Raw genomic sequence first — 56,954 nt, forward strand, 5'->3', positions numbered from 1 at the left:
CTGGGTGCCGCGTCGGGTGACCGGCGGATCTTCGCGGCGGACGGCGACTGGTCGTTCCGCGAGTTGCCGCTGCCGCTGCGATGGGCCCGCGAGGACGCCCCCGCGCACGAAGGGGCGGTGACGATCGGCCGGATTACCGCCGGCGAGGTGCAGAAGTCGAAGCTGACCGGCGTCGGGGACTTCATCGACGCGGTGCCGGAAGTGGGCGAGGCGCTGGAGTTGCTGCGCGCCGGGGTGCTGTTCCCGTCGGTGGACCTGGACGACTTCGAGTTCGTGTACACCGACGGCAAGGGCACGCCGATTGAGGACATGAGCGACGAGGAGTGGGAAGCGTTCATCGAGTCGGGCGAGGAGCCTTACATCACGGTGACGAAGGGCCGGGTGATGGCGGTGACGCTCGTCGGTACCCAGGCGTTCATGCAGGCGCGGCTGGAACTGGCCGACGACGAGCCGGCCGGCGAGGACGACGAGCCCTCGGAGGAGACGCCGAAAGAGGAAGAGGCGGTCACCGCAGCCGGTGTGAGCGGTGGGAAACGGCAGGTCGCGCCGCTGTACCCGCCGCGTGGCTGGTTCGCCGATCCGGCCCTGGCGGAGCTGACGCCGATCACCGTGACCGCCGACGGGCGGGTGTTCGGGCACCTCGCGGACAACGACTGCCACCTGTCGTTCCTGACGGGCGGGCAGTGCGTGCTGCCGCCGGCCGAGGGCGGGTTCGACTGGTTCCACCGGCCCGAGATCATGACGGCCGAGGGTGACGTGGTGGCGGTCGGGCACATCACGGCTGGCACCGGGCACGCCGACCTGGCTGCCAGCGCGGCCAGCGCGGTGGCGCACTACGACGACACCGGCACGCAGGTGGCGGTGGTGCGGGCCGGCCGGGACGCGCACGGCACGTGGGTTGCCGGGTCGCTGGTGCCGGAGGCCACCGAGGGGCAGGTGCAGCTGCTGCGCCGGTCGCCGTTGTCGGGGGACTGGCGGTGGATCGGCGGGGCTCGGCAGCTCGTCGCGGCGCTGTGCGTCAACGTCGGCGGGTTCCCGGTCGTGCGGGGGCGGTCGTCGGCCGGGCGGGCGTACGCGATGGTCGCATCTGGCTGGGCCGGCTGGAAGGCGACTGGCCCGGTTGCCGGCCGTCGCGACGGGGCGGCGCTGTCCCCGGCCGTCCTGGACGCGGCGGTGCGGCGGGCAGTCGCGGCCGGGTTCGCCGCAGAGCGGCAGCGGCTCGCGAACGCGGCGATCGCCGACCGGATCGCCGCGACGATCGGCCGGGACCGCCGGACGCTTGTGGCGGCGCTGGCCGCCGAGGTGCACGGCAAGTAGGGAGAGGCTGGTGGGTTGCAACTGCAGCAGCAAGGCCCGACGCACCGTGTGGCGGTTGTCCTACGAGGACGGCCGTGCTGGCGGCGAGTTTGACTCGAAGACGGCGGCGGAGGTCGCCGACATACGGAGAGGCGGCGGCGGCACGATCCGCCAGGTATGGAAGTAGTCAGCAATGCACATATCGATGTGCATCCATTTGAAGGGTGTTGCCGGTCCGGGGGGATCATTACTCTCCGTGAACCAGGGGGAATGCCTGCCGGGTCGACGACTCGGGGCCGAGAGGGCTCCAGCCCTCGCGGGGGGTCAGAGTGGTGTGGCGTGAATCACTCCTGGCTCGTCTTGTGGGGAGTGGCGACAATTTGCTCGAAAGCCACCTTTGTCCCCCGAGCCTGATGGTGCGGTAAGCCCCGGCTCTGGCTCGGGGCGTGGGGATGGCGGCGTGTTGAAGTCGCCGCTCGCTCGCGTCTGTCGGCGCTGCGGCCAGCGACCTGGCTCTGCTGATCTTGTGAAGTGCCCACACGTAGCGTGTATGGCGTAAGCCGTACGCAGTGCTCCTGGTTCGAACGCTGCCGACGCTCAACCAGCTCGTCCCCGGGCTCGTGGCCCCGACTCGACGATGCGACGTGGTTGGCCGCGCAACTCGCCTGGGGTGCTGCGGTGGAGGAGTTTCGTCCATCCTGGCCGCCCTGGCGGCAGGACTAGCTGGGCTTCCAGCCTGATTCCCGGCAGGTGCCCCAACTATCTGTGGCCATCGAGAACGTTCAACCAGTGGGCGCGTATCGGATGTCTCTAGCGTGGTGGTGCGCTTGTTGGTGGGAGCGTTTGGTATGCCGGCACGGAAATTAGGTGCAGGGGCGTTGCCCGGCGGAGCAGGCACGGACCGGACCTTTAGGTAGCCGGTGTGGGCACGCCGGCGAAGCGGCCTTCCACTGACGGAGCGGCGGTGGTCGCCCCGACATGAGTGGCGGGCCTTAAGGCGAGGGGCTCGTGGATGACTACGAGATCGTCCACTGATCCTCCGATTCGGAGCGTCACGGTCACCCTGACCGCCGGTTGGTCACCCTGACCGTCACGGTCACCCTGACCGCCGTTGGTCACCCTGACCGCCGGTTGGTCACCCTGACCGTCACGGTCACCCTGACCGTCACCGTCACCCTGACCGCCAGGCGTCACCCTGACCGTCACCGTATCGGTAAGCAGCCCCCAGGGCACGTAGCCGGAGGAGTCGGGCACTGGTAGTCGGTACCGGTACCGGCAGTCGGGCACTGGTAGTCGGTACCGGTACCGGCAGTCGGGCAGTGATAGTCGGTACCGGTACCGGTACCGGCAGTCGGCAGTCGGCAGTGATAGTCGGTACCGGTAGTCGGCACCCGAGGCGGCTCCGCCCTGCTCCACGCCTCCGTTCCGCCCTGCTCCGCCTCTCCGCTCCGCCCTGCTCCACGCCTCCGTTCCGCCCTGCTCCGCCTCTCCGCTCCGCCCTGTCTCGCTGCTCCGGTCTCTTCTTTCGGTCTCGGGTTCCGCTTCGGGTACCGACTGCCGGTACCAGCACCGACTACCAGTGCCCCCGACTACCGGTACCGGTACCGACTACCAGTGCCCCCGACTACCGGTACCGGTACCGACTACCAGTGCCCCCGACTACCGGTACCGGTACCGACTACCAGTGCCCGACTGCCGGTACCGGTACCGACTACCAGTGCCCGACTCCTCCGGCTACGTGCTCATGGGGGCTGCTTACCGATACGGTGACGGTCAGGGTGACGCCTGGCGGTCAGGGTGACGGTGACGGTCAGGGTGACCGTGACGGTCAGGGTGACCAACCGGCGGTCAGGGTGACCAACGGCGGTCAGGGTGACCGTGACGGTCAGGGTGACCAACCGGCGGTCAGGGTGACCGTGACGCTCCGAATCGGAGGATCAGTGGACGATCTCGTAGTCATCCACGAGCCCCTCGCCTTAAGGCCCGCCACTCATGTCGGGGCGACCACCGCCGCTCCGTCAGTGGAAGGCCGCTTCGCCGGCGTGCCCACACCGGCTACCTAAAGGTCCGGTCCGTGCCTGCTCCGCCGGGCAACGCCCCTGCACCTAATTTCCGTGCCGGCATACCAAACGCTCCCACCAACAAGCTTCACTCGATCAAGGGGTAATTGCCAATTGCTAGGAGTGGGTTTTGGAAAAAGTGGGAGGTTTCGCGTATGGCACCGCGCAAGACGGAGACGGAAATCGTCGTTCTGGCGCTTCTGGCGAGCTTGTGGTAGAAATGGCGAAGGGGCCGCTCAATTGAGCGACCCCTTCAGGAGGAACTAGTAGGGCTGGAATCAGTGATCGTTGTGCTTCCGCCAAAGCATGATCAAGATTCCGGCCGCGGCCAAGGCTCCCAGCCAAGTCAGGGCGGGGGCCTTGTCTGTTGGTACCGCACTGAGGTTGTTGAGTAGCTCTACCAGCGCGGATGCGAAGCTTAGGCTGATCAGCGCCTCTGCGTCGCCGTCCCTGGAGTTGGGCTCCTGGGGCTCGGTCGGGGTGTTAGGCAGTGCCAAGCGGGCCTCCTGTAGCGAGTTGGACTAACTGTCCGAACCGATGTATTGGATCGGCGTTTTCTGCATTGACAGCGTCTCATGAGGACGGCCTCAGATGCCACTTGCCGGCTGGGTTGGAGTGCACTTAGCCCCGTCTTTCAGATTGGCAATGCCGGTCTCGACAGGTGTGGCTTAGATCTGCCGAAGCTAGGGGTATTGCTGTTCGTCGTCACCGAAGGTGACTGGCGGCAGTCGGTAGCCTGTCGAGCGTTAAGGCCGTAGCGCTTAAAGCCCCACCCAGCGTCGTAACGGCGCCGGCGCGGGGTGGGGCGGTCGGTGGCCTGCGGGCCGGGCCTTGCTCCACCTGCGCGTGGCCGTGGCCAGCAGCCCGGACGGTGACCTCGCCGACCGGTCCAGCATGAGCGCCGTTTCCCAGTTGCAGGAGTCGCCAGCCCGGCTTCCTGTGGATGATGCGACGGCTGACGGCCTCTACCGGAGCGGGGTCTGGGCGGGCTCGGGCGGTACGTCATCGGCGTCGGTGTGACCCCGCTGAAGGATGAGGACGGACGAGAACAGGCCCGGGCGGGGTGCGGCGATGCGTTCCTGGGCGGCGAGCAGCGCCGGTGGCCGGGTCGATGAACAGCGTAGTGGTCGATGCGTCGGCGAGTACCCGGAAGGCGAGCTCGGTGCGCCCGGCGAGGTCGTTGGTGGTTCCGCGGTACTCAATGCCGGGCACTGTCGCCAAGACGTACAGAGCGCTCGCCGCTCGTATTGGTCGAGGTACTGGCTGGTGGCTAGGCCGACGATGCCCCAGGTGAGCAGTCTCGCGTAGGCGGGTTCGGCCGCCAGCTCGGGCGGTGCCAGCAGCCCAGCGAGGGTGGTCGTGTCGGTGGGCAACGGTGTGGGCAGGTACGGGTGCAGGTCGCCCTGGTATCGGGTTGTGGTGGGCGTGGCTTCGGTGAATAGGTTCTGGTCCGCGGGTGTGGGCTGGTGGTCGACGCCTCGCACGTCCGGTGCGCGGTGGGTGACCTCGTGTTCGGTGCCGTCGTCGTGTTGCCAGCGTCGCAGGTCTTCGCGGCGGATCGCGTCGCTGGCGCGGGTCCACTTTGGAGGTGTAGGTATTCGTAGGGCAGGTCGGTGGTGGTTCAGCCGGCCGCCGTGGTGAGCGGAACTGGTCGGCCGGCGCGACGTAGGGGCCACAGCTGCGGCTCGCCGTGCAGGAGTACCGGTGTTCCTGCGTGGTAGCCCTGCCGGGTCAGGAAGTCCCGGACCGTGGTGGTGGTGACGGTGTCGATCGGATAGCCGAGTTGGTCGACGCGCTGGTGGTGGTGCGCGAGCAGCGCTCGACCGAGACCCTGCCGGCGCGCTGGCGTGAGGACGTGCAGCCGGGCGAGCCAGTGGTGCGGGGCACCGGACCGATACGGGCGGAGCAGGGTGTGGAGCTGCTGGAACCGGGGTAGGGCCCGGCCGGTGAAGGTGCTCAGGTGGTAGTCGGACAGCGGGGCCGCCCTCGCCGGCGGGTGGTGTTGCCACACGGCGACGGCCGTCATGTCGAGCGTGACGTCGACGTGTCCCCACTCCACGGCGTGGTCGATTTCCATGGCGAGGAGCCCGTGGTAGACGTGTTGCCGCTCGGCCGGGTCGGGGACGAGCCGTTGCGCGAGCGGGTCGGTGGCGATGGCGTCGGTGAGTAGCGCGGCGATGGTGGCCACGTCGCCGGCCCGCGCCGGTCGGATCGGTGGCGCGATCACGGAACCAGCCGTCACAGTGACCGCCGGCGTGGCACGGTGTGCGGGAACGAGGTCCGGCCGCCGGTGCTGGTGGGGGCGCCGCGCCACATGCGCCAGATGACCGGGCCGTCGACGGGTAGCACGATGGTGGGGCCCGCGGTGTAGCCGAGGCGGAGGTAAAGCCGCCGGTTTCGCATGTTGCTGGCTTCCAGATACGCCGGTAGGCCGAGATCGTCGAGGCGACGGTGATGCTCGGCCAGCAGCGCGGCCCCGATACCGCGGTTCTGGCGGGTGGGGTCGACGGCGAGGTAGGCGAGGTAGTGGTGTGGTTCGTCGGGTTGGAGGGCGTCGAACGTCTCCTCCAGCAGCACGAACTTCGGCGCGTACGCACCGGCGATGCGTTCCAGCGTCCCCAGGCGTTCATCAACGTCGGTGGGGGTGGGTTCGAGGCGGGGGTACCAGATGGCCACGGCCGTCTGGTCGGCGGTGGTGTGCACTTGCCCATGCTTCAGGCCGTGGTGGAAGGCGTCGGTGAAGTAGCGGTGGTAGACGGTGCGTCGCTCGTCGGGGTCGGGGATCAGCCAGTCGGCGACGGGACCTTCGTGGAACGCCTCGGCGAGTACGCCGATAAGCGGCTCGGCGTCGGCCTCGGTGGCGGGGCGGACAAGCAGCTTGTTGTTGGTGACGGTCATGGCAGCTCCCTGGTCAGGCGGGTTGGCGGACGGCGTCGGGGGCGCGCAGTGGTCCGGTGTCGCTGTCCGCGCCCAAGCCGACAGCGGCGTACACGTCGGGGTTGGTGCAGCGCAGGACCAGCGCCCAGGCGATGCCGGCGAGTGCGGCGGCGGCGTAGGCGGCGGGGAACGCCCACCGCAGTGGTGAGTCCGGCTCCACGCCGAGGAGCGTGGCGAACTCCCGCAGGGTGACGGTGAGGATCCCGCCAAGCGCGATCGTCGCGGTTCCCGGCGCGATCCGCGACCGCCATGACCCTTCGGCGTGGGTGGTCCGGGCGAAGAAGCCGATCACCGCGGCGGAGGTGACCGTCATCAGGATGAGGACGCCGAGGCCGCCGGTGACGGTGATCCAGAAGAACAGGTGCACGATCGGATCGGCCCCGGCGAGGGCGTAGCCGACCAGCACCGTGGCGGCGAGGCCACTCTGCACGAGCGAGCCGGCCTTCGGCGCGCCGGTACGCCGGCTGGTCCGTCCGAACACCGCCGGCAGCACCCGCTCGCGGCCGAGTGCGAACAGGTACCGGGCGACGGTGTGGTGAAACGAGAGCAGGGCCGCGAACAGCGAGGTGATGAACAGAACCCGGGCGACGGTGACGACACTGTCCGCCAGGTACGGGGACACCAGGTTGAAGATCAGGTCGGTGCCGTCGGCGCGGGCCGCCTCAACGATGCGGTCGGGGCCGGTGGCCACGGACATCGCCCACGCCGACAACCCGTAGAGCAGGCCGGTGACGGCGACGGCGATGTAGGTGGCGCGGGCGATGGTACGGCGAGGGTCCTTCGTTTCCTCGCTGAACACGACGGTGCCTTCGAAGCCGACGAATCCGGTGATGGCGGTGACCAGTGCCGCGCCGATGCCGGCGGCGAACACGTGCGTCGGGGCGAGGGTGTCGAAGCTGACCTGACCGTCGGCCGGGTGAGTGATCATGATGGCGTCGAAGGTCAGGGCGACGACGCACTCGGCGACGAGGACGACGGCGAGGACCCGGCCGTTGAGGTCGATGCGGGCGACGCCGAGGACGGTGACTATGGCCCAGACGGCGAGGGCGCAGACCCACCAGGTGAGGTGCCAGCCGTACCGGTCGTTGAGGAACTGCGCGGTGACCGCGCCCGCCCCGCCGTACAGGCCAATCTGCATCGCGTTATACGCCAGCAGCGCGACCATCGCCGCCCCGACACCGGCCGGACGACCGAGACCCCGGGCGACGTAGGTGTAGAAGGCGCCGGCGTTGACGATCCGCCGCGACATGGCCACATAGCCGACGGCGAACAGGGCGAGCACCGCCGCGACGAGCAGGTACGCGACGGGGATTCCGGTGACGCCGGTGATGGCGTACCCCGTCGTCGCCCCACCGGCGATCACCGTGAGTGGCGCGGCGGCGGCGATCACGAAGAACACCACCGACGGAATACCGAGCCGCCCCCGAGCCAGGACAGCGGACACGGTGTCGGGTTTCGAACGAGACATGGGCTCTCTCTCAGCCAAAAGGAATGGGGGGGACTGCACTCAGGTAGTGCGGTGGCTCAACACGGCACCGCCGACAACGGCACCGAGATCAGCAAGGAGATCGGAAAGCGGCGGGGGCGCCTGCTCAACCTGCTTACGCAGGAACCCCCGGGCGGCCGAGGGCGCGCCGTCGAGCAGGATCGGATCGAGCTGAGTGCGCAGCGCCAGCCCAGCGAGAGCCACATCGAAGGCATTCAGCCGTTGGTGTCTGCGCAATTGAAAGGAAAGGCGAGCCCACGACCAGGCGGCGGTGTTCACATCCGTGGGGATGTAGATGATGCGCTGACGCCACAGCCGACCGGCCTGCTGCCGATGAAGCAGCCCGAGCTGCCACATCCGGGTCGCCACCTGCTCGTAAGCAGTGTCGGCAAGGAACGCCAACCACGTCCGCGTCGCGGTATGACGCGGCTCAGCCACCAACCGGTCGAGGACGAGGTGCTGCAGCCAATCCTTCGGCGGCGACGGATCGATCACCCGCACATGCCGACCCTCGAACGTAACCCGCCTCTCCCAACACAGCTCAGCCAACAACGCGGCAGCCAGGCCATGCACCGTCGCGGACTCGAACAGCCGCGAACGACCCGTCTGATCGTCGTGCGCCAGGTAGAAGAACTCGTCCGCGAGGCGCGTGGGTTGGGCGACAGCGCTGACGACGGCGCGTACCGGCCGAGCCGGTTCCACTGGTGCCCGGTGCTCGTGCAGGTGTGGGGCGTAACCGCCGCCGGCGGAGCCATGACGTGGGGTGGTCACCGTGGCTCACCTTCCTGATTAGATTCATCACAAGGAACAGACAGCTCGAACTGTCGAAGCAGTTCACGGCCACCGGCATGGTGAGCCAATTCCTCCACCGCCCGCGGTTGCTGCCCGCACCCACCGTCGCGCAGTGGAAGCAGCCGTTGTTGTCGTGACGCTGACCGCATTCCACACACGGCGGATGCCGATCAACGTGCGGACAACCGCACCTGGGGGTGTAGCTGTTCAGCAGGGCTGCCGCGGCACCGCTCTTCCCTGGAGAAGTCGCGAGATGAGCGAGGTAGTGATGCGGCGGTGGGCCTCCAATAGCGGGTCGACCAGCCATCGCGTGTGCACCCGACATCTGAGCGCGGGGCCTTCCCGGCAAATGAGGACGCTGAACCGAGATCTGCAGCCGATCGGTAGGTTAGCCATCGCGCTGTTCTGCGGGTTTCTGGGCGCGTATCAGCAGGCAGCAGGTGGCGTCGCCGACAGGGGTGGGGATGGAGTCAGCGTGCCGGTGGTGCAGTCCGGCTGCGTTCACTGCGGCTTTCCAGCCCTGCAGACCGGATAGCCAACGGGCGACGGGTACGTAGCTTCCATCAGCCAGTCGCATCAGGGCGCGTCGCGGTCCGAGCCAGGTCGGGTCAGGTACGGAGAACAGCAGTCGGCCTCCGGGGCGGAGGTGTTGTGCAATCAGCGGCAGTAACTGTTCAGGCGGACAGAGGCCGATCGCCCCGAAGATCGAGAAGCAGATGTCTAGGGGGCGGGTGCGGGTGAGGAAGGCACGCGCGTCGGCGCAGTGGAACCGGATCGGCAGGTGTCCCCACCGGATGCGCGCCCGGCTGATCTGCGTGGGCGCGAGGTCGATTCCAATGCAGTGGGCGCCGCGCGCGGCGAGTGGGGCGAGGTTGTCACCGTTGCCACAGCCGAGTTCGGCGATGGTCAGGCCGTTCACGTCGCCGAATAGTTCGGTGCTGGGGCCGTGGCCGGGATACTGCGTCCATTCGACCCGCCCGGGGACCATAGGCCGGTCGTGCGGTAGCGCGAGTCGTGCCTCGCGGTCCCAAGCTTGCCGGTTGACGGTGGTGGAGATGCTGGTGCGCATCGGTTAGGACCGGGTGACGTCGAGGCAGGACTGGACGTTGCGCATCTTCTTACCCAGGTTGACAAGGCTGCGGGCAGCGGCCTTGAAGTCCTTGGAAGCAGCGCGCATGGCTGCCAGGTTCGCTGCGTCGGTTTGGGGGTTGGCCTTGACCCAGCGGTCGATGGCGCGGGCGACGTGTTCAGCGAGTTCAGCTTCCTTGGTCACTACGCTGCGGAAGTGGCCGGCGGATTCGGTCCAGTTCCACGGGTGCGGCTCGTGACCGGTGCCGGCGGTGTCGAGCTGATAGTTCGTGTACTTCAGCGAGGTGCTGATGCCGTCGAGCATGTCTCGGACCGTCACGACCCGGCCGCTGGTGTCTCTGGCTACCGCCACTGCCACTCCTCAAGGGTGCTGGGGTGGCCGTGCGCAGCGTGGGAACGCCGCGCACGGCCACCGGTTCGGGTTGTGGTGGCCCCGCAGGCAGGATGAAGCGGCTGGAGACGCCGCGCGGCCACCGGTTCTGTCAGCTCAGCGGGGCCAGGGTGCGCTCGATCCAGGGCACGCGCATGCCGGTCAGCTCGCGGCGCATGACTTCGACGTCGGTGCCGAAGGGCACGACGCAGCCGCCGGACATGTTGGGAGCGCCCTGGCAGGCGTGGACCAGCCTGCCGCCGAGAGCCGCGTGCGCGAGAAGACTCTCGCGTCGCCGCGACTCGTTGAACCAGGTGCCGTGATACAGCTCGTCGAGCACTTCAGCGGTCGCCTTGTCCAGATCGTAGACCACCTGCGCCGCAGCGCATAGCATCCAGGCTGGGGACACGTTGCTGATGTGCCCGTCCAGCTCGACACGGTTGAGGGCCATCAGGGTGCCGCACTCGCGCAGCATCAGCAGCGTCCCGTCGGGCACGAAGTCCAGGCCGGGGTCCTGCAGGTGCTCCTCACGGAACATGTGGGCGTACACATCGTGAGCGGTGCGCAGCACCTCGGCCGGGTCCGTGGTGGCGTACCCGTGCTCCTTGACGAAGTCCAGCACGAGCTGCTCGATGGTCAGGTCCTCGCTCTCGACCGCTGGGAGCAGGTCGCCTCGAACCCGCTGCCAGTCGCACAGCAGCCAGCTCGGGTTTTCGTAGCGGAAGAAGAATTCCTCCGGCTTGATCGTCAGCGTCGGCCCGTCGACTGTGATGCCGGGGATGCGCTCCCAGGTCTTGGTGAACGGCGTGGGCAGGTCGACCTTGATAAGGTCCGCAGTGGCTACCGTCATCGCGGTACTTCCTCTCCAGAGGGGGATGTGATCCGTTTGCGGTGGTTGGGCGGTCCTGCGGAGCTAGCCGGCTAGAGCCTGTGTCGAAGTCGGTCACAGCCACTCGCTGATCGCGGCGACGTGCACGGTGGCTTCGTAACGCACGGCGAGCTTGTCGAATCGGGTGGCCACGGCGCGGTTGCGCTTGAGCCGGTTGATGCCGCATTCCACGGCGTGACGCTGCTTGTACCGCTCGGGATCGAAGGCCGGTGGACGGCCGCCCTTGGACCCCAGCTTGCGCCGGTTGGTGTCCTGGTCGGCCTTCGAGGGGATCGTCGCGGCGATGCCGCGACGGCGCAGGTAGCGGCGGTTGGCCTTCGACGTGTACGCCTTGTCGGCCAGGACCCGGTCCGGGCGGGTCCTGGGCCGGCCGGCGCCGAGACGGGGCACTCGGATCCCGTCGAGCACCGCCCTGAACTGCGGGCTGTCCCCGCGCTGCCCAGCGGTCAACACGATCGACAACGGCTTCTGCCCCTGCTCGCAGGCCAGATGCAGCTTTGTGGTCAGCCCACCGCGCGACCGGCCGAGCGCGTGATCGGTCGGCTCGACCGTGACCCCGCCCGGCGGCTCGGCCTGCAGATCCCCCTTTTACGCGCCCCAGCGGCGTGCTGATGAGCCCGGGCGACCGTCGAGTCCACCGACACGTCCCAGACCACGCGCCCGGCCGCATCAGCCACAGCCTGCAACACGGTCAGGATCTTCACCCAGGTTCCATCACGCTGCCAACGCCGGAACAGCCCATACGCCGCGGCCCAGGATCCGTAGCACTCCGGAACATCCCGCCACGGCGCACCGACCCTTATCCGCCACCTGATCCCATCAATGAGCTGCCGTTTCGTCCACGTCGACGGCCGACCTGGCCTACGCCCCGCAGGCAGCAGCGGCTCCAGCGCCACCCACTCTGCGTCGGTCAGGTCATGCCGCCTCGCCACCGCTAGGGTGTCCACGAGGTCTCCGGTGTTCGGGTTCTGCTTGGTCGCTGAACCAGATACCGGAGACCTCGCTACATCTCGAACACCGACACGCGAAGATCCTCAACCAACAACTCAAGCCCTGGCACCGACTTCGACACAGGCTCTAGAGCCTGTGTCGAAGTCGGTCACAGCCACTCGCTGATCGCGGCGACGTGCACGGTGGCTTCGTAACGCACGGCGAGCTTGTCGAATCGGGTGGCCACGGCGCGGTTGCGCTTGAGCCGGTTGATGCCGCATTCCACGGCGTGACGCTGCTTGTACCGCTCGGGATCGAAGGCCGGTGGACGGCCGCCCTTGGACCCCAGCTTGCGCCGGTTGGTGTCCTGGTCGGCCTTCGAGGGGATCGTCGCGGCGATGCCGCGACGGCGCAGGTAGCGGCGGTTGGCCTTCGACGTGTACGCCTTGTCGGCCAGGACCCGGTCCGGGCGGGTCCTGGGCCGGCCGGCGCCGAGACGGGGCACTCGGATCCCGTCGAGCACCGCCCTGAACTGCGGGCTGTCCCCGCGCTGCCCAGCGGTCAACACGATCGACAACGGCTTCTGCCCCTGCTCGCAGGCCAGATGCAGCTTTGTGGTCAGCCCACCGCGCGACCGGCCGAGCGCGTGATCGGTCGGCTCGACCGTGACCCCGCCCGGCGGCTCGGCCTGCAGATCCCCCTTTTACGCGCCCCAGCGGCGTGCTGATGAGCCCGGGCGACCGTCGAGTCCACCGACACGTCCCAGACCACGCGCCCGGCCGCATCAGCCACAGCCTGCAACACGGTCAGGATCTTCACCCAGGTTCCATCACGCTGCCAACGCCGGAACAGCCCATACGCCGCGGCCCAGGATCCGTAGCACTCCGGAACATCCCGCCACGGCGCACCGACCCTTATCCGCCACCTGATCCCATCAATGAGCTGCCGTTTCGTCCACGTCGACGGCCGACCTGGCCTACGCCCCGCAGGCAGCAGCGGCTCCAGCGCCACCCACTCTGCGTCGGTCAGGTCATGCCGCCTCGCCACCGCTAGGGTGTCCACGAGGTCTCCGGTGTTCGGGTTCTGCTTGGTCGCTGAACCAGATACCGGAGACCTCGCTACATCTCGAACACCGACACGCGAAGATCCTCAACCAACAACTCAAGCCCTGGCACCGACTTCGACACAGGCTCTAGCAGGGCCGCCGCCATGAACGGCGTTGTCGAAGAGCGGTGGCTCACCTCCTTTTCGGATGCGGCTCGTCTCGGTTACCGGCGCGCCCGCCTGGCTGACGGCCTCACCAAGACCATCGCAGGTCGGCCGATCAGGTCACACCTTGATGACGGGCCGTACACGCACGAATTTGTGGGTGGCCCTGAGCAGCAGTCATATGTCCGAGACAGTGGATACCCATCAGGATGGGTAGGGTGTTCGACACCATCGGTGCCGGTCACTACGCGCCGCTTCTACCCCCCCGGTTGGGAGGCAGCATGGGATCCAACGCATCCCCACATCGGCGTCTTACTCCCCAGGCGCGGGGCCGAGAGCTTGCTCGACTTGGCAAGCGATTGTGGCAGGAGCTGGGTTCTGTCAAGTCCGTCGCTGCAGAGCTGACGAGTCAGAACCCCGACGTTCCCAGCATCCAGGCCTACCGCTATGCGGCCGGACTCTCGCAGGATCAGGCCGCCGTACGCTATAACGAGGTCGCCGGGCACCAGACGAGCCTGGGGGGAACGACGATCAACGCTTGGGAGACCTGGGCGCGAACGCGCGGTTCAGGGTCACCGCCGCCATTTTCTAGCCTTCTCATTCTTGCCACTGCCTACAGCAAGGGGCCTCTCGGAGTCGCCAATGAAGACATATCGCCTAGTGACCTCGTTGCGGAGGCTTATGAACGACTGGCACCGGAAGACCAAATCGCCCTAAAGGCGCTCTCGGCGAGGAACAGCGATCGGACCGAAGGACGGAAGAGCCCCGCCACACTCGGCATAGCAACGCCCCTGCCGGCAGGTTCGAACATCATTGGGCCCGACTTCAACTTGACCGTACCAACCATCGACTTCGGAAACCCCGAAATCTGCGTATTCACGTTACCGAATCTACGCCCTGGCAATCTCCTCGACCTGAACTGGGAGACGTTCGGTTTCGGTGTAGAACGCATCATTCGCCAGATCAAAAACGTCGGCGGGCGGCTCGACGTCGACATTTGCTTCGGCGTAAACGAGGCAGGCCTAGTCATGGCCACTTTTCTTGCCTCAGCCCAATTTTCTCGTTGCGCAATTGGATATCTCCGCTGCAACAGGACGCGAAACGGCATCACCCTCGCATCCAATTCTTTCTACCCGGAAGCGGACGAGGCGCCAACAATTCTAATTTGTGATTTCGAGGTCAAACACGCCGATGTCGTCGGCTACCTGGCGCACGAAATCAGGCTTCGGTACCCCCACGCAACGCTCTACTTCGCCGTCTTTGGAGCGATGACTAAAGGTTCAGATCTTGAGGTTTCCAGCTTCGACGACCTGACCGGGGCTCAAATCATCCGGGCGGCAGACTTCTCGGCCGTCTTCATAGCTGCAACAATGAGTCCGCCCGGCATTGAGCCACCACTCGAATTGCGATAGTGACGCAGGAGGCACTATGGACTACAAGGATCAACTGCCCGACCTCGCTCGACTAGCCGCCGAAGTCGTGGATGCAGTCATGCTTGAGATCAGACCCAAGCTGCTCGAAGCGGCTTTCACCGGCAAGGTCGGAGAAAGCGAAAACCTACGACACTCGGACAACTTTCTGTCGGTACATGACATGTGGATGCACGAGCGTTACCGCGAGCTGATAAGCCAACACCTGAAGTCATTTGTCTACGCCTCCGAAGAAGCCGAGCCGCAAATTGTGGGCACGGAATCTGACCCGGACTTGTGCGTTCTCGTTGACCCGCTCGATACAAGCGAACTAGCAGTTCGAGGGCTTCTGGGCTACACGCACGTCATGATCTACTCGCGCAAGCTCGCACGACCGATCGTGTCCGTGGTGGGCGACATATTTCACCACGTCCGGCTGTACGTAGCCGCTCGCTTCAGCGATGGGGAAGATCGTGCCTTCACCTTTACGGCCGATGGCTCGGGGCGCATGCTGCGACGACGTGAGCCGAAGCGCCTCTCAGAATCTCTGCTCACCAATTTCCTCATGCGACCCGGCGAGCGGCTTATGCCTCTCAGTCGCCAGCAGCGAATCATGGATGCTCTCGATCGCCCTGACAATGATGGAAGAAGCCGAGGCAGAATCGGCGTCGACTTCGGTTCGGTGAGCCTTTGTCACGTTGCAGCAGGGTTTACCGAGGGCGTGCTTGAGTTCGCAAAAGGCTTCGCTATCTGGGACCTCGCTCCGGGCCACTACATCCTCCATGCCGCAGGCGGAACAGTGTTGGACCTCGAAGCGCAACCGATTCCGCTTGACTACGATCTTGCAGCACTGTCGGATATCGTGGCCGCGATGGACCGGCGACAGAAGTTCGTCGCGGCTGGAAGCCGCAGCCTAGCCGAAGAGATCGTTCATCATCTGGAGGTCTGAAAGTCGGCGAATACCCCATCGAATTCTGACGACGCGCTCGATTAGTGCGACACTTCATAGCACCAATCTTTCGGCATCGCCACTTCGCGACGGACGGGAAAGGGCCAGTGTGCACGCCACGGGAGTGTGGATGACGAGAAGCGCGCATAGTTATCAACGTGAGGCCGACCACCTCCGCGCCAGCGGCTGGACGTGCCGGCAGATCGCCTCCCACTGGCAGCAGCAATACGGCTTCAATCCGCGGGTCGCGTTCCGACTCGGCTCTTGCGTAGCCTTGTCGAGTTACGCCGCGAGCGCCGAGGATGAGCGGCGTACCTTCGCGGTCGAGCACCCTTGCTAGCTTCGGTCGATAGGCGGTCGGATGTCACACGTTGACAAGATCTCTGGTGAGTTGCGTGCGCTGCTGACGGGCGTCGAGCGCGCGCAGGGACTGGCGGCCGCGGCTGACCGGCAGGCACAGGAAGTGGCCGTACGGGCTGCAGGGGCTGGCTTTGCCGCTGTGGCGGCGGGGTTGGCCCGCGTACGTAGCGCCGTCACCGCTATCCAGGGCGGCCTGGCCAGCCTTTCCGGTGCGATCAATGAGGCGTCGAAAGCGACTGCGGCGGTTCCGCGCGAAGCGACTCCGCAGGAGACGATCTCCGGGCTGACGCCCGTTCAGGCTGCGGTGGACAGTGCCCGCGATGCGGCGGCCGGGACCATCAAGCAGGTCGGTGAGGCCCAGCAGCTCGTCACCATGGTGTTGCAGGGTGGACAGCCTGGTCCGCTGTTGCAGGCGTTGGAAAGCATCAAGCAGGTGCTGGTGATGGTGGTCCAACGCACCGGTACCGCCCGGCAGTACGTCGAGTCGGCGGTCGCCGAAGCGCGGCAGCTCGGTTCCTCGGGAAACTGAGTGGGGCTGGCGGTCACGGACCGGCCAGCCCGAACCCGTCTACCGCCGCAGAGTCGACCAACCCTGGTTCCCCGCATGTTGGTGGCGCTTCCGATGAACACGGCCTGGTCCCGTGGAGCCGGCAGCCCACCGGTGCCATCGGTGGAAGGCCGAGTGGCCCGAGGACGCGGATCCCACCCCGGGAAGACGCACGGGTGCAGCGGGCACTGGAATTGGAGAACGCCTGCGCCGACACGGTCGCCGGCAAGGGCTACCGAGTCCACCAGAACCCGACAAGACCGCAGATCGCCGCAGCGCGCCAGAACACCGGCGACATCGGGAAGCCGGACAAGGCACCGGACTATCTGATCGAGGGGCACGTCTTCGACTGCTACTCACCGACGCCCGCCAAGGGCGTGCGAGGCGTGTGGACGGAAGTGTCGGAGAAGGTGACCAGCCAGCAGACCCAACGGGTGGTGCTGAACCTGCACGACTGGCGCGGTGACCTCGGCGCCCTACAGAAGCAGTTCAACGACTGGCCGATCCACCACCTCAAGGAACTCACGGCCGTGACCCGCCACGGTGAGATCATTCAAATCGTCCGGCGCGACTGAGAAGGTAGGCAACGCGTGGCTATCGAGTACCGATTGACGCTGGCAGGAGACATTCCGCTGGAGCAGGTGGCTGCGCTCGCCGCCCCAGAAGGCGTCGAGGAGTCGACCCTGCCGGGCTACCCTCGACTGCTCAGCGCGGACCTCACGCACACCTCCGAGTACTCGGTGAGCGTCTACGGCGGCAGCAACGGCTACTTCGACGCCGAAGACGACGACGGCTCCCAATGGGAATGGGAACCCGACACGTACGTCAACATCGTCTTCCACATGCCCAAGGACGACACCGCAGGCAGGGCGACACCTGACATGGTCACAGCGGTGGCCCGGGTGCTCGCTGGTCGACCCGAAGACGCCGCGCTGGTCCTGAACGGCAACTGGCTTCTGCTCACCCGCGTAGCCGGAACGTTGACCACGCACCAGCTTTCGTGGTGGGACAACTACGGCGTCAGGGAACTCCTTCCGTAAGCCCGCCTTCAGCCCGCGCCCTCCACGCTGCGTTAGTGTGGGCGCTGTACCGCCGATGCTGGCTGCGGGCCGGTCGGGATGAGATCCCTACCGTGCTGAGGAGCCGACGGTGGAGTTTGAGATCCCTTCGAGCCTGGACGGGTTCGACCTCGATGCGCTGGACCGCTTGGAGACTGATGCGGTAGCGGCGTTCGATGCTCTCCGCGATGCTCCCGACCTGGATGCCGCCGGATTAGCCCAGCTGCGGGAGCTGGCCACGTTCGTTAGTTCGGTACGGGCCCAGCAGGAGCAGATTGAGCAGGACGCGGCGGCCGTCGCGTCGGAGCTGAACGACCTGGACGCCGCCGTGCACGGCGACGCGGATGAACCCGAGGGCGACGACAGCGACGGGGAATCGGGTGAAGGCGAGAACGAGCCCGAAGGCAGCCCGGTCGAGGAGACGCCCGTCGAGGAGCAACCTGTATCGCAGCCGACGCCGGTCGTGGCGTCGCTGGCGCGGCGGGCAGCCCGCCGCCAGCCGAAGCCAAAGGTGACGCAGGGCGGCCGGTCGGCGATCATCAAGGCGGCGGCGGATGTGCCGAACGTTCCGCACGGGCACGTGTTCTCGTCGGTGACCGAGGTCGCGGCGGCGTTCGACGACAAGTTCGCGGGGTTCCCGCGTGGCGTGGGCTCACAGGTGCAGACGCGCATCAAGCAGAACGTGGCCCGGGTGGAGCTGCCGGTCGACCAGGCCCTCGTTGCCGGGGGCAGCGGCCTGGTCGACCTGGGACTGATCGACCTGGCCGGCAGCGAGTCGCGCCTGACAGGCGGGAACCTCGTTGCCGCCGGCGGCTGGGGTGCGCCGTCGGAGACGTTGTGGGAGCTGTGCGAGGGGCTGGAGACGACCGAGGGCATCCTCGACCTGCCGGGCATCTCGATTCCACGCGGCGGCGGCATCAAGGTGCCGGCCAACTTGGACTTCGCCACGCTGTACTCGGCGACCGGGTTTGTGCAGACGGAGGCCGACTCGATCGCCGGCACCGACAAGCCGAGCTACCGAGTGCCCACGGTCGACTTCGTGGAGACCCGCTTGGAGATCGATGGGGTGCAGATCGAGCAAGACATCGTGCAGAACGCGGTGTGGCCGGAGCTGACCCGTGACGTGGTGCGGCGGGCAATGACCGCCCACGAGCACAAGATCAACGCGCGGATGGTGCAGCGGATGGCCACCGCTCCGTCGCAGTCGACGCAGTTCACGCTCACCCTCGGCGGCGACATCGGCGGCGATGAGACGACCACCGCGGTGCTCGGTGCGCTGTCGCTCGCGGCGACCGACTACCGGTACCGGTACCGGATGAGCCGGCGGGCGCTGCTGGAATGCGTCGCGCCGATGTGGCTGCTCGACTGGGTGCGGGCCGACATGGCGCGCCGAGCGGGGGTGAACTTCTTCGACGTGACCGACGAGCAAATCACCGCTTGGTTCACGCGGAGGCACCTGCGTCCGCAGTTCATCTACGACTGGCAGGACGGGTACGTGAACGCGGGCGGTGCCGGATTCGGCGGCACCACCGCGCCGGGCCAGTGGCCGGGTGCGGTCGATTTCCTGATCTACGCGCCCGGTACCTGGGTGAAGGGCACGAAGCCGATCATCGATTTGTCGGCGGTCTACGACAGCATGAAGCTGCGGGACAACGAGTACATCGCGCTGTTCACCGAGCAGGCGACGCTGCTGGTGAAGCGGTGCTACGTGTCGTACAAGCTGACCGTGCCGCTGTGCCCGGCCGGTGTCACCGGGCAGACCGTCGCGTTCTCGTGCGCGGCGTCCGAGGACTGAGTAACCCGTTGACGGGGCCGCGCCCATCCGGTGCGGCCCTCAGCTTCACAGGGAGGTGGCGGTGACTCAGCCCTTCGTGTACGTCGACGCCCCTGCGGCGACGCCGTACCGGTATGGCCTGTTCTCGGCGGCGGCCGTGGTCGACCCGGCGGACCAGCGTGAGTTCCAGGCCGGTGTGGAGTGGGAGCCGCAGTGCGTCGACGCGCCTGCGCCGACGAACACGGCGGCGGCGTCCGAACTCGACCGGGGGGCGATGGAACTGCCCGACGGGGTGCCGCTGGTGCAGTCCCAGGCGATCCGGCTGTACACGGGTCTGACGGGCCGATCGGCGGCCCGACCGGACCTGCTGGAGCGAGCGCGGCGGGCGATCGGCCTGGTCGAGCAGCAGTCGCTGGAGCACTACGTGTGGACCGGCGAGGCCGACACGACGCCGCACCTGGCGGCGGCCGGCACGCCGGTGCTCGCGGACACCGGCGAGACGCCGGTCGCTTTGGAGACGGGAATCGGACTGCTGGAGTCGCACCTGGCGCAGGCGGCGGGTGTGCTCGGCGTGTTGTGGGCGCCGCGGTGGACGGCCGGCTGGTTCGTGTCGAAGCAGCTGACCCGCGTGGAAGGGCCGCGGCTTGTCGGGCCGTTAGGCAACCCGGTGGTGTTCGCGCAGACGACCGGCGTTGGTCCCGGCGGCGCGGTGCCGGAGGCGGGTGAGGCGTGGCTGTATGCGACGGGGCCGGTGATGGTGCGCCGGTCGGCGGTGTTCCTGCCGAGATTGCCGGAGGCCCTGGACCGCAAGAGCAACGAGGTGTTCGCGGTCGCTGAGCGGTTCTACACGGTGGGGTGGAGCTGCACGGTGGCGGCGGTGAAGGTCAAGCTGCCGGGTGTGCCGGCGTAGGAGGAGAGATGACGCTGATCTACCCGACGGACCGGGAGGATGCTGGGCGGCTGGCGCGGCAGCTGCTCGACGCGGCCGGTCCGGAGCGGCACGACGAGGTGCGGACGAACACGGACGGGGCGCTGGGTATGGCGTTCGAGGTGCCGGCCGACATCGCGGACGCGGTTCTCGGCACGAGCGACAGCCGAGTGGTGCAGCCGAGCCTGGACGGGCCGGCCGAGGGCGGTGAGGAGAGCACGTCGGCTGAGGTCGGCGAGGAGAGTGCGTCGGTCGTCGCCGGGGCCGACGAGCCCGAGGTGGACGCCGAGCCGGCGGACGGTTCCTCCCAGCCGCCGAGCAAGGCGGCCCCTGTCGCGGTCCTCGCGGAGTCGCTGACCGGCTGACCCCAACGCCTCGGGCTGCGCCGCCCCGTCTGGTCCCTTCCCTGTGGACCGGGCGGGGCGACGTCGTTGTGTGACTCGCTCCATAGCCCAACCGTACAGAAAATATGTACAGGAGGCGTGCTTGGCGCATACAATGAATATGTACATAACGCGCCACCCCGCTAGGAGGGACCGAGATGGAGAACCGGATCAACGAGCTGCTCAAGGAGTTCGGAATTGAGGCCGAGGGCGCCGAGCGGGGCGGCATGGTCCTCCAGCTGACCGTGCGGCTGGTCGAGGCCGAGCGGGAGCTGGAGCGGCAGGCCGCCGAGCTCACCGAGGCGACCGCAAACGCCGTGGCGGTTGCGACGGCGGGTGACCTGCGGACGTCGGTGCGCGGCGACCTGCTGGCCGCCGTGACCGACAAGGCGGCGGTGGTCGACGCGGCGCTGATGAAGGTGTCCGAGCGGCGGACGGCTCTCGCGTTCGTCGCGCAGAGCGTGAAGGCCAACCGGGCGAGCTGAGTGAACCGAGGCGCGCCGGCCGGGAAGCCCCGGCCGGCGCGCCCTTTGAGGCGAGGGGAGTTCACGTGGAGATCAGCAAGCGGCGGGAAGAGGACGTCACCGCGACGACGGGTGAGGCGCAGGCGCCGGACCTGGCCGAGAAGGACCAGGTGCGGTGGGACGCCCCGTGGGGGCCGGCCGACCGGAGCGGCACCGTGATGTACGTGCGCGACGGCAGGGTGTGGGTCCAGGAGAGCGGCGAGGACGCCGTGTGGGTGATGCGCGTCGAGGAGGTGACCAGGGTCGAGCCCGCCAACGTGGACGACCACATCGACTGCCGGGGGTTCGACAACCAGGAGTTCTACTGGCACTGCTACACGCACGAGGTGTACCGCCAGTCGTTCTGAGGTGAGCGGACCGACGCCCCTCGCGCTCTGCGGCGCGGGGGCGTCGGCGTTCGTGTGACCCGCTCCACGGCCCCATCCGTACAGAAAATATGTACGCCGAGCCCGCTGTCTGGATACAATGAATATGTACAGCCAGTCGCCCCTACTGCGTGAGGAGTGCCCGATGGGACGCGAGATGAGCTACCGCGAGCGCCAGATGGTCGCCGGCCTGAACGCGCTGACCGACCAGTTGCAGGCGCGCCTGGTGAGCGGCCAGCCGCTGTTCCGGACGCCGACCCCGCAGGAGCGGCGGCGGATCGACGAGCACAACGCGCGGGTGCTGGCCGCGCGGAAGCGGGTGGCCGACGCCAATCAGGCGGCGGCGAACCGGGCCGAGATCGCGGCCGTGCGCAAGCGGCTGTGCGGCTCGTGCTTCTGCGAGCTGCCGGCGTCGGGCGTCTGCGGCACCTGCTGCTGACCGAGAGAGACGAGAGAGAGGACGTGGCCATGACCGTGACCATGCGAGCCGAGCTGTTCGAGCAGATGCCGACCGCCGACCAGTGGCACCCCGTCGCGCTGTCCGAGGTGGAGGACGGCGACGTCGTGTCGCTCGACCTGGCGGCCCTGAGCGAGCGCCGCCGCGAGAGCGTGCGGCGCGTCGACTGGACCGAGGTGTACGCCGACGCGCACGCCGTGGCGGTGGCCGAGGACCTCGGCGGCGCCGTGCGGCTGAACTTCTACGACCTGACGCACCCCACGGTGGTGGGCGTGCCCGAGATGCAGGTGCTGCGGCTGCGCTGAGCCGCACCGAGCGCCCCCGTAGCCGACGTGGCTGCGGGGGCGCTGCCGTTCCCGCCGGCGGGAGAGCCGGCGGGGTGTTCACGTGGAGGAGAGATGACGTCAACGACGGTGGCGCGGCGCGCGAACGCCGTGCCGTCTGACCCGCGAGAGCACGCGGTGTCGATCGCCGAGGCGGTCGACATGGCGTGGCACAGCCGGTACGGCGGCTCGCGGATCGAAGTGCCGATGTCGGTGGTGGCCGCCCTGGCGCTGGTGGCCCGAGAGACGCCCGACGCCGACCAGCTCGCGGCGCTCGGCGAGATGATGCAGCGCCTCGATCACGAGGGGTTCGGGCTGCTGGTGCAGAGGCTGTGGTGCGAGTTCGCGGCGCTGCGGCCGGACCTGAACCCGCGGACGAAGCACCTGTGGTCGTGGACCGAGGACGACGACCAGGACGAGACGGTGCTGCGGGCGGTGCACGCGGTGGGGCAGGCGGCGATCCGTAAGGGGCTGCTGTCGCGGTGCGGGCCGGAAGCCTGGGGCGAGCTGGACCTGCTCGGGATGCTGCTCCAGACGATGAAGTCGCACGGCGGGCGGAAGGGCACCGGCCAGTTCCTGACGCCGCTGTGCGTGACCGAGCTGCTCGGCCGGACGGCCGGACCGGAGGAAGGCGCTCGGATTCTGGAGCCTTGCGCCGGGACGGGCACAATGCTGCTCGGCGCGGCGCGGGCGATGCGGGAGCGTGGCCTGGACCCGACGACGTGCGAGTGGTGGGCGAACGACATCGACCCGCTGGCGGCGGCGCTGTGCGCGGTGAACCTGCACCTGTGGGGGCTGGGCTGGCGGGTGGTCGTCGGCTGCGGCGACGGGCTGCTGGACCGGTGGATGCACGAGGCGCTGGAGCACCGGCAGATCGCGATCGACGAGATGCAGCGGGCGTGGCGGGTGGCCCGGCAGATCGCGGCGGTGCGGCACGTCCTCGACCTGCCGACGCCTGAGGGTGCGTTGGAGCGGCACCTGGGGAAGGCGCGGCCGAAGCCGCCGCCCCCGCCGCCGCCTGCGCCGCCGGCCTCGTCCATGTTCGACGCCGAGGCGGCGTACCAGCAGGGTCGCCTGTTCTGACCTGCGGATGTGTGACCTGCTACACAGCCTCTTGCATACATATTCTGTGTACGTTCGGGGTCTGGTCGCATACAATGTATATGTACGTCATGCAGCCCCCAATGTGGAGGTCGAGATGAGCGACGCAAGGCCCACCGAGGCGTTCGAGGTGCACGTCGAGGTGCGCGCGGTCGACGGCGTGGCCACCGCCAGCCAGATCCTCGCAGTCCTCGAGCAGGCCGGCTTCGAGCTGCACCGCGACAGGGCCGGCGTGTGGCGGAAGAAGGAGCACGGCCCGGCCGAGTTCGAGGGCGTGGCCAGGGCGGCGTAGCGGCCGTCTGGTGGCTGTGTAGGCGGGGCCGGGCGGATGTCCGGCTCCGGTGCGGAGCCCCTAGCCGGGCTTCAATCAGTACGGCCGCAAACCGCGAAGGCGGCCGTGTGAGTCAGGAGAACTGCCCAGTTCACGTGGAGGTCAACATGGGCAAGCACAGCATCAAGTGCGGCCTGCGGGCCGTGAAGTGTGGGCCGAACGGCGCTTGCTACGACAGCGAGGACCGGTGCGTGCACTGCCGCGAGCGCATCGCGGACCCGCACGACCCGCGCTGCGTGCACGCTGGCGAGCCGGTCGACGAGTGCGATGCGCGGCCGGTGGTGGTGTCGCAGGCGGTGATCGAGCTGCGTAGCGAGGACAACGGCGTGGAGGAAATGCGCCGGGCGGTCGAGGTGCTGCTGCGCGAGGGCTTCGACGTGCGTGGCCCAGCCGTGGCGGTGCACCGGAAGTCGGACGCGGACCCGGCGCAGGGGTGGGGTGAGTGGATCGGTGTGGTGACGGTCCCGCAGCGCGCCTAGTGGCTGCGTAGACGGGGTCGGGCTGGTCGCCCGGCCCCGGTGCGGAGTCCCTAGACGGGCTCTAGCTGTCCGGCTGCTATTGACGATTGCGGCCGGACAGCGGCAAGGTATCTGTCCGAGCAAGACCCAGTTCACGTGGAGGTTGACGTGGGTCTACGCGCGCTGGTCGGCACCGAAGGTGCCGACGGCTTTTACCAGGCGCGGCATGTCCAGCACGACGCCTGCCCGACGATGATCGTGCCCGCCCTGTCCGTGCTGGTGCACGAACTGATGGCGCACGACGTGCAGGCGGCCGTCGACGAGCTGATGCGCACCGACTGGTCGCGGCTCTACACCCTGCCGGGAACCGGCGACGCCGGGCCGCTGGTCGGTGTGCCGAGCCCCAACGACGAAGAGCCGCTGCGCGGCCACATCGCGACCGAGAACGCGTACGACCGGGAATGGGCGTACCTGTTCGGCGGTCACCGGCTGCACGTCTACCTCGGGGTGCTCCCCGAGCGCGGGCCGGCGCGGTGGCGGCCGTGGGCGTGCTGGTCGGTGCACGAGCTGCCGACGCTGCCCCTCGACGAGGTGCTGTCGGTTCAGAAGGCCGGCTACTCGGCGCAGTGGAGAGCGGCCGACTTCCGGATGTACATGGACGCCGTGCGGAGACGCATGAAGGAGGTGACGGCGTGGTGAACGCGCTGGTCGGGAAATTCGAGCCCGGAGCTCGACGGTTCCAGGCCCGGCGGGTCGCCCTGGAGGGTCAGCCCAGCGGAACCCTCGCCCAGATGCGGGTGATCTGGGCGGCGAAGTTCCGGCGGGACACGGCGGCGATGGTCGAGGCGTTGCTGCGCCGCGACTGGTCGGTGCTGGCGTACAAGCCGTGGCCGGAGCAGGCCGTCGCCGAGCGCCGCCCCGAGTGGGCGTACGTGCGCGGCCTGGGGCTCGCGGCGAACACCAGCGAGCCCGGCCCGGCTGTGGCCGGCGAGCTGAGCGACGCGGCGCCCACCGACGACGGGTGGGCCTACCTGTGGGAGCACGAGATGGGGGCGCTGCACGTCTACGCGGCCCGGGGCGGCCGGTGGCACCACCTGGCGACGCTGCCGGCCGACGTGTGGGCCGAGCTGACGGAGCAGTTGGTGGTCGACGTGGAGGCCCGCTGGTGCTGGCTGGCCCAGGGAGAGGAGAAGGCAGCATGAGTGAGTCGAACCAGAGGCCGACATCGGAGCCGAGGCAGGGCCAGCCGATCCGGACCGAGGATCTGGTCCGCCGCGACCAGGTGCTGCTGTTCGGGAGGCTGGTCGAGATCGCCGACGTGCAGTCCGTGGGGGACTTCCCGACGACGGTCAACCTGGTGATCCTGCCGGTCGGCGGCGGGCAGCCGAGGGAGACTCTCGTGCCGCGCGGCATGCTGCTGATGGGTTTGCGTGTGGAGCGGACGATCCGGCTGCGCTGCGCGGGGTGCCCCTCGACGACGCCGGTACGTGTCGATGTGGCAGCGGGTGTGGACGTGCAGCCGCTGTGCGTGGGCTGCCGGGCGCGTTCGAACAAGCCGCTCGGCCCGTGGTTGACCCCGGTGAGGCACTGATGAACAACGTGCTCAGGGCCTTGATGGCGGACAACGAGGAAGAGCGGAACCGGCACCTCGACCGGGAGACGCTGCTGTACGCGGTGCAGCGGCGGATCACATGCGAGCGGACGGGCCAGGCACTCGACGTCGACTCGGCGGTGATGGTGACCGGGATCAAGGACGGGCGGCGCACCGCCGCGGTGTTGACGGGCGAAGCGTGGGACGAGGTGGCCGAGCACGTGCTGGCGAAACTCGCGGAGATCGGCGCGACAGTGAAGGTGATCGACGGCCGTCAGCTGACCTGACGGGGCGGCTGGCGCCATCCAGCCGGTTTAGGATCGGGGCCGCACCCAGCCAGGGTGCGGCCCCGTTCACTGTGGAGGGACCTGATGGAGCCGTTGGCTCGGTTCGAAAGCCGCGTCGCCGGACGGAACGCGCGGGTCGCGGTATGGCCCGACCGGATCGAGTGGAGCCAGCCTGGCCGCACGAAGGTGGCGAACGTGCTGCTGGTGATCCTCACGGTCTACACGATCGGGATCTCGCTGCTGTTCCGAGCGTGCCGGCCCCGGTTCAAGGAGCAAGGCCGGCAGATGCTCGCCATGCGGGCGGTGCAGTCGGTCGCGGCGCAGCGGGACGGCCTGCACACGGCGGTGGCGGTGGTGGCGGGCGCGTCGACGATCTCGTTCCGGGTGCCGCACGACGCCGCCCCTCAGATCGAGGCGTTGATCCGCGACCTGGTGCTCGGCACCCATCCGTCCGTGCGGCAATAGCACCGCACAGGCGACGACGAGAGGGCGCTTTGTCCCACCCGGGGCCAGCGCCCTCTCGGCTACGCTGGCGGGGTATACGCCGCTGGCTGCGGGCCGGGCATGGGACTCTCCTGCTAAGGATGTGCCGATGTCCGCGGTGTGCGACACCCCCGTGAAGGGGAAGATGCTCCGGGCCACCAAGCTCGGGGTGTGCGGCGACCCGACCCTGGGCGCCGGAGGCTGGCCGGTCCACGTCACGTCGAAGGGCTTCATCTCGGTCGAGTACGCCGCCGAGGTCGACGACGGCGAGGAGATCGACCAGAAAGACGCCAACGGTGACCGGCTGGTGTACGAGCCGGCGCGGCGGCGGATCAAGCTGTACAACGTGACCGTCACGTGCGGTCGGGTCGACCCGGAGCTGTACACGCTGTTCACGGGGCAGCCGGTGCTGCTCGACGAGGACGGCAACGCCACCGGCCTGCGGATCACCAGCCGGTTGAACCTCGACTCGGCGGTGGCGTTGGAAGTGTGGTCGGGCACCCAGCTCAAGCGGTGCGGCACGATGGCCCGGCCACGGTTCGGGTACTTCCTGCTGCCGCAGATCATCGACGGGATGATCGGGGACTTCACGATCGAGAACGGGGCGGCGAACTTCACGCTGACCGGCAAGGCGATCGAGAACCCAGAGTGGGGCGTCGGCCCGTACGACGTGTACCTGCGGACGACCGGTGTCGCGCCGCTGACCGACCCGATGGGCGACGACGACCTGCTGCACCTCGACTGGACGCTGCTGCCTCCGCCGGCACCGACGTGCGGGCTGACCCCGCGGCCGCCGGACGGCACCCTGGCCGCCGACGACAGCGACGAGACGAACATGACCGCCGAGTTCACCGCGACGTGGGTGCCGGGCCCGCCCGGTGCCGAGTACACGGTGGATTGGGGTGACGGCACCTCGGCGGCTGGGCCGGCTGAGGCGGCGTCGGTGAGCCACCAGTACGCGAGCCCGGGAACGTACCTGGTGACGGTGACGCACACGGCGTCGGCCGCGCAGCGGTTCCTGTCGTTCGTCGCTCCGGCCACCTGAGGCCGCGGTGACGCAGCCGGCGCGGACCGGCCCGTGCGAGTGGACGCTGAACACGGCGTACTGCAAGGGCTGGGACACGATCGACGAGGCGGCCCAGACGGCGGCCACGGACCTCGCCACGGAGGTGCTGTGGTCGCTGTCCGGCCGCCGGTACGGGCTGTGCTCGTCGACGGTGCGGCCGTGCCGGCGAGGCACCTACGACGCGTGGCTGCGGCGAGAGCCGTGGCTGACGCTGCCGTACGGCAGCCTGGCGGTGACCTGGTGCGGCTGCGTCGGGTCCGGCAGCTGCGAGTGCGTGCCGTCGGCGGCTGAGCTGTCGCTGCCCGGCCCGGTCAACGACGTCACCCGGGTGGTCGTGGACGGTGAGGTGGTGTCGGCCGAGGCGTACGTGGTGCAGGACCGGCGGTGGCTGGTGCGCGTCGACGGTCAGGGCTGGCCGTGGACGCAGAACCTGACGCTCGGCGACGACGAGCCGGGCACGTGGGCAGTCACCTACCGCCGTGGTGTTGCGGTGCCGCCGGGCGGGCGGATCGCCGCCGGCCAGTACGCCTGCGAGGTGGCGAAAGCGTTGACGAACGACAGCACCTGCCGGCTGCCGAGGCGGGTGCAGTCGGTGGTGCGGCAAGGCGTGCAGGCCACGTTCGCGGATCCGTCGCAGCTGTTGAGGGACGGCATGACTGGTCTGCCGGAGGTCGACCAGTGGCTGCGGATCGTGAACCCGCACCGGCTGCCTCGCGATTCGGTGGTGTGGTCGCCGGACCTGGACAGGGGCAGGAGACGAACGTCGTGACGCATCCAGAGCTGACCGTCGCCGACGAGGTGGCGTGGCCGGTCGCGGTGCGGCTGCGGGCCCTCGTCGACGAGGCGCTGACCGGCGCGCTCGGCGGCGCCCCGGCGGTGTGCGCGGTGGTGCCAGGCCGTGACGTGGCCATCGACTCGTGCTGCGACGGGCAGGCGTGGGTGCGGATCGTGCGCACCTACCCGGTGTTGCCTGGCGAGTTCCCCGGCGGGCGGGGCACGCCGCTCGACGACGGCGCGGACCCGGGCGCGTTCTGGGCGGTAGAGCTGGGCGCGGGCACCGCCCGCTGCGCGCCCACCATCGACGACGGCGGGAACCCGCCGACCTCTGCGGACCTGGAAAGGTCGGCCGGTGAGATCGCGGACGACGCCGGCCGGATCCGCCGGGCGGTGCTGTGCGAGCTGCAGAACGTCGAGCAGGTCGAGTCGGTGTGGATCGGCGAGCAGTCCAGCGTCGGTCCGTCCGGCGGCTGCGTCGGCCAGGAGGTGCTGGTCGCGGTGATGACGAACATCTGCGTGTGTGAGGAGGCGTAACCGATGCGGGACGGGCAGACGGTGACGGTGCGGGCGTTGACGGCGATGCCCGGCGTCGCCGACAGGCAGGTGCGTCACGGTGTGGAATGGACGCCGCAGCTGGCGACGCTGGTCGACGCCGGCCGGTACGAGGTCTTGAGCAGCGGCGGTCCTGCGGCGGGCCCGGTGGCAGCCATCGAGGACGCGACGTCGGGCCTGACGGCCTGCAACGTCGACGAGACACCGGCCGGTGACGGTGAGCCGCTGCCGGCGAGACGGTCGCGGCGGCGCTAATGGCGGTGCGGACTGATGTGCGGATCGACCTGAACGCGGGGGAGATCCGGCGGCTGCTGTACGGGCCGGTCGGCCCGGTGGTGCGGTTCATCCGGAGCGTGGCGAGGCGGGTGCGGACCAGGGCGGTGCTGACCTGCCCGGTGGACACCGGCCGGTTGCGGACGGCGCACCGCGAGGAGGTCGGGGTGCGGGCTGGCCGGGTGTACGGGTTCGTCGAGAACACGGTCGAGTACGCGGCGGCCGTGCACGACGGCACCGCGGCGCACGTGATCCGGCCCCGGCGGCCAGGTGGGGTGCTGCGGTTTGTGACGGGCGGCCAGGTGGTGTTCACGAGCCTGGTGAACCACCCGGGCACCAGGGCGCAACCGTGGCTGCGGGAGGCAATGGAAGACGTGGCGCGCCAGGAGGGGTTCCGGCTCGTCCGCAGATAGGGGAGGACAGATGAGGGAGTTCACGACCAGCGCCAGGACGGCGCAGGCGAACGACGGCGGTAAAAAGCTGCCGGATGTGCCGTTCAAGCTGGACACGGTGGAGATGGTCTGCCGGGCGCCGAAGGACGCTCAGCTGGCCTACCTGATGGCGGCGGCGTCGTCGAGCCGCACCGAGGCGGATCAGGTGGCGGCGGTGCTCGACTTCTTCGAGCAGACCCTCGACCCGGCCAGCCTGGTGGTGTTCCGGCGGCGGCTGCTGAACACGACGGACAGCTTCGACTTCGCCGACGCGATGGCGATCTTCGAGTACGTGTGTGAGGAGTGGTCCGGCCGCCCTACTGGGTCGGGCAGCGACTCCTGACCCTGGCGGTCAAACGCTGGCCCGAGTTCCACGGCACGATGCTGCTACGCACCGGCCGGGAACCGCTGGACCTGCCGCTGCCGTCGCTGCTGGACGTCATCTACGCCTGGTGGGTGGATGGCGGCACAGAGAAGGATGTCGCGAAGTTCCGGCAGGCGTTGGAGACACCGCCGGCCGGTGCCGACCTGGGTGGCCGCGATGAATGGTCGGACGAGGAGACGGTGGAGTCGTTCGCCAGGGCGTTCGGCGGGATATGACGGTCTCGACCTGCGCGAGCTCGGCCCGGTTGTCGCGGTCGTGCGGCGGGATTCGGGTCGTTGTCGGTGGACAGTTAGGCAAACGAGTCGGTGCAGCTGCAGCTGCAATCTAGGGTTGGCGCTTTAACGCCGTAAGCGCAACCCCGATCGCTGGGGGTGGTGATTGTGCCGACTACGCCGATCGCAAGCAGGGCGGCTTCACGCAAATTAGGTACGGCACTGAGTTTGTGAGGGCTGCCACGGCGAGAACGCTCCGGTTGGCTGTTCCGTACCCAGCCCGGACGGTCATGGAGGTCTGCTCGGGGTGCTCGTAGTCCCAGGAGCGCTTGGCTGCTGTCATGGTGCTAGCACAGCAGGGTTCGATGGTCCGACGAGCCTGAGAAACATCAGGTTGCGCTAGCGACGAACGGGTGTCCTTCGAGGTCGCCGGCTCCTGGGCGGAGGTAGCCAGCCCGGGCAAGCACGTACATGTACTCCGGGTCCGTCAGAGCTGGTTCACGGCGTCGAAGTAGGTGAAGTTGATGCGGCATGGGTCTGTTGCTGGAAGGGTGCTCCTATTGCAGTGGGTCGGTCACCATCCAGGTGATCATCTGAATAGTCCTAGATACACGCACCTTGCGTCTCCTGTGTCCGATCGTGACATGTAAGAACCACGGGTTCGGACTACGGTTTATGGCCCTCGACATGAGCTGTGTCGCGGGGCAGGACCACTCAACTGTGGTGTGGCCATCAAGTCGATAGGGGAGGGAAACCGGAAACTCGGGCGACAGTGTCTGCTCGGAGTCATGCCAAGGTTTGTCGTCCCACTGAAGCGATGTTTCTAGCTGCCCGATGTCGACTGTTGTCGCGGCGCGTCCCCTATTGGACAGTGCTAAGCGGAGGTGGTAGTCCCCGTTTGGATACTTGGCGATATAGCTTCGCACGGTGATCTTCGGTCCACTGGCACGGTAGGAGAGGAGCGATACTGCGAGCGACATGGCCGACACGGCTAGGGCTACGACAGTTAAGACCGGCGTCATCGATGGGTCCACAAGGCCATCGGAGCATGCTAGGTCAGGTTCGGCCTTCCCAGATGGGGAGGTGCCCAAGAATCGGGACGCTGCTCGTTAGGTTCTGGAGTGGGCCCTGCGTGTGGCACGTCGGCTCGACTACGTACGCCGCCGGCTGGCTGCTCGCCTACTCTCAGATTATCCGTCTTGCGTGGATTGCAGTTACATTGGCGTCGCCAGCCTGCAGAGATGTCAGTCAGCGGAAATCGCCGTCCCGGAACGTGGTGTGCGGCGGCAGCGAAGCCCGTTGGTCCTTCGCCTCGGGCACCTCGTTGCGGATCGGCGCGCTGGCCAGCCACGGCACGTACTCCCGGAGCCAGGCGTCGACGCCGGGGATCGCGAGGACTCTCGTCACTGCGGCGGCGACGCCGAGGGCCTGGGCGATGAGCGGCACGTCGTCGACGCCGGCCGCGAGTGCGATGGTCGGCAGCAGAGATAGCAGGCCGATGGCGACGGCGAAGATCGTGCGAAGGGTCGCCCGCCACGGGTGGCGGGTCTGGGTCGTGTGGGTCACGGTTGTCCTCCGAGTGAGATGACCTGAGCTTTGAGGTGGGCGTTCTCGGCCAGGAGCCGGTCACGCTCAGCGGAGACGTCTTGGCGGCTGCGTAGCTCGGCGCGCAGTTGGGCGACCTCGCCCTTTGTGCGGGTCAGCTCTTCGCGGAGCTGTGCGATGGTCAGGTTCGCGGCGGCCATCTGCGTCTCGGCGAGCTGGAGCTTCGTTTCGGCCCCGGCCAGCTGGGCGTCCATGCGGACCAGCAGGCGTTCCGCCATCTGGGTCGACTGGTCGGCCAGCGAGATGCGTTCCTTGCGCCGGCCGACCAGCCACGTCACGAGACGGTCGGCGACGACGCCCACGACCGACCCGCCGCCGAGCAGCAGGAAGATCACTTCGGGCGTCATCGGCGGCGGGTCAGGTGACCGGGTTGTTGAAGGCGGCGGTCCAGGTGTTGACGCCGATCAGCGCGTCCTGGCGGAGACGCTGGTCGCGCTGGAACGCTAGCGCCAAGGCGCGGTACTCGGGGCCGTAGATGCCGTCGTTGCCGTGCTCGTGGAGCCAGCGGCGGCCCTTGCCGACGTTCCAGCCGCGCCGGCCGAGCTGGATAGCCCATTCCTTGAGCCAGGCCCGGTCCGTGCGGCCGCGGAAGTAACGTTCGTGCAGGCCGGACACCGAGTAATCGGGGCCGGAGGCCGGACCGAAGTACCAACCGGCGGGCAAGGGGAACGCGAGCGGGGTGCCGAGCGCGGGCTTGCTGCCGGCGGGCGGCTTCGGAGCGGGTGTCGGCTGCCCGACTATGGGCAGACCGGCCTTGAGCCACGAGTAGATTTCGTCGCCGGGGCAGGCGGTCGCACCGCGGTCGCGATGGCCGAGGAGCGTCAGCTTGCCGCCCTTGCGCCGGTTGGCCTCCTCGTAGAGGAACTTGAAGGAGCGGCGGGCGGCGTCGGAGACGTCCTGCACGTCCGGCTTGTCGGCGCCGATGACGCAGACGCCGATCGCCGGGGTGTTGTGGCCGGCGCAGTGCGCGCCGATGGTCAGCCAACCTCGGCCCTCGAAGATCACGCCGCTGGTCGACGAGATGAGGAAGTTGTAGCCGATGTCCGCCCAGCCGCGTTCCCGCATGTGGAAGTCCTGGATTTGGCGGGGGGTTTGAGTGGCGCTGGCGGCCGAGTAGTGGCCCATGAAGGCGGTTCGTTTAGTCCAGGTGGTCACGTCGCGGCTTTCGGGTGGTCGGGCACCCCATTCGGCGCGGCTGATGATGTCCACTGGTTGTCCTTCCGGCAGCGTCGATCGGCTGTCGGGGGACGACCGTCACAACTATACGGCCGCAATAATAAATAGTGACCGTACAGGTTCGCCTACGCTGAGGGTGTGGCTCTCGGACGGGCGTACATCGAGATCATCGGCGACGTGTCGCGGTTCGCGCCGCAACTACGAGCGGGGCTGACGAAGGCCCTGAAGGTCAGCGGCATCGCGGCGATCGGCGCGAGCGCCGCTGCCGCGTCCGGTCAAATCATCGGCCTGGCGGGTTCGCTGGCGTCGGTCGGTGGCGCTTTGTACGCCCTGCCGGCAGCGGCCGGTGTCGGTGGGGCCGCGCTCGGAGCGCTGATGGTCGCTACCCGCGGCCTCGGCGAGGCGTTCGCCGCCGCAGGTGAGGACGACCTCGCGAAGTTCGAGAAGGCGCTTGAGGACCTGTCGCCGCAGGCACAGCGACTCGTACGGGAGTTCCGGGCGATCCTCCCGGCGCTGTCGGACGTGCGGGTTGCCACGCAGGACGCGTTCACCTCGCAGCTGGTGGGGCAGCTGTCCGCGACCGCTTCGGTGCTCGCCGGACCGCTGCGCGCCGGCCTGACCGGCGTGGCCGCCGAGTGGGGGCGGGCAGCGCGGGCGGTCCTGGAGTTCTCCCGCGAGACGAGCACCGTGCAGACGTTGTCGGGGATTCTCGACACGGCCCGCCTGTCGGTGGGGAACCTGGCCACGTCGATCAAGCCGCTGCTGGCCGGGTTCCGGGACATCACCGCGGTGGCGTTGCCGTCGATCGGCCGGGTGTCCGAACTCGCCGGTGACGCGGCGGTCCGGTTCGGTACGTGGCTGTCGGCTATGGCGGAGAGCGGCGCCGCCGTGACGGCGATCGACCGCGCCGGTGTGGTGATGGGGCAGCTGGGCAAGCTGACCGCGAACGTCGGCTCGATCCTGACCAGCGTCCTGAAAGCCGCCGCGGAGGCGAGCACCGGAGGGTTGCTCGCCGGTCTGGTCGAGGTGACGGGCCGGGTGCGGGAGTTCTTCAGCACGGCGGAGGGCAGCAGCGCACTGCTCGGCGTGTTCAACACGCTCGGCACCCTGGCGGCCGGGCTGGCGCCGGTGTTCACGACCTTGCTGTCGATCATCGGTGAGTCGGTGGTGCCGGCGCTCGGGTCGATGGCGCAGGCCATCGTGCCGGCGATGCAAGCCGTCGTGACGGCCCTCGGGCCGGCGCTCGCGGCGATCAACAGTGCGGTCGGCCCGGTGATGGAGGGCCTGTCCGTCGGCATTCAGGCGCTCGCGCCGGCGCTCGGCCCGGTCGGCGAGGTCATCGCGTCGATCGCTGTCGCGCTGGCACCGCTGCTGCCAGTCATCGGCGAGCTGATCACGATGCTGGTCGGGCCGCTGGCGACGGCCCTCAACGCGCTCGGGCCGATGCTCGCCCCGCTCGTCAGCGCGCTCGCTCCGGTGCTTCTCCAGATCGGGCAGACCCTCACGGCGGTCCTCGCGCCGGTCGCCGGGCTGCTGGCCGACCTGTTCACGCAGCTGGGTCCGCCGCTCGGCAAGGTGGTCGCCGCCCTCGGGTCCGCCCTCGCGCCGATCTTGACCGCGCTGGGTCCGCTGATCGTGCAGCTGGTGTCGGCGCTGATGCCGCTGATCCCGACGATCGTGGGGCTGCTGCCGCCGCTGGTCGACATCCTGGTGGCGATCACGCCGCTGATCGAGCTGGTGGCGCAGCTCGCGGTCGTCGCGGTCGCCCTGGTCGCCCCGCTGATCCGGGTCGCGGCGGTGCTGGTGGGGTTCCTCGCGGCGAAGGCCGTCGCGCCGCTGGTGTCGGCGCTCGCGTCGGCGCTGGTGTGGCTGCTGTCCCCGCTGTCCGGGGTAGCCGAGTGGCTGGGCAAGGTGGCCGCATGGTTGAGCGCGATCGATTGGGCGGGTGTCGGGTCAGCGATCGGCGGCGCGTTCTCCTCGGCGTGGCAGGCCGTGAAGGGTTTCTTCGAGTCGATCGGCACGTGGTTCGCGGAGCTGCCCGGCAAGATCGGCTCGTTCCTGTCGAGGCTGCCGGAGATCCTGTGGGATCTGTTCACGGACGCGGCCGGGCGGGCGCTGGAGGCCCTGGGCATCGGAATCGGGCTGATCCTGTACGCGGTGACGGTGCTGCCGGGGCAGATCATCGGCTTCCTGTCGTCGCTGCCGGGCCGGCTGCGTGACCTGATCCAGCAGACGGCGATTCTGGCGGCGGCGGCGTTCCTGAGGGGTGTGGACTCGCTGGTGTCGTACGCGATGGCGCTGCCCGGTCGGGTGCTGTCGGCGTTGTCGAGCCTGGGGACGCGGCTCCAGTCGACGTTCAGCAGCGCGGTCTCGGCCGGCCGCACCGCAGCGGTGAACGGCTTCAACTCGATCGTGACGTTCATCGCCGGCACCCCGGGCCGGATCTCCGGCTACGCCAGCCGGTTCCTGTCCGCCGGGTCGGGGCTGGTGCGGAAGCTCGTCGACGGGCTACGGAAGGTGCCGTCGCTGGGCAGCATCGCGTCGGCGATCGCGGACACGATCAGGCATCAACTGAACAAGATCATCGGGGCGATCAACTCGGGCATCGCACGGGTCGACGCCGTGCTCCCCGGCTCGCTGCCGCGAATCCCGATGCTGGCGAACGGGGCGATCCTGCGCCGACCGACGCTGTTCGTCGGCGGTGAGGCCGGCGACGAAGTGGTCATCCCGCTGACCCGACCCCGGCGGGCCCGGCAGCTCGCCGAGGAGTCCGGGCTGCTGTCTCTGCTCGCCGGAGAGATGGGTGGAGGCGGTACGCCGATCACGTTCGACAGGGGCGCGATCTCTGTCGTGTTCGAGGGTGTCGTGCCGACCCGGCAGGAAGCCCTGGACACCGGTCGGGCTGTCGGCGACGGCGTGTTGGAGACGTTGGCCCGGCGGTCCGTGGCCACGACGGTGAGGACGATCTGATGGGCGAGTACAACCCGGACCGGCCGTACGTGCTGGGCATGCAGTGGGCGCCGATGGTGAAGGCTCCGCTCGTGTTGGACACCGCCAGCGAGGTCGGGTACACGTTCAGGGCCGCCACCGAGCAGGTGGATCGGGTGTGGCTGCGGTCGACGTCGACGCCGCCGGGCCGACCGACTCGCACCGAGCTGCTGGTGAACCTGTACCAGGCGGACGTGATCGCCGGCACCGGACCGGTGCGGAAGCTGGTGATTCCCTGTGCGTCGGGGGCGCTGCTGGCTGGCGCGACCCTGGCCGGCTCCGCCACGTCCGTGGAGAACGCGGTGGCGAACCCGTCCGACCCTCGGCGCATCGCCCTGACGGGTCCGGGTGCCGCCGCCCGGTTCTGGTTCGCGACGACCGGCGCGGCTGCGCAGGCCGCCCTGTTCCGGCGCCGGATCCTGGACGTGTCGGTGCTGTACGTGATGTCGGGCCCGTTCGCCGACTTGGCTGAGCCGGTGACTCTCGGCTTGGAACGGCCGTCGGCCGGTGTGGTGTGGCCGATGGACGAGACGCTGACGGGGCCGGCGCTGCACGAGGCGGCGACGGAGGTGCGGCGGTCGCGGCTCGGCGAGCTCAACCCCTGGTGGAGCACCGCGGCGACGCCGCTGACCACGAAGTGGCGGATGCCGTACAACTGGGCGGGTCAGACGTCGCCGACGTCGGGGCTGACGGCGTGGGCGGCATCTGGCGGCACGAACATCAACGTGCGCCTCCAGGTCGCCGGGTCGGCACTCGAGGACGCGGTGTTCCACGTGCATTACCTCGCGTTGGAGGTGACGTACGGGGAGGAGAACCGGCTCGGCGGCGGCGGGCTTGACATCTCCGACGGTGCCGGCCAGCAGGGCGGGGCGTACTACGAGATCCCGCTGTTCGGGATGTACAACTACGGGTTTCCGGTGTCCATGTGGTCGGGCGAGCGGTACGCGGTGACCGTTGGTCGGGCTCACTCTGGGCAGATGTCCGTGGCGTCGACGGTGCCGGTTCCGGTCGACCGGTTGGGCACGATTGACGCGTTGCCCAGCCTGCGCGGGGTGCAGCTGCGCAAGACGATCCGCGAGGGCGCTGTGCCGAGCGTGGAGACGGTCAACGACCTGCCGGCGATCGTCTTGTACGAGGGGTCGTCGCCGCCCGGCGCCGCCGACAGCCGTTCTCACGTCTACCTGGCGCAGGCCATCGGCACGGTGTCCGAGCGGTTCTTCGGTGGCGACCTGATGCAGCGGATCGTTGACGACAAGGCCGGCACGTACGTGTGGGTGCGGTTCTACGCGCGGCACCTGCCCGGCACGCGGGAGCCGCTGAACCTGTACCAGGCCGACCCGGCGGACCCGTGGATGAGCCTCGGCCCCAGGGCGACGATCAGCGTCGACGAGTTCGAGACGTTGCCGGAGGTCGCCGACGGGTGGCGGGAGGTCACCCTGCGGTTGGATCCGCCGCTGGAGACGGCCGGCGGCGGTGGGGTGCTGTGGTGGGCGTTCGCCAGCTCCGCCGAGGATGAAGCGCCGTGGCAGGTCCTCGGCGCGGACGCCGAGCCGGGCAGCGGGGGGCCGAGCACGATCAGCGACGCGACGTACGGCGGGGCGGAGGCGTTCGCCACCATCGACGACGCCGACGACCGGTCGGCGGACCTCACGCTGATGCTGGTCCGGGAGATGGACGAGGTGACCGGCCTGGTCGTGCAGCCGGCTGTGCAGCCACTGACGGTCGTCGACGACCAGTGCGACCGCCCGTCGGGCGGAATCCCGACCGGAATCCGCTACCACCGGCTGGCGTGGGATGCCGTCAACAGCGAGGTTGTGGCCGGGTGGGGCGCTTACGAGGTGCAGCGTCAGGACGACACGATGGACGACGAGACGTGGGAGACGATCGCGCTGGTCGCCGCGTCGAACGTCACCGCCGTCGACGACTACGAGGCGCGGGTCGGTGTCGAGTCGCGGTACCGGGTTCGGATGGTGCACCGCATCGGGGTTCCCGGGCCCTGGTCGGCGCCGGTCGCGGCGACGATCCCCGTGCCGGGGGTGACCGGCACCCGCGTGGATGTCGGTGCGCTGATCCTGACGAGCAACCACAACCCGGCCGGCAACCTGGCGTACGTCACGAACCAGGACCGCAGTGCGGGTGAGGACTTTACGTTCCCGGAGGCCCGAGAGGTTGAGCTGCGGGCGATGTACGGCCGCGACTACCGGGCGGCGTTCCGGCCGCTGGAACGCGGCGGTGTGGAGTTCACCCGAACCGTGCTGGTCAACGCGGTCGCGGTGCCGGCGCAGACCCTGGACCGGGGGTTCCGCAGCCTGCGGGATCTGGCGTGGGACCAGGTGCCGTACGTGTGTGTGCGGGACGAGCTGGACAACCGGTGGCTGGCGACGCTGCTGGTGCCTTCCGGGTCGGTGCGGCGCAAGCGGCAGCGCGGGCAGATGCAGCTGGCGCAGGTGGCGGTCGTTGAGGTGGCGGACACGCCGGCGCCGGTCGACGGCGGGCTGCCGCCGTGTGAGGGACTACGCCCGGAGGGCCACACCACACAGGTGTACGCGTGGGCGGACACTCCGGTTGACGTCGGCTGGAGCCCGTTGGTCGCGGATGACCAGTTCGATCGGGAGGTGCCGGCCGGCGGGTTCGGGTCGACCGACATGCCTGGTGACCCGTGGGTGGTGGTGTCCGGGCCGCCGGAAGACCTGTCGGTGACTGGCGGCCTTGGGGTGATCCAGCTGGCCGAGCCGCTGAACGCGAATCCGTACTTCGAGACGGACGTGGCCGGTTGGGAACCGACCGGCGGCACGTTCGTCCGGTCGACCGAGCACGCGCATGAGGGTGTCGCGTCAGGTCTGTTGACGCCCAGCGGCGACGACGGCTTCGTGTTCGTCGAGTGCGAGCCGGGCCCCGAGACGGTGCCGGGGACGAGGTGGCGGTTCGCGGCGTGGGTGCGCTGCGACGTGTCCCGCGACGTGGTGCTGTCGCTCTACTGGTTCGACGACGAGGGCGACCTGCTGGATCTGGACGAGAGCGACCCGGTGACCGTGCCGGCGAACACGTGGGTACAGCTGTCGTTCTCCTGGACGGCCCCTGAGGACACGGCGCAGGTGGCCGGGGACGTGTATATGCCGGGCGACGCTTCGCCGTCGCATCGCCTGTTCATCGACGAGGCGGGGATTACGCCGGAGCAGGTGGATAGGAAGGTCGTGACCGGCCCGGCCGTGCGGGACGTCGAGGTGTTGGCGCGGATGCGGATCACCCGCCCGCCGGGCGGGGAGCCGATCAACGCGTACCTGCACGGCCGGCACGTCGACGAGCAGAACGGGTACACGGCTCGGCTGGCGTTCGCTCCGAACGGCACGGTCGGCGTCGGCCTGGAGGTGCTGCACGACGGCGAGCCGCTCGTCCTGGCGGAGCTGGAGACGGCACGCGACTGGCAGGGGGAGGAGGTGCCGGTTGTCGTCGGCGACTGGTACTGGTTCCGGATGCAGGTCCGGGGCCAGGTGGTGCGGGCGGCGGTGTGGAAAGACGAGCCCGGCAGCTACTGGCCGGGCTGGACGGTGCAGGAGATCGACGGGACGCTGCCGGCGGCGGGCCTGGCCGGCGTCGGGGCGGGGCTGTCGCCGGGCAACGGCAACATCGACGGGCGGGTGGAGGTCGACAGCTTCCAGGTGCGGGAGCCGATGCCCGACATCGACATGCGGGTGGAGATTCGCCCGACCGGCGACCGGTGGGAGGTGCGAGTCGAGCACTTCGCCGACACGAACCCGGAGTTCCTCGGGTCCGGTTGGAACGTGCGGTGGTCGGACGTAGAAGCCTGTGTGGAGGTGTTCGACTACGACGTCTTCTACGAGTGTGTGCCGGCGGAGCAGCTGGGGGTGGTACGTAACCAGCGGCGGTGGCTGCGGGCGGTGTACGAGCAGGACGCCGGCGGTGGCCAGGGGCGGGCGACGTTCTACACGTCGCTGGACGGGGTGACGTGGGGGTCGGGGTTCGCCGTGGAGGGCTTCCCGGAGCCGCTGGACCTGGACGCGGGGTTCTTCGAGGTCAGCGTTCGCGGAGACGTCACGGTGTCACGGGCGGAAGTGCGCAACGGCGTCGACGGGCCGCTGATCGTCGTCCCGGACTTCGAGGAGCAGCCGAAGGGGACGAAGGTGTTCGTTGACGCGGCCGGCGCGACGTGGGAGGTGGGCGGTGTCGGGATCTGTGGTGCGTGACCCGCTGGACTTGCCGCCCGGTGTCGGGCAGCGGTCGGCGTCGTACCGGTTCGAGCTGGTGGACGGGCGGACCGGGGTGCGGCGCGGGCCGGTGACGCCGTTGCGGGACACCACACCGAGCCTGGTCCACGACGTGACCGGCATCATCGTGCGGCGGGTGGAGTCGCTGACGCTGGACGTGGCCGACGCGAGGCGGCTGCGGCCGTTGACCGACCGGGTGGCGATCTCCATGGTCGTCGGCGGGCGCGAGTACCCGTTGGGCCGGTACATGATCGGCGACGCCATCCAGTTGCAGACCTCGGCGGGCTCGACGGCACCGCTGGTCCTGTTCGACGAGATGTTCGTCGTCGACCAGGAGCTGGAGACAGGATTCGAGGGCAGCGGGCAGCGCGTCGACCAGGCGGTGCTGAGGCTGCTGGCCGGGCTGCTGATCGGCGAAGTGCAGGTGGACTGGACGGACCTGACGTCGGTGTCGTCGTGGTCGCCGGGCAACACGCGAGGGATGGCGCTGCGGGACCTGGCCAGGCAGGGCGGCTTCTTCCTGCCGTGGTTCAACCACGGTGGCCGGCTGCGGCTGATGCGGGCGTTCGAGCCGGCGAGCCGGCGGCCGACGATCGACCTGGACGCCTCGCAGCGGGTGATCCGCGGGTCGGTGGCACGCGGTTCGGAGTTGCTGACCGCCCCGAATCGGTTCGTCGTGGTCAGCAACGATCCGGGGACGGACGTCGCCCCGATCGTGGGTGTGTACGACGTGCCGTCGTCGGCGCCGCACTCGATCGCGCAGCGGGGGTTCGTGCTGCCGAGGGTGGTGGAGGCGCAGCTGCCGTCGCAGGTGGCGGTCGACGCGTACGCGCGGACGCTGGGCATTCAGCAGACGGCGTACGAGACGGTGGAGCTGTCGACGCCGCCGGACCCGCGGCACGACGGGTACGACGTGGTGCGGTGGGACGGGCTGCTGTGGTTGGAGACGGGGTGGACGATGCAGTTGGCCGCTGGTGGGGAGATGCGGCACACGTTGCGTCGCGCGTACCCGGACACGGGCGGGGATGAACTGTGATCGACCAGCGGATGGTGCAGGTCCCGGTGCGGGCGATTGCCGAGGCGGTCCTCGACCGGGTGTTGGCGTTGGGGATCACGGGCCGGCTGCGGCCGGCGACGGTGGCGGGCCCGGCACCCGGCGGCGGGTTCCTGGTGGTGATGGACGGTGACACCGCGGTGATGCGGGTCGTGTCGCTGGTGGGCGTGCTGCCGAAGGACGCGCGGGTGATGGTGCTGATGACGCCGCCAGCCGGCCACCATGTGGTCGGCTACCTGGGGGTGCCGCCCCAGGGGGCGTACCTGGCTGACACGGGGGTAGTGACCAACGAGCTGGCGGTGGCGTACGCGGCGGGCTGGGCTCAGCAGGACAACGCGTACCGGATCGTCGGATCGCGCATCGAGCTGAATGTGAACGTGCGGCGCACCGGTGGACCGATCACGGCGAGCGCCCTGGGCAACATCGGCGACACACTGATGGCGACGCTGACCGATCCGATGTTTCGGCCGACGATGCCGAAGCACCACCTGTTTCGGTCGTCGGTGACGTCGGGGTCGGCGGTGCTGGAGACGAACGGTCAGCTGACGCTGCTGGACATGCACTCGACGTCGGTGATCGCGACGAACGACGTCGTGCGGGTGTCCATCGACTACCCGTTGCCGCTGGTCTGACGGTCGCCAGAAACAGCGCAGCCCCGGATCGCGAAATCCGGGGCTGCGCTGCGTTCACGTGGAGAGACCAGCATAACGGGCCGCCCGCAGATCGGGCAAAGTCACCCGCTGACCGTACATACATTATTGACGGTAACCCCTCTCTTGTTATACAATGTTTCTGTACGCATCGCCCTGCTTGTGGAGGAGGTACGGATGAGTAAGCCGCTGCTCGTGGCCTGGGGTCACGAGTTCGTGGACGAGGTGCTGGACGCCCTCGGCCCGGATCTGGAGATGGAGGTTGTGGTCGGTAAGCCGACCGTTGACCAGTGGCGCACCGCGCCGCTGGTCGTGATCGACGCGCGTTGCCGGACGCTGGCGAACGGGTTGCCGGCGCACCCGCGCATGGAGGTCGTCGCGCCGGTCGCGCTGTACGGCGAACGGCTGGCCGAGGTGATCCGCGCCTGGCGGGCCGACTACCCGGACGCAGCTGCGTACGCGCTGCCGCGCGCGGCGCAGGGCCTGCGCGAGAGCGTCGCTACTGCCGCCGTCAGCAGGCAGGCAGTCGAGGTGCGCGTCGGTGTGGTCGGCGGGCACGGCGGTGCCGGAGCGACGACCCTCGCGGTGGCGATCGCGCTGGCGGCCGCCGACGAGGGGCGGCGCGCCCTGCTCGTCGACGCGGTCGGTCGCGGCGGCGTCAACGACCGGCTCGGCACTGCGTCGACATCGCTGCGCGTGGTCGACGCGCCGGACCTGCCGGCGGAGGCGATCGAGCGAACCTCGGCCGAGGTGAAGGTGGTCGACCTGGACCGCGCGCTGGACGGCAGTCAGGTCGACGCGGCCCGGCTGTGCGATGTCGTGCTGCTCGTCGCGAACGTGCAGCGCAACGCGATGGCCAGCCGTCGGGTCGCGCAGCGGCTGGCCGGTGCCGGGGTCCCGTTCGCGATGGTGCCAACGTGGACGAACGACAGGGTGGCGCAGGCGCTGGCCGAGGAGTGTGCGGTGCGGCTCCTGCGCGAGGTGCCGCTGGATCCGCCGTCGGTGTTCTCCGACGGCCGGGTGTACCTGGTCGGACACTGTGACCTGCTGGCCTTGGCGCGGGAGTTGGTGCACCACGCGCCGTCCGTCGCCGCCCGGATGGCAGCCTGACCGTCCCCGGCCAGTGCCGTACATTGACCCTGTATGGCATTCGGCTGTGGGAGGAGAGGAACGATGAAGGTGAGCCAGGCCAGGCTCAAGGCAGCGGCGCGCAAGGTGTCCGACAACCTTACGAAGCCGGGACCGCTGGACCTGCCGCCGGTGGTGGGACTCAAGGAGATCGTCCGGATGTTCGACGTGAAGGACAACACGCCGTACCAGTGGCGGTCCAAGGGTGTCCTGCCGAAGGAGGACGGCGAGGTCAGCAACAACCCGGTGTGGAAGGTGACCACGATCTACCAGTTCGCCGAGGACACGAAGCGGACGATCGTGTGGGACCCGTGGGACGTGCTGGTCGAGGACGAGGCCACACAGTAATGAGCACATCCGGAGGAATTGCGGCCGTACAGGCCGGGTGTAGGGTGCCGGAAACGCATCGACCCCGCCAGGCGGTCATCCGGCGGGGTCGAGGAGAAACCCGGAACAGAGAACGGGTCGCACGCGCATCGTACGCCAGTTCGGGCGGCGGTGCGCTGGCGGCGCTGCACAGAGAGGCCGCCTGCATGGTGGACCGGTGGACGGTCGAGCGAGCGGTGAGGCACGAGTTATGCACGCTCGACCCTCCCGGCCGGCAGCTCGTCCTGACGCTGCTCACGTGGTCCGACGCGGCCACGGCGGTGATCCCCGAGCAGTTCACGCCGAGCCTGACCGATTTGCAGAAGGCGACCGGGCTCGCCCGGTCGTCGGTCGCGAAGTGGCTCAACCTGCTGGAAGGCAAGGACGGCGAGGGCGGGGAGGAGCGCCCGGAGAGCAAGTGGGTGTGGCGCGAGCGGCCGACGGTCGCGGACGCCCGGCGCAAGAAGGCCCGGACGGTCTACCGAATGGGAGTGCCGCCCGACCTAATGCGGCGGCTGACCGAGCTGGGGATAGTTGGTCCGCGTGCCGGACCAGCCGCGTCCGGATCGTCCGGGTTAGGTAGTCCGGTGGGCGGACCAGTGAGAGGTCAGGTTGGTTCGGCACGCGGACTAGAGCTAGTCCGCCAGTCGGACCGAGTTGGTCCGCCACGCGGACGCAAGACATACAGGGAACAAGAAACGGTTGGTCGCGGCGCGAACGGTGACCACCGGTACGTCGAGGGACCCAACGGCAGATGCGCCCACCCCGGGTGCAACCGCTCGGCCCCGCTGCACGGCCCGAACCTGCGGGCTGTGTCCGAACAGGACAGGAGAGTGATGGGGGAGTGAAGGTGCACCTCGTGTCGGTCGACGTCGCGCAGTGCGCGACGTGCAGCGGCGAGATGGTCCCCGCCGGGGACGACTGGCGCCACCCGGTGCAGGGCGGCTGTACCGAGCTGGGCACCCCGGTGATCTGCCGGAACGGCGACTGCGGCCTGCCGGCCGCCGTGGGCAGCGAGGTCTGCCTCAGCTGCTCAGGCGCATTTTCGTGGCCCGATGGTGTACGGCTACGGTCCAACAATGCGGCCGTATAGAGTTTATGTAGGTTCGTTCACGTGGAAAGGGACGAGATGAGTTCACGGTTCATGCCGGCGACCAGGAAGAAGGCGAAAGCGCGGATCGCGCTCGCCGGGCCGAGCGGGGCGGGCAAGACCCTGACCGGCCTCAAGCTGCTGTACACGCTGACCGGCTCGGTGACGATCGCGGACGGTCTGGAGCGGATCGCGTTCGTCGACACCGAGCGAGACTCGGCCGACAAGTACGCGGTCAACTCGCAGCTGCCCGGCGTCGGCGACATGACGCCCGAGGAAGCCGGCGGGTACGGCTTCCAGAAGTTCTCCCCGGTGCGGTACGACCCACGGCAACTCGTCGAGCTGATCGACGAGGCAGCCCTGGCGGGGTTCACCGGCTTCATGCTCGACTCGGCGTCGCACTACTGGTTCGGACCCGGCGGCATCCTGGAACTGGTCGACCTGTTCGCCCGCAACCACGGCGGCCGGTCGATGGACGGGTGGAAAGACGTACGCCCGATCGAGCGGACGTACGTCGAGGCGCTGATGAGCTTCCCCGGACACGTCATGGTGTGCCTGCGGTCAAAGCAGCGCTACGAGATCACCGAGGGCGCCGACGGTCGGAAGCAGGTGTCCAAGCTGGGCATGCAACCCGACCAACGCGACGGCCTGGAGTACGAATTCGACCTCGTGGGCGACATCGACCAGGCGCACTACCTGCGGGTGACGAAAAGCCGCTGCGATGCTCTGGCCGACCAGGTTATCCACAAGCCGGGTGAGGAACTGGGCCACCAGTTGCTCGACTGGCTCGACAACGGCGAGCCGCCGAGGGACCCCGACTGGCCCAAGGCCCTCGCCGCATGCGCCTCGCGGGAGGACCTGGCGGTGTTGTGGCAGCGGGCGCAGCGGCTCGGAAAGACGCAGAAGCTGCGGGACGCCTTCAACGCGCGGGGCGCGGAGATCGCCGCCGCGCGGCGTGCCGCCGAGGCTCCGGGAACGCAGCTCGCCAGCGCGGTGACCGACGCGGCCGGAGCGCCCACTCCGGACGCCGCCGAGGAGACCGCCGCGCGGCCGGCCCACGACGCGGGGCGAAAAGCCGCCCGCCGGCAGCCTGAGACGGCGGGCGCAGGCCGATGACCGTGCAGCAGGCGTCCATGAGGGCGGCGGTGCTCAAGGCACTCATGGACGAGGTGAAAAAGGTCTACGACGTGGCTCGCGCCGAAGCCGACGGGCGGCTGGTCGAGCTGAACGCCGCGCTGGGCGTCAAGACGATCGAGGTTCGGTTGCCCGGCTACGACGGTCCGGTGGCGCAGGTGACGCTCTCCGAGCCGAAGGCGGGCTTCGTCGTCGAGGAATCCGGGTTCCTGGCCTACTGCAAGGCGGAGCACCCCACCGAGGTGCAGGCGACCGTCCCAGAACCGGTGGAGTCGGTGCGGCCGGCGTTCCGCAAGGCCCTGCTCGGCCGGTTGCGGATCGAAGAGGACGGCACAGTCGTCGACGGCGCGACGGGCCGAATCCTCGACTTCGTGGAGGTCGCACAGCCGGGCCGGCCGTCAACGACGCTGACCTTCAAGAAGGGCGGCCGTGAGGAGGTGGCGGCGGCCTACCGGGACGGTCGGCTGGCGCTGCCCGAGCTGCTGGCGCTGCCGGCGGCACCGCAGGAGTGAGCGGTGCGGGGCCGGGCGGTGGGCGACCAACACCCGGCCCCGCTCCACACCCGAGGGAGGTGAGCGGTGACGATCGATGCCCAGCTGGTGCGTGACGGCCTGGTCGACGTCGACGCGTTCACCGCGGCCGCCGAGAGCGGACCGGTGGGGGAGTGCGACGGCTGCGGCGGGCCGCTCGACGGCTCGGCGCAGGACGGCGGCGGGCTGGTGTGGCTAACGATCAGATGCCGGGTGTGCGGGGCGGAGCGGACGTCGCCGGGTGGCCGGTGCCGGCCCCGGCCGGCGGGTTGGCGGCCGGCGCCGCGTGCGTGGGTGGTGGAGGCGGCGGCCGAGCTGGAGGCGCGGCGGCTGGGCGAACAGCCCGCGCAGGAATAGCGGGCTCCGCCCGTTCACAGCTCGTCTCAGCGCCCGTCGGCCAGCTCCTCACTCCCACTTACCCGACGAGCGGCGTCTGCTACGGGCCCACCCGTAGTTTCCAGACCAAATACAACGGCAAGCAGTTGATCCAGGCCCTCACCTGGGGTCCCGTCCTCAAGCTGGGCTTCCGGGGCACCAGTCACGGGTAGCACTCCTCCGAGCAGATGGAGCCGATGAACCCCGTCAGCTCGGGGTGGTTCTGGAACCATTCGCGATGGTCGGGCAGGCGCAGGTGCTCGAAGCGCAGGTGGAGCTGTTTCTCCAGTCGCCGGCGGGCGTCCTTGCTGTCTCTGGCGATGACGTGTAGCAACTCCAGGCCGTGGGGGTTGTGGCCGTTGAAGTCGCGCATCCGCTCGTACGGGTCGATGGCCTCACCGATTTTGATGGAGGGGCCGCTGGCGATGAAGTACACGCCGGCGTAGTGGTGCGGCAGGCCAGGGTTGCCGAAGTAGCCGAAGGCGGTCAGGCTGGCTTCGATCATGGCTTCCTTCAGGTCGCCGTGGGTGCCGTAGCTGCGGATCTCTCGTCGGTATCGGGCGATCAGCCGATTCTGGTTCCGGTATTCGCCGTAGGTGGTCATCGGTCACCGTCCCGGCGGGAGCAGGCGCCGGCGGGGACGGCGCCGTTGGTGGCGCGGCGGGTGTTGAGGACCCGCATGAACTCCTGGTGCGCTGGTGGCGAGGTGGTCAACCTTCGCGTCGACCCTGTCGAGACTCTGGCCCTGTTGTACACCGCCCGCCTTGCTCGCAGCTGTGCTGCTGGCCTGGCCGCGTCCAGGCCAGCGACGCCCGCCGGGTCGTGCTCGATGAAGGCGTCGATCAACTCGATGGCCATGCCCTGGTGGTCAAGCTCGTCATCCACATCGCTCATGTAGGTGACTCTAAGGCACCGATCGATCACCCGGTCTCCCGCGCGTCGTCGGGTCGGCTCCGGGCAGGCGCAGTGGCCGGTAGCCGTCGGGTCGGCTTATGGGGCCGGCGGCGCATTCTCGACTCTCCGTATGGCTGGCCGCTTACCCCGGACGGTGCCGGCGCTCGGCCCTGAGCGACAACGGCGTCTTGTTGTAGTGGCAATAAGTGCGGTCGCAATGGTTGAATGTGACCGCACCTTGCGAAGATGGGCAAGGGGTCGGCCAGTGCACCTGTCGGGGGACGCATGGCTGGCCGAACCTAGGCCATCGCCAGGGGGCTCAAAGAGCCCGGAGTCCGCTTCACGCGGCACTCCGGGCTCTTTGCGCTGCGAATACACGTCGTGGCTCCCTGTGTCGACGGGAGGGTCGGAAGGTGTGAGTCAGCGGAGTGTGGCAGTGTCGATAAAGTGTCACGAACTCACACCCACCTGTGGGTGGCACAGTTCGGTGACGCACTGCTAACTTACAGGTCGGCCCTGTGTCGATCGGTCGACGCGCGATCATTGCCGCCGCCGATCGAAGTGGAGGTCTTAGCCACAAGCGGACGCCGGCTGGAGAAGTTAACAGAGAGTAGGACAGCGGGGAGTCACGAGTGCGCTGTTATGGGTACGACGAGACAGGACGCGAGATCATCCCGGCTGAGGCTGTCGTGATCCGCGAGGTCGTGCAGCGGGTTCTGGACGGGGAGAGCATGCGCTCCGCCGTCGCCGATCTGCGCAAGCGCGAGATCATGACGTCGGCCGGACGCCCGTGGACGCAGCAGTCGCTGTCGCGTCTGCTGCGCAACCCGCGCCTGGCCGGCCTCAAGACGTACCGCGGTGAGGTGATCGGCAAGGGCGAGTGGAAGCCGATCCTCGACCAGAGCACGCACCGCAAGCTGCTGACTGTGCTCGAGGACCCGTCGCGTAAGCAGCCGGCCGCGACGAACGTACGCAAGTACCTGCTCTCCGGTGGGTTCCTCCAGTGTGGCTATCCGCTGGAAGGCGAGGGGGAGGAGGTGCACCGCTGCGGGAAGTCGCTGTACACGCAGCCGAGCAACTCCGGCAAGCGCGGGTACGTGTGCCGCTCCGGCAGCCCGAGCTACGGCTGCGGTCGCATCCGGATCGCTGCGGCAGCCCTGGAGGAGGAAGTCGCGACCCGGGCCCTCGCGCGGCTGGGATCGCCGAAGGTGCGTGCCCGGTTGGAGGCTGCGGTGGGCTCTGTGACCCCGACGGAGGAGCACATCGACCGTGCGGTGGCGGCGATCGACGAGCGTCTGGCGGAAGCCGGCCAGGCGTACGCGAAGCGTGAGATCAGTCTGGTGACGCTTAAGGCGATCGAGGAAGAGGCCCGGAAGGAACGGCGGAGTCTCAAGGAGACCTTGGCCCAGTCCACGCGGTTGCAGTCGCTGCCTGCGACAACCCCTGAGGGGCTGGCGGCGTGGTGGGTGGACGCGCCGCTGGAGCGGCGGCGGGAGTTGCTTGCGTTGGTGCTGGACCGCATCATCGTGCTGCCGGCGACGCAGCCGGGAAGGACGCACCTCGACGCGGACCGGCTGGAGTTCGTCTGGAAGTGAGCTGACAGGCGGCTGGGTGTCTCCCGTAAGCCGTCCACGGCAAGCGTTTGCCCGCACTGCTGGCTGATCGCTTTGTGCTTTCCATATGGTCTGTCGCTGACGGTGGTCGTGGGTTTACGATCTTCAACGCTGTCTTTCAGAAGCGTTTTGCTACGCCCCTGCTGTCGGGTCGCAGTGCCACTGCGGGGGTATCGAGGCAAGAGACGGGGGCATGGTTTTGCCGCGCAGGCGCAAGATCGAGGTGTTGAAGCTGGCTCAGCGGATCGAGGCGGAGTTGGCGTCCGGACGGGTGGACGACGTGGAACTGAACGATGAGCAGATGCGGCGAGTCGCGGGTCTACTGAGGCCGCCGGTCCCGACGCCATCGGCCGAGCCGGCCACTGCTGACCCGGCCGTCGCCGGGCGGATCCACCGATGGGCGTCGCGGGGCACGGCGGCCATGTTCCACTTTTCGGCCCTGATCACGCTTGCTGCCGGAACCCCGCCGCCCCTCTGAGTCATGCGCAACGCGCGTACATAAAATATTGACGGCAAGATCGATCTTTCATACAATGAAGTTGTACGAAAAAAGTACAACTCACGTGGAGGAAGACGATGGTTGCCAAGAAGCCGTCCCTGCGAAGCATCCAGGTCGCCAAGATTGAGCCGGATCCCAGTCAGCCCCGGAAGCTGTTCACCGAGGAGGAGCTGACCGAACTGGCTGCGTCGATGACCAAGCTCGGTCAGCTTCAGCCGATCGCCGTCCGCAAGACTGGCAGGCAGGGCCACTATCGCCTGGTCGTTGGCGAGCGGCGCTGGCGGGCAGCCCAGCAGGGCGGCATCGAGAACCTGGCCGCGATGGTCTGGGAGATGGACGACGAGGCGGCGTTCATTGCGCAGGTCGCCGAGAACGTCAACCGGCAGGACATGACGCCCATGGAGGAAGCCGCCGCCTACGCGCGCCTCGCCGGGGCCGGCTGGGAGACGCGGGCGATCGCCGAACTGTTCGGCAAGAGCGAGCCGTACATCGGATGGCGGATCGACCTGCTCGGCCTAATCGACGACGCGAAGGAGCTCGTCGCCAAGGGGCAGCTGCAGGTGGGTGTCGCCTGGTACGTGTGCCGCCTGTCGCCTGACCAGCAGCGGCGGTTTCTGGTGAAGTGGGCGCGCGGCGAGTTCTCGTCTGCGCGGGACGCCGAAGCATTCGCCAAGGCATGCAAGGCGGCCGAGGAGCAGACGGAGTTCTTCCAGGTCGACAAGGGAGAGCACGGCGAGGAGGCGCAAGCCGAGGTGGTCGCCAAGCGGAAGAAGGTCGTCAGCAAGATCGAGGGGCTGGAGACGGCCGGGAAGATCCTGCACGAGCTGGCGCAGATGGATGCGGAGGAGCTGGCGCGACTGCTCGCCGGGGCCGAGGGTGGCGTGGCCGGGCACCGGCAGCGCGTCGACGACCTTCGGACGTTGGCGAGCAAGGTGTCGTCGAAGTTGCGCAAGGCGCAGGCACTTGCCGCCGCCGTCACCGTCGAGCTGGACCCGGAGGCCGTCGCGGTGGTCCCGGCGGAGGTCGTCGACGTGACGTCGGCCGGTCCGATCAAGGTGGACCCGAACTGCGAGTGGGAGGGCCACGCCGACGCGGTGCAGGAGGCCGGGTTCTGCTCGGTGTGTCAGCACTGAGCTAGGCAGGATGCGGCGCCCCGCGCGATGTACGCGGGGCGCTCGCGCCGTCCAGCGAACCCTGTCCCGGGCCGGGCGAGTGCGTATGCTCCCGTCGGGGAGGCCCGGTGTGGCAGTTAGCTATACGGCCGCAGTTTGACCGCAGTGTCCGACTAGGATACAATATTTATGTACAACCCTTGGTTGCCGGAGGTGATCGGCGCGTGCAGTCTGGTCACGGTCCTGTGGGCCTGGCCCCTGCCACACGAGCCGGCCGACCTCCAGCAGGCGATGCGGCAAGCACGGACCGAGCTTTACCAGCAAGCGCGGATGCCGAACGCGGTCCCGCTCGGGCCGGCGACCTACCGGGTCGCCCTCCGAGCGGTGTTCGACACCCACGTCGGCCCGGCGCTCGTCGCGCAAGTAAAGGCAGCTCGACTGCCGGAGGAACCGAACAGAGAGGGGAACACAGTGTCCGAAAGATATGCGGCCGCAATGCCTAACTGCGGCGGCCGACCAGGGCGGGGAGGGCTCGCGTGAAGCCGCTCGCCGAGATCGAGCAGGAGGCCCGCCAGGTCAAGGCGGCCCTGCCTGGCTACATCGCGATCCGCGACCTGGCCGCCGCAGCGCTGACCGGGATGGCGGATGGCCTCGGCATGGACCTGGACGAGCGGGACGTTCGCGACCTGGCCACCGCCGTGGTCGACGCGATTCACAAGCCGGCCGAGCTGCAAGGAATCGCGTTCGCCTGCACCGTCGCCGACATGGAGGTGGCCGCCGACGACCGGTGGCTGCTCACGCCGGCGAGGGAGAAGGCCAAGAGCGACCCCGACGCCCGTAAGGCGCTGCCCTACCTGGAGCAGTACGCCGAGGGCGCGCAGAAGGTCCGCAACGAGCTGGTCGAGCGGTTGGCCAGGGCCGGCCGCGAGTGGATGGCGGAGCGGCGGTCGGCGGCAGTTGTGGCGATGCCTCCGGCCGAGGCCCGAGCCGAGTCGACGGCGGCGGCGTGACCGGGCCCGTCGTCGCCGTGCCGCAGCTCGCCCCGGAGCAGGTCGCCCGGATCCGGGCGGCGTGGATCCGGCCGCCCGCACTGCGGACGACGGCCGCCGAGCCGATCACCGACAGCGTGGCGGCCCTGGCCACCCGGTACCTCGTCGACGGCTACACGCCGGAGGACGTGACCGAGCGGTTCGAAGTCGACCGCAGCTGGTGCCGGGCAGTCGCCGTCCGGCTTGCGAGGGAGGAGGTAGCCGATGCCTGACCAGGTGCCGGCCAGCCCCGACGACGAGTCCGTCGAGTGCTCGGACCGCGGACGTTCGCTGCGGACGATACAGGGCCCTCGTCGGTGGTGGCGTCCGCGCTGGCTGTCCTGGCCGCGCACCTGGATGAGCTGATCCCGGTGATCGGAAAGTTCTACGACGACCATGCAGAGCCCAATGGGGGATGAGTTGCAGCTGTTCACGAACCGCTACCAGCGGTTCCGCCCCGAACAGGGGGCGCCGGTCCGCACGACCGTCGGCGCTCCCCGGTTCCCGTTGCCGTACGACCTGTCCGGGTACGCCCGGCTCCTCGCGCCGACCTACGGAATGCTCAAGATGGCCGAGGGCCCGTACCGGCACATCTATCTGGAGCGGCTGGAAGCCGCCGGTGTCGGCCTTATCTCCGAGCAGCTTGCCGAGATCGCCGACCACGCCGGCAGCGACCAGCTCGTCCTGCTCTGCTTCTGCGACCTGTCTGTGCCACCGCCCGACAACTGGTGCCACCGGCGCATGTTCGCCGCCTGGTGGGAGGAGCAGACGGGCCGCAGAGTACGCGAACTGGCCGAGCGGCGCGAACCGCCGGCCCCGACCCTGTTCGACTGATCGAAGGAGTTCACGTGGAAATGACTCTCGACCGGCCGCCCGCGGACGCGGGCGCACCCCTCGACCTCGACCCCGAGTTGCAGCCTGGCGAGTCCGGTTACTTTTCCGGCGAGTGGCTGGAGTACGACTCCGACGGCGGCAGCCGCTTCGAGTCGGCGTATGCCGGCACGCTGATCCGTCGCTGGAACGGCTGGGCGGTGTGGAAGTGCACCCGCGAGGTCGCTGAGGCGATCGTCACCGACCAGGAGGCGGAGCGCCGGCACCTGCGCGGGACCCTCCGGGCGCAGGGCGTCGAGGAGCCGAAGCTGAGCACGATGGTCGACGACAGCGTCTCCGAGATGCGGTGGGACGGCGACGTGATCGTGGTCGACCGGCGTCCGTACGGTGAGGACGAGCCGGAGCTGAGGATCGCGCCCGACGAGCGCGGCATGTACGTCGTGATGGGCGGCAATTGGACGTGGGAGGAAGTCCCGGTCGACGCCGCCGACACCGTGCACGGATTCGTAGCACTGTAGCCGTATAGCTGGGGGCCGGTCCGTTGGGCCGGCCCCTTCCGCTTGGGCAAGATCAACGGTGATCCCGGCGGGATCACCCGCTGCCACAACGAGCCACGACCGGCCACAAGGGAGTACGACTGGACACGACCTGAGCAGGCCCGATAGAATAGATGCAGGTCAGCGGCCCGAAGCGTGGGGGTTCAAGTCCCCCCTCGGACACAAAAACGCGGCGTTTGCGCCCAGCTTTACGTGTTGGTGGTCAAGCATGCTTGACCACGCGATTCTCTTCTCGTTGATGGCACCAGCCCGTGTGGTTCCGGGTGGTGGTGGCCGTGGTTGACGCCTCGTCGGGTCTGGTGATTCCGCCGGTGGTGCTGTCCGACGCCGGCCGGTGGGTCGAGCGGTCGTCGGGTGGCGGGTTGCGTCGTGGTCCGTTGCCGTTGTCGTCGTTGTCGGAGCCTCGTCGGTGTACCCGGGTGTACGGGATGGCCGTGTTGGAGGGTAGTGGTCGGCTGCGGGATCGGGCGGTGGTCTGTGCTCTCGGGTGGGGCCCGGCTACCCGGTTGGATATTCGGAGAAGTGGCGGAGTCATCGTCGTGCGTCGTGATGATCAGGCCATGCTCCGGCTGACCGGTCAGGGGCATGTGCGACTTCCCGCGGTGGTGCGGCACTGGTGCGGACTCGCTGCGGGTGATCGTCTGCTGCTGGTGGCGGATCCGGCGGTGGGGCTGCTGCTGGTGTGTCCGGTGGCGGTGTTGGACGAGGTCGTCGTCCAAGCCCATGCCGCAGTGCTGGCGGGTGGTGTGTCGTGAGTGGTGTGAGCCAAGAGGAGTTGGACGCGGCGCGGTTGTTGTTGGCGCGGATGGGCATTTCGGCGGCGGACCTTGTCGAAGCACCGACGAGTCGGCCGCTGGCGCCGACGTTTGCGGAGTATGTGCCGGTGGTGTCGGCGGCGGTCAGCGCCGGCACGCGGCGGGCGTACGGTTCGTACTGGAAGCGGGTGATCGAGCAGTGGGGGCAGCGTCGGCTGGACGAGCCGACGCCCTCGGAGATCGAACAGCTCGGCGAGTACGTTAAGGCGCGCGTGGTGGCGCGGCGTAACGCGCGGGGTGGGCGTAGTGCCGTGGAGCATCTGGTCGCGGCGTTGCGGTGTCTGTACAAGCGGGCGGTGGCTGACGGGTATCTTTCGGCGGCGGATGATCCGGCGGCGAAGGTGGCCAAGCCCCGCAGGTTGCCGAGTACCCGGCGGGCGGTGGCGGACAGCCGGTTGGCGGAGATCAACAAGATCGCGGCGAGCACCGGGGATGATCCGGTGTTGGACAGTCTGCTGCTGCGCCTGCACACGGAGACGGCGTGCCGGCGGGGTGGGGCGTTGGCGTTACGGCCGGTGGATCTGGATCCGGAACAGTGCCTGATCCTGTTGCGGGAGAAGGGTGACACGGCGCGGTGGCAGCCGGTGTCACCGACTTTGATGCGGCACCTGCAACGGCACGCCGGCGACCGGCATGCTCCGGCGACCGGGCAGTTGCTGCGGTACCGGGACGGGCGGCCGATCTCGCGACGGCGCTATGACCATCTGTGGGTGCGTGTCGGTGAGCATCTGCCGTGGGTATGTGTGCAGCAGATCAGTACGCACTGGTTGCGGCACACCACGTTGACGTGGGTGGAGCGGAACTTCGGCTACGCGGTGGCCCGCGAGTACGCCGGGCATTCGGACAGCGGCAGCAGCGCCGGCACCACCGCCACGTATGTCCGTGCCACGTTGCAGGAGGTCGCACGCGCATTGGCGGCAATGACCAACGAGCCACATCCACTCGCTTGACGGATCACACGGACGGCGGTTGATCTGGACGTACGGTTCGGACCAACCGCCGCGACGCGTCTGGTCGATGCGAACCTTCGGCGTGTTCGGCGAAGGCGCGGGTTTGTGTGGGTCGGCGCATCGAGGCGGTGAGGCCGCGGTCGTTTGTGCAGGCTGCGCCCTCCATTGCGCTGAGATGCTCTGCAGTCTGGTCATCGCTACGGCCCAGGCGCCGGGACGCTCGCGCCGGTGCAGCGTCGGCAGGCTCTCATCCTGCTCATAGGCATGATCGTCGACTCCGTTGCGGGATCATCCCGAGCGCGACTACAACAGACACCCATTGCGGTGTTCCGTTTGCGGGCGTGCGCGGAGCAGTCGCCGAAAATCGCTCTGAACAGCGCGATCGCTGGGATCACCCCGCGTACGCGGGGAGCAGCTTGATGCCGGTCGCGTCGTTATGCAGCTGGAGGGATCACCCCCGCGTGCGCGGGGAGCAGCCACCGGCACGTTCAAGCTGGGCACGATCGACGGATCACGCCCGCGTGCGCGGGGAGCAGTCGACGGCGACAAAGAGAAGGTCGCGTTCCAGCGGATCACCCCCGCGTGCGCGGGGAGCAGCTGGCCATGCAGGGCAACGACGGGCCTGGCTGGGGATCATCCCCGCGTGCGCGGGGAGCAGGCGATTCCGCACGCCCACCTGGACGACAACGCGGGATCACCCCCGCGTGCGCGGGGAGCAGGAAGCTCGGCCCATCTCGATCACCACGACTCAGGGATCACCCCCGCGTGCGCGGGGAGCAGCTCGTCAGGGTTTAGCGCTCGCCAGCGGCGCGCGGATCACCCCCGCGTGCGCGGGGAGCAGAACCCGACGATCACCGCGACGAGATAGCGATTGGGATCACCCCCGCGTGCGCGGGGAGCAGGCCGCGATCGGGAAGGTCGGCGACGAGCGGGAGGGATCACCCCCGCGTGCGCGGGGAGCAGCAGGCGGCGCGGGCGATTGACGCGTTGGAGCGGGGATCACCCCCGCGTGCGCGGGGAGCAGGTTTCCCCTTCCCGTACTTGCGGTGTGCGTTGCGGGATCACCCCCGCGTGCGCGGGGAGCAGCATCGTCGCCTCCTACGCCGGCACCGTCGCCGGGGATCACCCCCGCGTGCGCGGGGAGCAGGGCGCCCCCGCCGCGTACAAGGAAGACGCCCCGGGATCACCCCCGCGTGCGCGGGGAGCAGAGAAGGTACGCGGAACGTACCGCCGGGGCCCCGGGATCACCCCCGCGTGCGCGGGGAGCAGCCAATCTTTGATGACCCCGGCGGCCATCCACGGGGATCACCCCCGCGTGCGCGGGGAGCAGACGGTGCCGCCGGTGTGCGTCCACGTGGTGCCGGGATCACCCCCGCGTGCGCGGGGAGCAGCCCTCGTCGCCGTACTGGACGTAGTCGCTCACGGGATCACCCCCGCGTGCGCGGGGAGCAGGGTTGCGTACGTTGACTCCAGTCGTCATGTCACGGATCACCCCCGCGTGCGCGGGGAGCAGTCCGCGCTACTCACTGACCCAGAGTTATGCAGGGGATCACCCCCGCGTGCGCGGGGAGCAGCGGGTGTCTCGTCGTACCCGGGCGGCATGATCGGGATCACCCCCGCGTGCGCGGGGAGCAGTCGCTGTCGGCCTTCGCCGCCGGCCTGGTGTCGGGATCACCCCCGCGTGCGCGGGGAGCAGGATCTCCGACGCCGACACGCCTTCGCGGCGCAGGGATCACCCCCGCGTGCGCGGGGAGCAGCGAACCTCGCCTCCGACCGCCCCGGTGTCGACGGGATCACCCCCGCGTGCGCGGGGAGCAGATCGCTGCGGCCGACGATGGCAGTGCACTGGAGGGATCACCCCCGCGTGCGCGGGGAGCAGACAAGGTGACCAAGGACAAGGTCATCCAGGGAGGGATCACCCCCGCGTGCGCGGGGAGCAGGCCACCAAGGTCGTGCGGGAGCAGCTCGCAAAGGGATCACCCCCGCGTGCGCGGGGAGCAGGCGACGGGCACCGTGGCCGCGTCGAGCTACCTGGGATCACCCCCGCGTGCGCGGGGAGCAGCTGCCGCCCGACATCGCGCCTGCTACCTCGGTGGGATCACCCCCGCGTGCGCGGGGAGCAGGGTGCCGGTCACGTAGACGGTGTCGGCGTCGCGGGATCACCCCCGCGTGCGCGGGGAGCAGGGTTGCCGCGTTGGCTGAGAGCGCCACGCCGCAGGATCACCCCCGCGTGCGCGGGGAGCAGACTTCC

The 56,954-nt window shown here is 68.9% G+C and carries 59 protein-coding genes, 2 pseudogenes and 1 CRISPR repeat array (1 of these 62 only partly in view); of the genes and pseudogenes, 47 read left to right on the top strand and 14 right to left on the bottom strand.

The genetic code is table 11. The features are described from left to right. Nucleotides 1-1,317: the 3' portion of a phage minor head protein gene (locus O7624_RS26370; protein ID WP_282237665.1), read on the top strand. The gene continues 891 nt to the left of window position 1, outside the view; only the last 1,317 of its 2,208 coding nucleotides appear in the window; the start codon falls outside the window, past its left edge; its stop codon occupies nt 1,315-1,317. 3,660 nt (nt 1,318-4,977) lie between these two features. Here the strand turns inward: O7624_RS26370 and O7624_RS26375 are convergent. The 9 genes and pseudogenes from O7624_RS26375 to O7624_RS26415 form a co-directional block, all read right to left on the bottom strand. Beyond that, entirely contained in the window at nt 4,978-5,583 is a 606-nt protein-coding gene (locus tag O7624_RS26375) for a GNAT family N-acetyltransferase (RefSeq protein ID WP_282237666.1), read from the bottom strand. Nucleotides 5,584-5,594: 11 nt separating this feature from the next. Continuing rightward, on the bottom strand, nt 5,595-6,254 hold the full coding sequence (locus tag O7624_RS26380; protein WP_282237667.1) for a GNAT family N-acetyltransferase: 660 nt from the start codon (nt 6,252-6,254) through the stop codon (nt 5,595-5,597). A 13-nt stretch (nt 6,255-6,267) separates the two neighbouring features. Further along, on the bottom strand, nt 6,268-7,761 hold the full coding sequence (locus O7624_RS26385) for an APC family permease (RefSeq protein ID WP_282237668.1): 1,494 nt from the start codon (nt 7,759-7,761) through the stop codon (nt 6,268-6,270). 39 nt (nt 7,762-7,800) lie between these two features. Continuing rightward, nucleotides 7,801-8,481, bottom strand: a complete 681-nt coding sequence (locus O7624_RS26390; RefSeq protein ID WP_282237669.1) for a GPP34 family phosphoprotein — start codon at nt 8,479-8,481, stop codon at nt 7,801-7,803. Nucleotides 8,482-8,959: 478 nt separating this feature from the next. Next, complete coding sequence (locus O7624_RS26395) at nt 8,960-9,640, bottom strand: class I SAM-dependent methyltransferase (RefSeq protein WP_282237670.1); 681 nt, start codon at nt 9,638-9,640, stop codon at nt 8,960-8,962. 3 nt (nt 9,641-9,643) lie between these two features. After that, on the bottom strand, nt 9,644-9,964 hold the full coding sequence (locus O7624_RS26400; protein WP_282237671.1) for a hypothetical protein: 321 nt from the start codon (nt 9,962-9,964) through the stop codon (nt 9,644-9,646). Between the two features lie 178 nt (nt 9,965-10,142). Further along, entirely contained in the window at nt 10,143-10,880 is a 738-nt protein-coding gene (locus tag O7624_RS26405; RefSeq protein WP_282237672.1) for a hypothetical protein, read from the bottom strand. A 93-nt stretch (nt 10,881-10,973) separates the two neighbouring features. Further along, nucleotides 10,974-11,866, bottom strand: a pseudogene (locus tag O7624_RS26410) (IS5 family transposase). A 152-nt stretch (nt 11,867-12,018) separates the two neighbouring features. Next, a pseudogene (locus O7624_RS26415) lies at nt 12,019-12,911 on the bottom strand (IS5 family transposase). A gap of 365 nt (nt 12,912-13,276) precedes the next feature. On the opposite strand from O7624_RS26415, the gene O7624_RS26420 reads away from it, so the two are divergent. The 27 genes from O7624_RS26420 (at nt 13,277) to O7624_RS26550 (ending at nt 30,085) form a co-directional block, all read left to right on the top strand. Then, nucleotides 13,277-14,470: a hypothetical protein gene (locus O7624_RS26420; protein ID WP_282237673.1), complete on the top strand. Its 1,194-nt coding sequence runs from the start codon at nt 13,277-13,279 to the stop codon at nt 14,468-14,470. Between the two features lie 16 nt (nt 14,471-14,486). Continuing rightward, on the top strand, nt 14,487-15,416 hold the full coding sequence (locus O7624_RS26425) for an inositol monophosphatase family protein (RefSeq protein WP_282237674.1): 930 nt from the start codon (nt 14,487-14,489) through the stop codon (nt 15,414-15,416). Between the two features lie 361 nt (nt 15,417-15,777). Further along, complete coding sequence (locus O7624_RS26430; protein ID WP_282237675.1) at nt 15,778-16,305, top strand: DUF6244 family protein; 528 nt, start codon at nt 15,778-15,780, stop codon at nt 16,303-16,305. A gap of 194 nt (nt 16,306-16,499) precedes the next feature. After that, the gene (locus tag O7624_RS26435; RefSeq protein ID WP_282237676.1) at nt 16,500-16,898 is read left to right on the top strand and encodes a hypothetical protein; all 399 of its coding nucleotides are present in this window, start codon (nt 16,500-16,502) and stop codon (nt 16,896-16,898) included. Between the two features lie 15 nt (nt 16,899-16,913). Then, the gene (locus O7624_RS26440) at nt 16,914-17,363 is read left to right on the top strand and encodes a SitI3 family protein (RefSeq protein ID WP_282237677.1); all 450 of its coding nucleotides are present in this window, start codon (nt 16,914-16,916) and stop codon (nt 17,361-17,363) included. Nucleotides 17,364-17,472: 109 nt separating this feature from the next. Then, nucleotides 17,473-19,176 (top strand): major capsid protein, encoded by a 1,704-nt coding sequence (locus O7624_RS26445; protein WP_282237678.1) that lies wholly within the window; start codon nt 17,473-17,475, stop codon nt 19,174-19,176. A gap of 61 nt (nt 19,177-19,237) precedes the next feature. Then, on the top strand, nt 19,238-20,065 hold the full coding sequence (locus O7624_RS26450; protein ID WP_282237679.1) for a hypothetical protein: 828 nt from the start codon (nt 19,238-19,240) through the stop codon (nt 20,063-20,065). An 8-nt stretch (nt 20,066-20,073) separates the two neighbouring features. Next, nucleotides 20,074-20,448: a hypothetical protein gene (locus O7624_RS26455; protein ID WP_282237680.1), complete on the top strand. Its 375-nt coding sequence runs from the start codon at nt 20,074-20,076 to the stop codon at nt 20,446-20,448. A gap of 176 nt (nt 20,449-20,624) precedes the next feature. Beyond that, on the top strand, nt 20,625-20,951 hold the full coding sequence (locus O7624_RS26460; RefSeq protein ID WP_282237681.1) for a hypothetical protein: 327 nt from the start codon (nt 20,625-20,627) through the stop codon (nt 20,949-20,951). Between the two features lie 65 nt (nt 20,952-21,016). Then, nucleotides 21,017-21,337 carry a hypothetical protein gene (locus tag O7624_RS26465; protein WP_282237682.1) on the top strand — a complete coding sequence of 107 codons (321 nt, stop codon included), beginning with the start codon at nt 21,017-21,019 and terminating at the stop codon, nt 21,335-21,337. Between the two features lie 163 nt (nt 21,338-21,500). After that, nucleotides 21,501-21,794 carry a hypothetical protein gene (locus tag O7624_RS26470; protein WP_282237683.1) on the top strand — a complete coding sequence of 98 codons (294 nt, stop codon included), beginning with the start codon at nt 21,501-21,503 and terminating at the stop codon, nt 21,792-21,794. Between the two features lie 29 nt (nt 21,795-21,823). After that, nucleotides 21,824-22,117, top strand: coding sequence for a hypothetical protein (locus O7624_RS26475; RefSeq protein ID WP_282237684.1), 294 nt, complete (start codon nt 21,824-21,826; stop codon nt 22,115-22,117). A gap of 93 nt (nt 22,118-22,210) precedes the next feature. Next, complete coding sequence (locus O7624_RS26480; RefSeq protein ID WP_282237685.1) at nt 22,211-23,218, top strand: N-6 DNA methylase; 1,008 nt, start codon at nt 22,211-22,213, stop codon at nt 23,216-23,218. 115 nt (nt 23,219-23,333) lie between these two features. Then, a complete protein-coding gene (locus tag O7624_RS26485; RefSeq protein WP_282237686.1) occupies nt 23,334-23,528 on the top strand; it encodes a hypothetical protein in 195 nt (64 codons plus the stop codon). Between the two features lie 146 nt (nt 23,529-23,674). Continuing rightward, nucleotides 23,675-24,046 carry a hypothetical protein gene (locus O7624_RS26490; protein WP_282237687.1) on the top strand — a complete coding sequence of 124 codons (372 nt, stop codon included), beginning with the start codon at nt 23,675-23,677 and terminating at the stop codon, nt 24,044-24,046. Nucleotides 24,047-24,193: 147 nt separating this feature from the next. Continuing rightward, entirely contained in the window at nt 24,194-24,724 is a 531-nt protein-coding gene (locus tag O7624_RS26495; protein WP_282237688.1) for a hypothetical protein, read from the top strand. After that, entirely contained in the window at nt 24,718-25,227 is a 510-nt protein-coding gene (locus O7624_RS26500) for a hypothetical protein (protein WP_282237689.1), read from the top strand. Before O7624_RS26495 ends, O7624_RS26500 begins: the two co-directional genes overlap by 7 nt. Next, on the top strand, nt 25,224-25,616 hold the full coding sequence (locus tag O7624_RS26505; RefSeq protein ID WP_282237690.1) for a hypothetical protein: 393 nt from the start codon (nt 25,224-25,226) through the stop codon (nt 25,614-25,616). Before O7624_RS26500 ends, O7624_RS26505 begins: the two co-directional genes overlap by 4 nt. Beyond that, a complete protein-coding gene (locus O7624_RS26510; RefSeq protein WP_282237691.1) occupies nt 25,616-25,903 on the top strand; it encodes a hypothetical protein in 288 nt (95 codons plus the stop codon). Before O7624_RS26505 ends, O7624_RS26510 begins: the two co-directional genes overlap by 1 nt. An 84-nt stretch (nt 25,904-25,987) precedes the next feature. Next, nucleotides 25,988-26,368: a hypothetical protein gene (locus O7624_RS26515; RefSeq protein WP_282237692.1), complete on the top strand. Its 381-nt coding sequence runs from the start codon at nt 25,988-25,990 to the stop codon at nt 26,366-26,368. 127 nt (nt 26,369-26,495) lie between these two features. Next, entirely contained in the window at nt 26,496-27,431 is a 936-nt protein-coding gene (locus O7624_RS26520) for a PKD domain-containing protein (RefSeq protein ID WP_282237693.1), read from the top strand. Between the two features lie 7 nt (nt 27,432-27,438). Beyond that, nucleotides 27,439-28,221: a hypothetical protein gene (locus tag O7624_RS26525; protein WP_282237694.1), complete on the top strand. Its 783-nt coding sequence runs from the start codon at nt 27,439-27,441 to the stop codon at nt 28,219-28,221. Then, complete coding sequence (locus tag O7624_RS26530; protein ID WP_282237695.1) at nt 28,218-28,763, top strand: hypothetical protein; 546 nt, start codon at nt 28,218-28,220, stop codon at nt 28,761-28,763. Before O7624_RS26525 ends, O7624_RS26530 begins: the two co-directional genes overlap by 4 nt. Nucleotides 28,764-28,766: 3 nt before the next feature. After that, the gene (locus O7624_RS26535) at nt 28,767-29,036 is read left to right on the top strand and encodes a hypothetical protein (RefSeq protein ID WP_282237696.1); all 270 of its coding nucleotides are present in this window, start codon (nt 28,767-28,769) and stop codon (nt 29,034-29,036) included. 5 nt (nt 29,037-29,041) lie between these two features. Continuing rightward, complete coding sequence (locus tag O7624_RS26540) at nt 29,042-29,467, top strand: hypothetical protein (RefSeq protein WP_282237697.1); 426 nt, start codon at nt 29,042-29,044, stop codon at nt 29,465-29,467. Between the two features lie 10 nt (nt 29,468-29,477). Beyond that, nucleotides 29,478-29,828: a hypothetical protein gene (locus O7624_RS26545; RefSeq protein ID WP_282237698.1), complete on the top strand. Its 351-nt coding sequence runs from the start codon at nt 29,478-29,480 to the stop codon at nt 29,826-29,828. Beyond that, complete coding sequence (locus O7624_RS26550) at nt 29,789-30,085, top strand: hypothetical protein (protein ID WP_282237699.1); 297 nt, start codon at nt 29,789-29,791, stop codon at nt 30,083-30,085. The genes O7624_RS26545 and O7624_RS26550 overlap by 40 nt, the downstream gene beginning before the upstream one ends. A gap of 1,245 nt (nt 30,086-31,330) precedes the next feature. On the opposite strand, the gene O7624_RS26555 is transcribed toward O7624_RS26550, so the two are convergent. The 3 genes from O7624_RS26555 to O7624_RS26565 are packed head-to-tail and all read right to left on the bottom strand — an operon-like array spanning nt 31,331 to nt 32,896. Further along, nucleotides 31,331-31,648 carry a hypothetical protein gene (locus tag O7624_RS26555; protein WP_282237700.1) on the bottom strand — a complete coding sequence of 106 codons (318 nt, stop codon included), beginning with the start codon at nt 31,646-31,648 and terminating at the stop codon, nt 31,331-31,333. Beyond that, complete coding sequence (locus tag O7624_RS26560) at nt 31,645-32,034, bottom strand: hypothetical protein (RefSeq protein WP_282237701.1); 390 nt, start codon at nt 32,032-32,034, stop codon at nt 31,645-31,647. The genes O7624_RS26555 and O7624_RS26560 overlap by 4 nt, the downstream gene beginning before the upstream one ends. A 10-nt stretch (nt 32,035-32,044) precedes the next feature. Next, nucleotides 32,045-32,896, bottom strand: a complete 852-nt coding sequence (locus tag O7624_RS26565; RefSeq protein ID WP_282237702.1) for an N-acetylmuramoyl-L-alanine amidase — start codon at nt 32,894-32,896, stop codon at nt 32,045-32,047. A 105-nt stretch (nt 32,897-33,001) separates the two neighbouring features. Between O7624_RS26565 and O7624_RS26570 the strand changes: the two genes are divergently transcribed. From O7624_RS26570 to O7624_RS26610, 9 genes are all read left to right on the top strand, one after another. After that, the gene (locus O7624_RS26570) at nt 33,002-35,833 is read left to right on the top strand and encodes a hypothetical protein (protein ID WP_282237703.1); all 2,832 of its coding nucleotides are present in this window, start codon (nt 33,002-33,004) and stop codon (nt 35,831-35,833) included. Further along, nucleotides 35,833-40,056 (top strand): carbohydrate binding domain-containing protein, encoded by a 4,224-nt coding sequence (locus O7624_RS26575; protein WP_282237704.1) that lies wholly within the window; start codon nt 35,833-35,835, stop codon nt 40,054-40,056. The genes O7624_RS26570 and O7624_RS26575 overlap by 1 nt, the downstream gene beginning before the upstream one ends. Then, on the top strand, nt 40,049-41,113 hold the full coding sequence (locus tag O7624_RS26580) for a hypothetical protein (RefSeq protein WP_282237705.1): 1,065 nt from the start codon (nt 40,049-40,051) through the stop codon (nt 41,111-41,113). The genes O7624_RS26575 and O7624_RS26580 overlap by 8 nt, the downstream gene beginning before the upstream one ends. After that, nucleotides 41,110-41,763, top strand: coding sequence for a hypothetical protein (locus O7624_RS26585; protein ID WP_282237706.1), 654 nt, complete (start codon nt 41,110-41,112; stop codon nt 41,761-41,763). The genes O7624_RS26580 and O7624_RS26585 overlap by 4 nt, the downstream gene beginning before the upstream one ends. Nucleotides 41,764-41,958: 195 nt before the next feature. Continuing rightward, nucleotides 41,959-42,891, top strand: coding sequence for a hypothetical protein (locus O7624_RS26590; RefSeq protein ID WP_282237707.1), 933 nt, complete (start codon nt 41,959-41,961; stop codon nt 42,889-42,891). Between the two features lie 63 nt (nt 42,892-42,954). Further along, nucleotides 42,955-43,257, top strand: coding sequence for a hypothetical protein (locus tag O7624_RS26595; RefSeq protein WP_282237708.1), 303 nt, complete (start codon nt 42,955-42,957; stop codon nt 43,255-43,257). A gap of 1,147 nt (nt 43,258-44,404) precedes the next feature. Next, nucleotides 44,405-45,481, top strand: a complete 1,077-nt coding sequence (locus O7624_RS26600) for an AAA family ATPase (protein WP_282237709.1) — start codon at nt 44,405-44,407, stop codon at nt 45,479-45,481. After that, nucleotides 45,478-46,011: a hypothetical protein gene (locus O7624_RS26605; RefSeq protein ID WP_282237710.1), complete on the top strand. Its 534-nt coding sequence runs from the start codon at nt 45,478-45,480 to the stop codon at nt 46,009-46,011. Before O7624_RS26600 ends, O7624_RS26605 begins: the two co-directional genes overlap by 4 nt. A 66-nt stretch (nt 46,012-46,077) precedes the next feature. Next, the gene (locus O7624_RS26610) at nt 46,078-46,386 is read left to right on the top strand and encodes a hypothetical protein (protein ID WP_282237711.1); all 309 of its coding nucleotides are present in this window, start codon (nt 46,078-46,080) and stop codon (nt 46,384-46,386) included. A gap of 181 nt (nt 46,387-46,567) precedes the next feature. Here the strand turns inward: O7624_RS26610 and O7624_RS26615 are convergent, their stop codons facing one another. Together O7624_RS26615 and O7624_RS26620 are read right to left on the bottom strand one after the other, a co-directional pair. Further along, nucleotides 46,568-47,008 (bottom strand): GIY-YIG nuclease family protein, encoded by a 441-nt coding sequence (locus O7624_RS26615; protein WP_282237712.1) that lies wholly within the window; start codon nt 47,006-47,008, stop codon nt 46,568-46,570. After that, nucleotides 47,005-47,298 (bottom strand): hypothetical protein, encoded by a 294-nt coding sequence (locus O7624_RS26620; RefSeq protein ID WP_282237713.1) that lies wholly within the window; start codon nt 47,296-47,298, stop codon nt 47,005-47,007. Before O7624_RS26620 ends, O7624_RS26615 begins: the two co-directional genes overlap by 4 nt. Before the next feature lie 632 nt (nt 47,299-47,930). Between O7624_RS26620 and O7624_RS26625 the strand changes: the two genes are divergently transcribed. The 10 genes from O7624_RS26625 to O7624_RS26670 all read left to right on the top strand — a co-directional run bounded on the left by O7624_RS26625 (nt 47,931) and on the right by O7624_RS26670 (nt 54,703). Continuing rightward, the gene (locus tag O7624_RS26625; RefSeq protein WP_282237714.1) at nt 47,931-48,893 is read left to right on the top strand and encodes a recombinase family protein; all 963 of its coding nucleotides are present in this window, start codon (nt 47,931-47,933) and stop codon (nt 48,891-48,893) included. Nucleotides 48,894-49,104: 211 nt separating this feature from the next. Then, a complete protein-coding gene (locus O7624_RS26630) occupies nt 49,105-49,389 on the top strand; it encodes a hypothetical protein (protein WP_282237715.1) in 285 nt (94 codons plus the stop codon). Between the two features lie 98 nt (nt 49,390-49,487). Beyond that, entirely contained in the window at nt 49,488-50,543 is a 1,056-nt protein-coding gene (locus O7624_RS26635) for a ParB/RepB/Spo0J family partition protein (protein ID WP_282237716.1), read from the top strand. Nucleotides 50,544-51,058: 515 nt separating this feature from the next. Beyond that, complete coding sequence (locus O7624_RS26640) at nt 51,059-51,532, top strand: hypothetical protein (RefSeq protein ID WP_282237717.1); 474 nt, start codon at nt 51,059-51,061, stop codon at nt 51,530-51,532. After that, a complete protein-coding gene (locus O7624_RS26645) occupies nt 51,529-51,783 on the top strand; it encodes a hypothetical protein (protein ID WP_282237718.1) in 255 nt (84 codons plus the stop codon). The genes O7624_RS26640 and O7624_RS26645 overlap by 4 nt, the downstream gene beginning before the upstream one ends. Continuing rightward, nucleotides 51,776-51,916 (top strand): hypothetical protein, encoded by a 141-nt coding sequence (locus tag O7624_RS26650; protein WP_282237719.1) that lies wholly within the window; start codon nt 51,776-51,778, stop codon nt 51,914-51,916. Before O7624_RS26645 ends, O7624_RS26650 begins: the two co-directional genes overlap by 8 nt. Before the next feature lie 42 nt (nt 51,917-51,958). Continuing rightward, nucleotides 51,959-52,384 (top strand): hypothetical protein, encoded by a 426-nt coding sequence (locus tag O7624_RS26655; RefSeq protein WP_282237720.1) that lies wholly within the window; start codon nt 51,959-51,961, stop codon nt 52,382-52,384. Nucleotides 52,385-52,398: 14 nt separating this feature from the next. Beyond that, on the top strand, nt 52,399-52,899 hold the full coding sequence (locus tag O7624_RS26660) for a hypothetical protein (RefSeq protein ID WP_282237721.1): 501 nt from the start codon (nt 52,399-52,401) through the stop codon (nt 52,897-52,899). A 578-nt stretch (nt 52,900-53,477) separates the two neighbouring features. After that, nucleotides 53,478-53,693 (top strand): AbrB/MazE/SpoVT family DNA-binding domain-containing protein, encoded by a 216-nt coding sequence (locus O7624_RS26665; protein WP_282237722.1) that lies wholly within the window; start codon nt 53,478-53,480, stop codon nt 53,691-53,693. Then, nucleotides 53,690-54,703 carry a site-specific integrase gene (locus O7624_RS26670; protein ID WP_282237723.1) on the top strand — a complete coding sequence of 338 codons (1,014 nt, stop codon included), beginning with the start codon at nt 53,690-53,692 and terminating at the stop codon, nt 54,701-54,703. The genes O7624_RS26665 and O7624_RS26670 overlap by 4 nt, the downstream gene beginning before the upstream one ends. Before the next feature lie 386 nt (nt 54,704-55,089). Further along, nucleotides 55,090-56,948: a CRISPR direct-repeat array (repeat unit 28 nt; unit sequence GGATCACCCCCGCGTGCGCGGGGAGCAG). Nucleotides 56,949-56,954: the final 6 nt, after the last annotated feature.

The organism is Verrucosispora sp. WMMD1129, assembly GCF_029581255.1.
Taxonomy (GTDB): domain Bacteria; phylum Actinomycetota; class Actinomycetes; order Mycobacteriales; family Micromonosporaceae; genus Micromonospora; species Micromonospora sediminimaris.

What these genes read in the sequence shown, in the direction of transcription:
- O7624_RS26425 (WP_282237674.1), top strand. Translation starts at nt 14,487, where the DNA reads ATGGACTACAAGGATCAACTGCCCGACCTCGCTCGACTAGCCGCCGAA.
- O7624_RS26535 (WP_282237696.1), top strand. Translation starts at nt 28,767, where the DNA reads ATGCGGGACGGGCAGACGGTGACGGTGCGGGCGTTGACGGCGATGCCC.
- O7624_RS26460 (WP_282237681.1), top strand. Translation starts at nt 20,625, where the DNA reads ATGGAGAACCGGATCAACGAGCTGCTCAAGGAGTTCGGAATTGAGGCC.
- O7624_RS26545 (WP_282237698.1), top strand. Translation starts at nt 29,478, where the DNA reads ATGAGGGAGTTCACGACCAGCGCCAGGACGGCGCAGGCGAACGACGGC.
- O7624_RS26455 (WP_282237680.1), top strand. Translation starts at nt 20,074, where the DNA reads ATGACGCTGATCTACCCGACGGACCGGGAGGATGCTGGGCGGCTGGCG.
- O7624_RS26515 (WP_282237692.1), top strand. Translation starts at nt 25,988, where the DNA reads ATGGAGCCGTTGGCTCGGTTCGAAAGCCGCGTCGCCGGACGGAACGCG.
- O7624_RS26575 (WP_282237704.1), top strand. Translation starts at nt 35,833, where the DNA reads ATGGGCGAGTACAACCCGGACCGGCCGTACGTGCTGGGCATGCAGTGG.
- O7624_RS26520 (WP_282237693.1), top strand. Translation starts at nt 26,496, where the DNA reads ATGTCCGCGGTGTGCGACACCCCCGTGAAGGGGAAGATGCTCCGGGCC.
- O7624_RS26405 (WP_282237672.1), bottom strand. Translation starts at nt 10,880, where the DNA reads ATGACGGTAGCCACTGCGGACCTTATCAAGGTCGACCTGCCCACGCCG.
- O7624_RS26595 (WP_282237708.1), top strand. Translation starts at nt 42,955, where the DNA reads ATGAAGGTGAGCCAGGCCAGGCTCAAGGCAGCGGCGCGCAAGGTGTCC.
- O7624_RS26400 (WP_282237671.1), bottom strand. Translation starts at nt 9,964, where the DNA reads ATGCTCGACGGCATCAGCACCTCGCTGAAGTACACGAACTATCAGCTC.
- O7624_RS26485 (WP_282237686.1), top strand. Translation starts at nt 23,334, where the DNA reads ATGAGCGACGCAAGGCCCACCGAGGCGTTCGAGGTGCACGTCGAGGTG.
- O7624_RS26605 (WP_282237710.1), top strand. Translation starts at nt 45,478, where the DNA reads ATGACCGTGCAGCAGGCGTCCATGAGGGCGGCGGTGCTCAAGGCACTC.
- O7624_RS26505 (WP_282237690.1), top strand. Translation starts at nt 25,224, where the DNA reads ATGAGTGAGTCGAACCAGAGGCCGACATCGGAGCCGAGGCAGGGCCAG.
- O7624_RS26395 (WP_282237670.1), bottom strand. Translation starts at nt 9,640, where the DNA reads ATGCGCACCAGCATCTCCACCACCGTCAACCGGCAAGCTTGGGACCGC.
- O7624_RS26615 (WP_282237712.1), bottom strand. Translation starts at nt 47,008, where the DNA reads ATGACCACCTACGGCGAATACCGGAACCAGAATCGGCTGATCGCCCGA.
- O7624_RS26430 (WP_282237675.1), top strand. Translation starts at nt 15,778, where the DNA reads ATGTCACACGTTGACAAGATCTCTGGTGAGTTGCGTGCGCTGCTGACG.
- O7624_RS26655 (WP_282237720.1), top strand. Translation starts at nt 51,959, where the DNA reads ATGGGGGATGAGTTGCAGCTGTTCACGAACCGCTACCAGCGGTTCCGC.
- O7624_RS26380 (WP_282237667.1), bottom strand. Translation starts at nt 6,254, where the DNA reads ATGACCGTCACCAACAACAAGCTGCTTGTCCGCCCCGCCACCGAGGCC.
- O7624_RS26470 (WP_282237683.1), top strand. Translation starts at nt 21,501, where the DNA reads ATGGGACGCGAGATGAGCTACCGCGAGCGCCAGATGGTCGCCGGCCTG.
- O7624_RS26480 (WP_282237685.1), top strand. Translation starts at nt 22,211, where the DNA reads ATGACGTCAACGACGGTGGCGCGGCGCGCGAACGCCGTGCCGTCTGAC.
- O7624_RS26560 (WP_282237701.1), bottom strand. Translation starts at nt 32,034, where the DNA reads ATGACGCCCGAAGTGATCTTCCTGCTGCTCGGCGGCGGGTCGGTCGTG.
- O7624_RS26600 (WP_282237709.1), top strand. Translation starts at nt 44,405, where the DNA reads ATGAGTTCACGGTTCATGCCGGCGACCAGGAAGAAGGCGAAAGCGCGG.
- O7624_RS26635 (WP_282237716.1), top strand. Translation starts at nt 49,488, where the DNA reads ATGGTTGCCAAGAAGCCGTCCCTGCGAAGCATCCAGGTCGCCAAGATT.
- O7624_RS26475 (WP_282237684.1), top strand. Translation starts at nt 21,824, where the DNA reads ATGACCGTGACCATGCGAGCCGAGCTGTTCGAGCAGATGCCGACCGCC.
- O7624_RS26510 (WP_282237691.1), top strand. Translation starts at nt 25,616, where the DNA reads ATGAACAACGTGCTCAGGGCCTTGATGGCGGACAACGAGGAAGAGCGG.
- O7624_RS26490 (WP_282237687.1), top strand. Translation starts at nt 23,675, where the DNA reads ATGGGCAAGCACAGCATCAAGTGCGGCCTGCGGGCCGTGAAGTGTGGG.
- O7624_RS26630 (WP_282237715.1), top strand. Translation starts at nt 49,105, where the DNA reads ATGGTTTTGCCGCGCAGGCGCAAGATCGAGGTGTTGAAGCTGGCTCAG.
- O7624_RS26385 (WP_282237668.1), bottom strand. Translation starts at nt 7,761, where the DNA reads ATGTCTCGTTCGAAACCCGACACCGTGTCCGCTGTCCTGGCTCGGGGG.
- O7624_RS26620 (WP_282237713.1), bottom strand. Translation starts at nt 47,298, where the DNA reads ATGAGCGATGTGGATGACGAGCTTGACCACCAGGGCATGGCCATCGAG.
- O7624_RS26590 (WP_282237707.1), top strand. Translation starts at nt 41,959, where the DNA reads ATGAGTAAGCCGCTGCTCGTGGCCTGGGGTCACGAGTTCGTGGACGAG.
- O7624_RS26650 (WP_282237719.1), top strand. Translation starts at nt 51,776, where the DNA reads ATGCCTGACCAGGTGCCGGCCAGCCCCGACGACGAGTCCGTCGAGTGC.